The organism is Providencia sp. AGC89, from assembly GCF_053543535.1.
On sequence record NZ_JBIXLP010000014.1, the window covers coordinates 1 to 54,597 of the forward strand.

Annotated in this window: 42 protein-coding genes and 2 pseudogenes; 16 read left to right on the forward strand and 28 right to left on the reverse strand. The window is 43.1% G+C overall.

From position 1 onward, the window contains the following. Positions 1-70 precede the first annotated feature (70 nt). From istB to ACIPUA_RS05085, 5 genes are all read right to left on the reverse strand, one after another. The gene (gene istB, locus ACIPUA_RS05065; protein WP_040133147.1) at positions 71-847 is read right to left on the reverse strand and encodes an IS21-like element helper ATPase IstB; all 777 of its coding nucleotides are present in this window, start codon (positions 845-847) and stop codon (positions 71-73) included. Then, a complete protein-coding gene (gene istA, locus ACIPUA_RS05070) occupies positions 844-1,866 on the reverse strand; it encodes an IS21 family transposase (RefSeq protein WP_316928257.1) in 1,023 nt (340 codons plus the stop codon). The genes istB and istA (ACIPUA_RS05070) overlap by 4 nt, the downstream gene beginning before the upstream one ends. 160 nt (positions 1,867-2,026) lie before the next feature. After that, entirely contained in the window at positions 2,027-3,364 is a 1,338-nt protein-coding gene (gene istA, locus ACIPUA_RS05075; RefSeq protein ID WP_449059350.1) for an IS21 family transposase, read from the reverse strand. A 580-nt stretch (positions 3,365-3,944) separates the two neighbouring features. After that, positions 3,945-7,283, reverse strand: a complete 3,339-nt coding sequence (locus ACIPUA_RS05080; RefSeq protein ID WP_449059351.1) for a DEAD/DEAH box helicase — start codon at positions 7,281-7,283, stop codon at positions 3,945-3,947. A gap of 457 nt (positions 7,284-7,740) precedes the next feature. Further along, positions 7,741-8,151: a hypothetical protein gene (locus ACIPUA_RS05085; protein ID WP_449059352.1), complete on the reverse strand. Its 411-nt coding sequence runs from the start codon at positions 8,149-8,151 to the stop codon at positions 7,741-7,743. A 430-nt stretch (positions 8,152-8,581) separates the two neighbouring features. Here ACIPUA_RS05085 and tssB point away from each other — a divergent pair, with 430 nt between their 5' ends. From tssB to ACIPUA_RS05135, 10 genes are all read left to right on the forward strand, one after another. Then, positions 8,582-9,079 (forward strand): type VI secretion system contractile sheath small subunit, encoded by a 498-nt coding sequence (gene tssB / locus ACIPUA_RS05090; protein ID WP_449059353.1) that lies wholly within the window; start codon positions 8,582-8,584, stop codon positions 9,077-9,079. Positions 9,080-9,098: 19 nt separating this feature from the next. Continuing rightward, positions 9,099-10,643, forward strand: coding sequence for a type VI secretion system contractile sheath large subunit (gene tssC, locus ACIPUA_RS05095; protein ID WP_449059354.1), 1,545 nt, complete (start codon positions 9,099-9,101; stop codon positions 10,641-10,643). Between the two features lie 160 nt (positions 10,644-10,803). Beyond that, a complete protein-coding gene (gene tssL / locus ACIPUA_RS05100; RefSeq protein WP_449059355.1) occupies positions 10,804-11,466 on the forward strand; it encodes a type VI secretion system protein TssL, short form in 663 nt (220 codons plus the stop codon). Next, the gene (locus ACIPUA_RS05105; protein ID WP_449059356.1) at positions 11,466-13,193 is read left to right on the forward strand and encodes an OmpA family protein; all 1,728 of its coding nucleotides are present in this window, start codon (positions 11,466-11,468) and stop codon (positions 13,191-13,193) included. The genes tssL (ACIPUA_RS05100) and ACIPUA_RS05105 overlap by 1 nt, the downstream gene beginning before the upstream one ends. Before the next feature lie 2 nt (positions 13,194-13,195). Then, positions 13,196-13,687 (forward strand): Hcp family type VI secretion system effector, encoded by a 492-nt coding sequence (locus ACIPUA_RS05110; protein WP_449059357.1) that lies wholly within the window; start codon positions 13,196-13,198, stop codon positions 13,685-13,687. 172 nt (positions 13,688-13,859) lie between these two features. Continuing rightward, complete coding sequence (gene tssH, locus ACIPUA_RS05115) at positions 13,860-16,517, forward strand: type VI secretion system ATPase TssH (RefSeq protein WP_449059358.1); 2,658 nt, start codon at positions 13,860-13,862, stop codon at positions 16,515-16,517. A gap of 53 nt (positions 16,518-16,570) precedes the next feature. After that, positions 16,571-18,190: a type VI secretion system protein TssA gene (gene tssA / locus ACIPUA_RS05120; protein WP_449059359.1), complete on the forward strand. Its 1,620-nt coding sequence runs from the start codon at positions 16,571-16,573 to the stop codon at positions 18,188-18,190. 60 nt (positions 18,191-18,250) lie between these two features. Further along, positions 18,251-18,796, forward strand: coding sequence for a type VI secretion system lipoprotein TssJ (gene tssJ / locus ACIPUA_RS05125; RefSeq protein WP_449059360.1), 546 nt, complete (start codon positions 18,251-18,253; stop codon positions 18,794-18,796). Further along, complete coding sequence (gene tssE, locus ACIPUA_RS05130; protein WP_449059361.1) at positions 18,793-19,221, forward strand: type VI secretion system baseplate subunit TssE; 429 nt, start codon at positions 18,793-18,795, stop codon at positions 19,219-19,221. The genes tssJ (ACIPUA_RS05125) and tssE overlap by 4 nt, the downstream gene beginning before the upstream one ends. Before the next feature lie 37 nt (positions 19,222-19,258). Then, positions 19,259-20,623 (forward strand): VasL domain-containing protein, encoded by a 1,365-nt coding sequence (locus ACIPUA_RS05135; protein WP_449059362.1) that lies wholly within the window; start codon positions 19,259-19,261, stop codon positions 20,621-20,623. 210 nt (positions 20,624-20,833) lie between these two features. Here ACIPUA_RS05135 and ACIPUA_RS05140 read toward each other — a convergent pair whose 3' ends face one another. From ACIPUA_RS05140 to ACIPUA_RS05250, 23 genes are all read right to left on the reverse strand, one after another. After that, the gene (locus ACIPUA_RS05140) at positions 20,834-21,526 is read right to left on the reverse strand and encodes a CPBP family glutamic-type intramembrane protease (RefSeq protein WP_449059363.1); all 693 of its coding nucleotides are present in this window, start codon (positions 21,524-21,526) and stop codon (positions 20,834-20,836) included. A 51-nt stretch (positions 21,527-21,577) separates the two neighbouring features. Next, a complete protein-coding gene (locus ACIPUA_RS05145) occupies positions 21,578-23,533 on the reverse strand; it encodes a hypothetical protein (protein ID WP_449059364.1) in 1,956 nt (651 codons plus the stop codon). Positions 23,534-23,556: 23 nt separating this feature from the next. Then, positions 23,557-24,066: a DUF3304 domain-containing protein gene (locus ACIPUA_RS05150; RefSeq protein ID WP_241501953.1), complete on the reverse strand. Its 510-nt coding sequence runs from the start codon at positions 24,064-24,066 to the stop codon at positions 23,557-23,559. Positions 24,067-24,418: 352 nt separating this feature from the next. Then, the gene (locus ACIPUA_RS05155) at positions 24,419-25,243 is read right to left on the reverse strand and encodes a DUF4123 domain-containing protein (RefSeq protein WP_449059365.1); all 825 of its coding nucleotides are present in this window, start codon (positions 25,241-25,243) and stop codon (positions 24,419-24,421) included. Positions 25,244-25,245: 2 nt separating this feature from the next. Further along, on the reverse strand, positions 25,246-27,579 hold the full coding sequence (locus tag ACIPUA_RS05160; protein ID WP_449059366.1) for a type VI secretion system Vgr family protein: 2,334 nt from the start codon (positions 27,577-27,579) through the stop codon (positions 25,246-25,248). Between the two features lie 4 nt (positions 27,580-27,583). Beyond that, positions 27,584-28,141 carry a type VI secretion system lipoprotein TssJ gene (tssJ, locus tag ACIPUA_RS05165; protein ID WP_449059367.1) on the reverse strand — a complete coding sequence of 186 codons (558 nt, stop codon included), beginning with the start codon at positions 28,139-28,141 and terminating at the stop codon, positions 27,584-27,586. Between the two features lie 10 nt (positions 28,142-28,151). Beyond that, positions 28,152-29,234 carry a type VI secretion system baseplate subunit TssG gene (tssG, locus tag ACIPUA_RS05170; protein ID WP_449059368.1) on the reverse strand — a complete coding sequence of 361 codons (1,083 nt, stop codon included), beginning with the start codon at positions 29,232-29,234 and terminating at the stop codon, positions 28,152-28,154. Then, the gene (gene tssF, locus ACIPUA_RS05175; RefSeq protein WP_449059380.1) at positions 29,198-30,967 is read right to left on the reverse strand and encodes a type VI secretion system baseplate subunit TssF; all 1,770 of its coding nucleotides are present in this window, start codon (positions 30,965-30,967) and stop codon (positions 29,198-29,200) included. Before tssF ends, tssG begins: the two co-directional genes overlap by 37 nt. Positions 30,968-31,039: 72 nt before the next feature. After that, a complete protein-coding gene (locus tag ACIPUA_RS05180; RefSeq protein ID WP_449059369.1) occupies positions 31,040-34,423 on the reverse strand; it encodes an ImcF-related family protein in 3,384 nt (1,127 codons plus the stop codon). Further along, a complete protein-coding gene (locus ACIPUA_RS05185; RefSeq protein WP_449059370.1) occupies positions 34,416-35,636 on the reverse strand; it encodes a hypothetical protein in 1,221 nt (406 codons plus the stop codon). The genes ACIPUA_RS05180 and ACIPUA_RS05185 overlap by 8 nt, the downstream gene beginning before the upstream one ends. A 1-nt stretch (position 35,637) precedes the next feature. Then, positions 35,638-35,901, reverse strand: coding sequence for a PAAR domain-containing protein (locus tag ACIPUA_RS05190; RefSeq protein ID WP_006662537.1), 264 nt, complete (start codon positions 35,899-35,901; stop codon positions 35,638-35,640). 621 nt (positions 35,902-36,522) lie between these two features. Next, positions 36,523-36,960: a hypothetical protein gene (locus ACIPUA_RS05195; RefSeq protein WP_449059371.1), complete on the reverse strand. Its 438-nt coding sequence runs from the start codon at positions 36,958-36,960 to the stop codon at positions 36,523-36,525. Between the two features lie 60 nt (positions 36,961-37,020). Then, positions 37,021-37,380 (reverse strand): DUF4087 domain-containing protein, encoded by a 360-nt coding sequence (locus tag ACIPUA_RS05200; RefSeq protein WP_449059372.1) that lies wholly within the window; start codon positions 37,378-37,380, stop codon positions 37,021-37,023. 234 nt (positions 37,381-37,614) lie between these two features. Beyond that, a complete protein-coding gene (locus ACIPUA_RS05205) occupies positions 37,615-37,980 on the reverse strand; it encodes a hypothetical protein (RefSeq protein WP_449059373.1) in 366 nt (121 codons plus the stop codon). 123 nt (positions 37,981-38,103) lie between these two features. After that, positions 38,104-38,907, reverse strand: a complete 804-nt coding sequence (locus ACIPUA_RS05210; protein ID WP_449059374.1) for a hypothetical protein — start codon at positions 38,905-38,907, stop codon at positions 38,104-38,106. Next, positions 38,900-41,938, reverse strand: coding sequence for an N-acetylglucosaminidase (locus ACIPUA_RS05215; RefSeq protein WP_449059375.1), 3,039 nt, complete (start codon positions 41,936-41,938; stop codon positions 38,900-38,902). The genes ACIPUA_RS05210 and ACIPUA_RS05215 overlap by 8 nt, the downstream gene beginning before the upstream one ends. Further along, entirely contained in the window at positions 41,935-42,393 is a 459-nt protein-coding gene (locus ACIPUA_RS05220) for a DUF3828 domain-containing protein (protein ID WP_449059376.1), read from the reverse strand. The genes ACIPUA_RS05215 and ACIPUA_RS05220 overlap by 4 nt, the downstream gene beginning before the upstream one ends. 13 nt (positions 42,394-42,406) lie before the next feature. After that, positions 42,407-44,764, reverse strand: coding sequence for a type VI secretion system Vgr family protein (locus ACIPUA_RS05225; RefSeq protein ID WP_036418669.1), 2,358 nt, complete (start codon positions 44,762-44,764; stop codon positions 42,407-42,409). 49 nt (positions 44,765-44,813) lie between these two features. Further along, a complete protein-coding gene (tssL, locus tag ACIPUA_RS05230; RefSeq protein ID WP_449059377.1) occupies positions 44,814-45,467 on the reverse strand; it encodes a type VI secretion system protein TssL, short form in 654 nt (217 codons plus the stop codon). Then, the gene (gene tssK / locus ACIPUA_RS05235; RefSeq protein ID WP_036418664.1) at positions 45,464-46,813 is read right to left on the reverse strand and encodes a type VI secretion system baseplate subunit TssK; all 1,350 of its coding nucleotides are present in this window, start codon (positions 46,811-46,813) and stop codon (positions 45,464-45,466) included. The genes tssL (ACIPUA_RS05230) and tssK overlap by 4 nt, the downstream gene beginning before the upstream one ends. 650 nt (positions 46,814-47,463) lie before the next feature. Further along, positions 47,464-48,039: a hypothetical protein gene (locus ACIPUA_RS05240; protein ID WP_036418662.1), complete on the reverse strand. Its 576-nt coding sequence runs from the start codon at positions 48,037-48,039 to the stop codon at positions 47,464-47,466. 72 nt (positions 48,040-48,111) lie between these two features. Continuing rightward, on the reverse strand, positions 48,112-48,321 hold the full coding sequence (locus ACIPUA_RS05245; RefSeq protein WP_036418660.1) for a helix-turn-helix transcriptional regulator: 210 nt from the start codon (positions 48,319-48,321) through the stop codon (positions 48,112-48,114). Between the two features lie 97 nt (positions 48,322-48,418). Beyond that, positions 48,419-49,006 carry an inovirus Gp2 family protein gene (locus tag ACIPUA_RS05250; protein ID WP_036418657.1) on the reverse strand — a complete coding sequence of 196 codons (588 nt, stop codon included), beginning with the start codon at positions 49,004-49,006 and terminating at the stop codon, positions 48,419-48,421. A 644-nt stretch (positions 49,007-49,650) separates the two neighbouring features. Between ACIPUA_RS05250 and ACIPUA_RS05255 the strand changes: the two genes are divergently transcribed. The 6 genes and pseudogenes from ACIPUA_RS05255 to ACIPUA_RS05280 all read left to right on the forward strand — a co-directional run. Beyond that, positions 49,651-50,598: a hypothetical protein gene (locus ACIPUA_RS05255; protein WP_349488628.1), complete on the forward strand. Its 948-nt coding sequence runs from the start codon at positions 49,651-49,653 to the stop codon at positions 50,596-50,598. Positions 50,599-50,654: 56 nt separating this feature from the next. Beyond that, entirely contained in the window at positions 50,655-51,527 is an 873-nt protein-coding gene (locus ACIPUA_RS05260; RefSeq protein ID WP_449059378.1) for a GTPase family protein, read from the forward strand. 91 nt (positions 51,528-51,618) lie between these two features. Continuing rightward, complete coding sequence (locus ACIPUA_RS05265) at positions 51,619-52,044, forward strand: antirestriction protein (protein WP_217007818.1); 426 nt, start codon at positions 51,619-51,621, stop codon at positions 52,042-52,044. Positions 52,045-52,284: 240 nt separating this feature from the next. Then, positions 52,285-52,718 (forward strand): annotated as a pseudogene (locus ACIPUA_RS05270) (antirestriction protein). Between the two features lie 101 nt (positions 52,719-52,819). Continuing rightward, the gene (locus ACIPUA_RS05275) at positions 52,820-53,656 is read left to right on the forward strand and encodes a DUF932 domain-containing protein (protein ID WP_449059379.1); all 837 of its coding nucleotides are present in this window, start codon (positions 52,820-52,822) and stop codon (positions 53,654-53,656) included. Positions 53,657-54,283: 627 nt separating this feature from the next. Further along, positions 54,284-54,597: pseudogene (locus ACIPUA_RS05280) on the forward strand (outer membrane protein); the annotation flags it as partial.

The following is a 54,597-nucleotide window of genomic DNA, read 5'->3' on the forward strand; positions in this document are numbered from 1 at the left end:
GGATGTCAATGGCAGTTTAATTTTGCCCCCTTTAAGGCTCCAGTTGGCAATTTACAATTGACCCCATTGACTACACTTCAGACACGATTGGCGCAATGCCTATTTTACGCTTATCCTTTAAACGATAACTTTCACCGCTAATTTGAATCACATGACAGTGATGCAATAATCTATCTAACATCGCAGCTGTCAATGTTGTATCATGGGCAAATGCGCTTGCCCATTGACTGAAGGGCAAATTACTAGTTAATAACGTACTTCCTTTTTCGTACCGCTTGGCTATTACGTTGAAAAAGAGATTCGCTTCTTCTCGCCCAAAAGGTAAATAACCAATTTCATCAATAATTAGGAGCTTGGGACTTATCACAACCCGTTGTAAGTAGGATTTTAATTTACCTTGATTATGTGCGGTTCCCAGTTGTAACATTAAATCTGCTGCGGTAATAAATCGCGTTTTTATATTCGACATAATCGCTTTATAGCCGAGAGCTATCGCTAAATGGGTTTTTCCAACACCGCTCGGACCCAGCATAACAACGTTCTCATGACGTTCAATAAAACTGAGACCCGATAATTCAATTAGTTGGGATTTAGGAACACCGCTCGCAAAGTTAAAGTCATATTCCTCAAGCGTTTTGATGTTAGGTAACCCTGCAAACTGCAAGAGTGTCGCCTTAGTACGCTGCATCTTAGCATTGATTTCCTCAATCAGAAGTTTTTCAATAAAGTCAGCATACGACCCTTCTTGTTCAAGGTGTTTTTCAGCAATCCTAGGCCAGCTTTCAGGTAATGCGTAGAGTCCTAGTTGGCGACAAGCATCAGCAATACGTTCAGATTGTAAATTCATAATGTTCCCTGCAACAGTTGATCATAGACGCTAAGCGGATGCTGTAGGCTTTCAAATGGCATCGGTGTCATCTTTATCTTCTGATAGCTATCAATATTGCCAAACTTTATCGGCAATGGCAGTAAGGCATTCTGCTCTGTGATTAAGCGTTGGTTCGGTATTTCACCTGTCGTACCGTGGACTCTTGCATTGGCAACTTGAGTTAACCAGTAACCGACATAACCATTTGCAGTTTGGACATCCAGTTGTAACTCTGACATCCTTAATGTTGCTTGTAATGGCACAACAAAGCTTGATTTTAGGTAACGGTTAAAACGTTCAACTTTCCCCTTTGTTTTGGCTCGATAAGGGCGACAAACGGTCAGGTTAAAACCATAATCCTGAGCAAGAGATAAAAGCTTAGGATTCCAACGATGCTCTCCTACTCGGTAAGCATCACGCTCAAGGATGATCGCCTTTGCGTTATCAAAAAGAATCTCATGAGGAACACCGCCAAAAAACTCGAAGCTACGGACTAATCCATCAACCCATGCATCGGTTCGTTCATTGTCATAAAAATGAACATAACTGGCTCGAGAGTAACCTAGCGTTGCAACAAACGCCTTTAATGCCTGTTTACCTCGCCGAATAATGGTAAAATCAACTTGCAACTGCTTTCCTGGCTTTGTTTCAAATCGTACAAGAGGTTCTGGCAATGCTTTAGGTTTTAAAGTCGCTAGATATCCACTTAATATTCGACGTTTTCCTTGATATCCCAAAGCAAGAATTTCTTCATAAAGAACGGATGCCGGTATCCAATCAGGATGAGCCGCATCAATCCGAGACTGAATATAGTCTTTAAATGGCTCTAGTTTGCTTGGACGATGAGTTTTACGCTGATAAACAGGTTTAGTATCAGTACGTTGCAAATACTTTTTAATCGTATTACGCGCTAGACCTGTTTCACGAGCAATCCTTTTGATCGACTTCCCCTGTTGTTTGAGAACTTTTATTGTCACAACCTTCTCCTGAGTTAACATTGAAAAGCGGCCTCACAAGTAAAACCGCTATATTACGTCAGGGGTCAAAATTCAATTGCCAATATGGGGTCATTTTTACACTGCCAGTAACAAGGACAGTGCGGCCGCCATTCCTGTCAGCTGTTTCATCAGCGTATGTGGCATGTTCGGGTTTCCTGTTTCAGTGGAAGTGGCGCGGGCCACGGATGTTCTCATGTTCCTGAGGGAGCTCCTGAGACGGATGCAGATCACCGTCCACCGGAACAAGGTCCCGGTTATTTTTCAGCCGCCCCGGGGTCCACTGCTGGTGATGGCGGTGGCGCTCCGGCATATGCTCTGCCGTGGTGCTGTTACCCGGATGAAGACGTCGGGGATGGACGGCGATCATCTGCCCGTCAGACCAGACCTCAAGCAGGTTGTCGAAGGTATGAAGCTCCACCGTTTTACCGACGTACTGATGCGGTACCGAGTAATGATGTTGCTCATATTCGACGTGATAATCGATATTGACCTTCGCTTTTTTGATGTGGCGGTAGCGCCATGGCTGTACCGGTAACGGCCTGAGCGCCGGTTTATCCAGCCTTTCGAAGGCTTCCCGGCGATTACCGGGCAGTTTTTTGAAGGGACGTTCGTTGAGGCCCGTCACCAGCGTACGGATGCAGTGGTTCAGCTCTGCCAGCGAGAAGAAGACCTGATGGCGTAACCGGGCCAGGATCCAGCGTTCGACGATCTGGACGCCCACTTCCACCTTTGGCTTGTCCCGGGGTTTTCGGGGGCGGGCCGGTATAACCGCAACCTGATAATGCTCCGCCAGCTGCTGGTAGGACGGGTTGAGATCGGGATCGTAGCGACAGGCTTTGTTGACTCCGCTTTTGAGGTTGTCCGAGACCAGGATTTCAGGGACACCGCCGAAGAACTCCAACATCCTGACGTGGCTGAGCAGCCAGTCCGGCAGCGACTGCGTATACGTGGCTTCGGCCCAGGTGTAATTCGACGCCCCCAGCACTGCCACGAAGATCTGTGCCTGACGGCACTCTCCGGTTTCTGCCGAGATAACCGGCACCGTGGGGCCGCAGTAGTCGATAAAGAGCTTTTCACCGGCGGGATGCTGCTGACGCATGGAGCGCTTCTGCAACTGGCACCAGGCCTGATAGCGACAGCAGAACTGCGAGTAGCTGTAAGCCCGTACAGGCATCCTCTGGCAGTACTCTTCCCACAGAAGGTGCCGGGTGACGCCTTTCTTACGGAGCTCCATGTGGATTTCTGCCCAGTCAGGATCCTCCAGCGCACCGGGGCGACTGTCAGACTCCGGATACAGTAGGCTGGCAAGCCGGGGCTCCGTCATCCCCTCAGGCAGGGACCAGGAGAGCCCGGAGGACTCAAGGCGTTTGAGCATTTTCTGGATAGCGCCGGTACTGACATCAGCACACTGGCTTATCTGGCGGAAGGACAGTCCGACCTCAAAACGCAACCTTAAAATTTCACGGATTTTACGCATTGTGATTCTCTTGTTTGGCATATATCTCTCCTCAGAATGAAAGGAAGAGATATAGCAGGAACAATCAATGCGTTAAGAAAGATTCCGGGGACGTGAACGGCAATTCCGGCCGGGTGAACACCGATTCTGGCAAAATGAACAGTGATTCTGGTCATGGTGCAAAATCATGGTATTTTCCGCCGGAATACGCGTTCACGCAGAACCAAAAACAGCGTTCACGTTGGGCCAGAATACGCAGCTAATCACACTCATTGGCTTATTCAGATCGTTCCCCCCAGAAAAGCATAACTATAATTCCCTGTCATTATTTTGAGATCATTGAGTAAATCTAACGCTTGAATCGGCAATGGCACAATATGTGCACTACACATTTTCATCCTTTCCGAAAAATTTTCCGCAAGCATCTTGGCAGCGATAGCATTGGGCGCCCATTACGACTATATCCAAGTATTTTAGCTGAGTGAGATTGTTGATAAAATGGATACTTTACATTGACTTTAGCCTCAAAGATATCCTCGGTAATTTGCTCTATCTTACAGACTAATCACAAAATTGAGCACACCACTTTTTTGTTAGTGTTATGTAAATGCTGCTCACAGTACTAAATCAGCATAACTGTGTTTTCTGTTTCCTTAACAAGATTATGTTCCTGTTTCTCTGGTAAAATATACGCTAGCTCGTCAAACCCAGGTAATGCTTTCCACACCAGTGGATCACCTATAACAAAAATATGTTTTTTAGCTCGGGTGAGCGCTACGTTTAGAAGATTGGGTTTGCTTGACGCCCATTTCGCACCGCCATTATTTTGTTCATCACACCCCAGAACAAAAATAACGATATCATTCTCTTTTCCTTGGAAAGTATGAACTGTACCAATACAACGCTTTTGCCATTCCTTAATATCTTTCCGCTTCAGCAGCGGTGAGTTTTCACGCCAACATTTCAGTTCCCGATGTTCAATTAACTCTAACAAAGCATGTTTAACTGCTTTAAATGGGGTAATAATATAAATCGTCTCCAAGGCTACATTTTCGGATAGTATCCTATCAAGTAAAACAAGCAAGCTTTGCCCGTGACTATCGCGGTATTGTTTTTCTCCTTGACCACCTCTTGAAATCAACCAATGACTTTCAAGTTTTCCGTTGACAAGTGGGCTGCAGATTTTGCCTGAATCAAGTCCATGGATCATCCGATTATTATAAGCCAACTTATTGGCAATACTGAACATGGGTTCAAGGCAGCGACGATGTACCCATAAAGGAATACCAACCCAGATATTAGTATTCATGACGTCTAATTTACAACCCCAATGGTTACTACGGTCTACTACCTGCTGAACAGACAGTTTTTCTGGGCCCCATTTTTCAGCGTGCTCATGTATGACATCTCGACAAAGATGTTGAACCAAAATGGGAGAAGTTGTAAATATGGGCTCAATTTGTAACGGATCGCCCACGACTAATACACGTTTGGCCCGCCAGATAGCACCGACAGCTTGCTGCGGTGATGCCTGACCCGCTTCATCTATCATGAGCCAACCGATCTCTTCGCTTTTCACTCCAGTCAACATACGCCCAACAGAGGCAAAAGTTGTAGAGAGCACAGGTACAAACATACACAGAGTTTGCCACCACCGTAATGGCGCAGAGTCAAGATGAGGAGAACCAAGAAAGTTGCTCAGATTGAAGAGGTTTTTTCTGAAGCGCTCAAGCCCCATAGCTTCATAAAGCCAGGACTGGTGCAAATCCATTGCAGCCATAAATAAAGCCGAACGCCGACGGTTTATCTGCCCATTTTGCCAGAACGCAATGCGCTGCAAACTGACATCATTAATGGGTTTCTTACCATCAGGTATTGCAATACCTGAAAATCTTTTTTTCAGACCCTGCAATTTTTTATCCTCATCCTCTCGTTGCCTATTAATTATTTCAATCTCTTGAAGTAAAGCTTTCTTTTTGGACTCCGTTTCATTCAGTTGCTTACGATTATCGGCAACATGCTGAGTTTTTTGAACTAGTAATGCCGTTAATGTTAAAAGATGATGTTGTGCATTATGCAACAACTCATGGTAGGCACGTACCTTTTTGCGATTTAACAAACGTGCTAACCAGCTCGGCGCATCATTTTCAATCATTCGTTGGTGTTGTTCAGCGTGGTAAACTTGTTTTTCAACCACATCACGCTCAGCCTCAAAGAGTTTAAGTTTACGGAAATAATCTTCACGGAGTGCTTCGGTTTTAGCCAAAGCTAATGACAGCGTATTGAATGAATCGTCAGTTTCTTTTTCTAAAATGCCCGCGAGTTCTTCTAACTGTTTTCGCTGTTCCAGAACCTCTTTCAGACAGTGGATGAAACGTTTTTTAGCATCAGTAAAAGACATTACAGTATGGCAGGCTTTCCAGCGCCATAGACTGAGGAAATTTTCATTGTGTGGTCTCGATCTTTCCGCGGACGTTTTTCTTAAGAAATGCTCGTCAAATAACAAACGTTGTGCGAACTTGGTACGATTCCCTTTCTTTCCCAATGCCGCAGAAATTAATCCCCAGCACTGTTTCTTTTCTTCTAGAGGGGCAAAAAGATGATAGTCGCGCTCTATCCCATCTTCATCCTTATCTTTTTTATGCTTGTTTTTAGCAAGTCGCTCTGCAGCAATTTGATTTGCCGTTGGAGACAAATAATCAAAGGAACGAAATTCCTCAGCCAACGATTTCTTTTGTGGCAGTTCATGTGAAATGTTTTCTACTGCGGCATTATTGGATGAAGCAATAATCATTTCGAAACCGGTAAGTTCGGGAACGATAAAACCCACAGGATCTAGCGTATCGTCAACATTGTTAAAACCGGAAAGTACTTGTGCTCGTTCAACGATGTTGTAGGCTATCAAATCACGTAGTAACGTTGTTTTACCTGTACCAGGAGGACCATTTACGGACAATAATCCACCTTCATCAAGCTCTTCTATCGTTGTATTGATAGCAAACTGTTGCATTAACGACATTGCATGTTCGGGATCGGAAGGCCAGCGTCCCAGTGGCATTTTCATCGGGTGTAATTTATCGATGATGGATGCAAGCCCCTCCTGAGAATAAAGATCTGGATTTTTGGAGGCATTCTCAGAAAGATAGGTATTAAGGGTGCTACACGGATGCTTTTTTAGCGATCTGATTGCATCTTCGATGTCCTCAAAGAAGAAGCTGTTCAAGATAGGAAGTGAAAATGATTTTTCAGCGTCATTGAGTTCTTCTTCGATTTCATTGATGTCATTTTCTTCATCCCAAAAAGTCTCCCGACTCTCAGTGTTGCTGCTGAACCATTCAATTTTTAAGGCGTATTGCCATTCAGGAAGGTAATCTGCCCACGCAACTAAGTGAGTGGTGAGCAGAGTGTGAATATCACTCGCTCGTAGCACCCCTTGACCATGTTCATGTACGGGCTTTAACGTAGAGTGGAAATGCCTGAGTGTATCCGCAAGGTGCTTACAATCTGCTGCAAAAATAGTTGATTCCAACAGTTGGAATCGTTGTTTCGCCAGATGCCCCAGCGCCCAAGGGAGTGAACTAACCGATAATTTATCCATCATCGGGCTTCCTTCTGCATTTAGCTGAACCTTGGCAAAGCAGGTTGTCCCATCCCGATCTAGACGCTGTTCGTATTCTTCCTCATCCAGTTCTCCATCTGAGCCAAATATCTTTAGGCTGAGCTCACTGGCAATATTTTTTTCAAATAAGCCTATATGCAGGATATATCGTGCATTCTGAGGAATTTCAAATTGATGTCGTAACGCTTCCGAATGCCATGGAAGCAGAGCATCACCTTGGCTTACAAGCTGGTTTAGCGAGATTGATAAGCTTTTATCATTCTTTTCAAGCGTATAAGGCTGAAAAAATTCTATACGTTGCCAAGCTCTTAGTATGTCTTGAGGCAATGGAGTCGATGTCATCTTAGCTTATTGGTTATTATCCAGATATATTAATAATATTAAGGATACTCTGATTTCTGAAGATTTTGTAGACAGACTTAAGAATGGGTTATCTTTTGTTACATAAAAACTCTATCACCAAGTTCTCCCATCCCAATTTAGCATTGGTAATTTTCTTGGTTGCCACTACTGTGCACTATCGTGTTCCTCTAGAAAAAGCATTTTCAATGTCGCTCTACGAGCCGATTTCCTCCTCACCGAATTAATCATCAATATGTTGCCCACGTTGCATTGGTCTTCCGCGTTCTGTATTTTATTTGCGCAAACTCCACAGATTTCAGACTCCGTTCAGGAAATAATGCACATAGATGTACTATTGGTAGAAGATGATTCTGAGCAAGCAGAAGCAATTCATCATCGCTCCATTTGGAGCTAGTCACCATGGCTAAGCGTAATTGTAATGTAAAAATACCTGCGGCTATCCTATATACACCAATCCTAATGACCGAGCTTTTTGCCTAATGGAATCCTGTGTTCGGTTATTGAGTTGCTTTGCAATTTTTGTCCCCATTGTTCCATAATATTTTCTCAGCAAGTCAACTTCCCATTCACGCCAACGTCGTTGACTGAAAAGCCCCAAGCTCTCAGCCATGGCAAAAATGGCCTGTTTTGAACGATGCGGTAAGACTTTTTGAAGTGATTCAATTCCCTCCCCTCGACGATATGAAACAAAAACTTGTTCCTTCTCACCCTCACTCCAACGCGATCTTTTAGATTGGTAACACCCCAACTTTTGAGCTTGTAATCGAATGGCAGTTGGTGTCCTCCCCAATTTTTTGGCGATGTCTCGGGTTTTGCTTCGTCCGTAATGACGTTCTATATAACGCATTTCCCTCAAGGACCAAGGAGAACGATGATTGTTCATGAGTACTCATACATTCCTGTTAATGGCAATATGCGCTATTTAAAACGCACCAATTATTAATTAAAACGCACCAATTACACCAATAAAGAGTAATTATTCTTATGCATTAAATTTTAATGTTTTGAAATAAATTATTACATCTTAGTTCATTTGAATAAGTAATGTGAAAGATAGTTACTTTTCTTATTGATATAGTTAGCTTTTTATCAAAAAAAATAAAGTTAGACAATAAGCCCCTTCCATCTCCTCATAAAAACACATAAGAAACGTTGATTTATCCTAACAATACAGATATAAATAAAATAACCACATAAGTCAAATGAATGCAATGTAGTCACAACCATTTAGCAATACTAAAATTAATGTGCTTATTAAAACTCAAGGAAATTCACTCATGTCGGATAGCTTTCAAAATGAAGTCCCCAAAGCACGGGTTAACATCAAATTAGATCTGCACACGGGCGGTGCCCAGAAAAAGGTAGAGTTACCGCTAAAACTATTAGCCGTCGGCGATTACAGCCACGGGCAGGATGATCGTCCGCTATCTGAACGAGAAAAAATCAACGTAAATAAAAATAATTTTGACAATGTGCTCACTGAATTTGCACCATCCGTTAATCTGACCGTCAAAAATACCCTTGCAGGAGATGGCAGCGAAGAGAGCGTCGCATTGACATTTAAAACTATGAAGGATTTTGAACCTGAGCAAGTGGCTCGTCAAATTCCTCAACTTCGTGCCATGTTAGCCATGCGTAATCTCCTGCGCGACCTAAAATCCAACCTGCTTGATAATGCTACCTTCCGTCGTGAGCTGGAAAATATTCTGAAAGATCCGGCACTCAGTAATGAGCTTCGTGAAGAGTTGGCTGAATTAGCCCCGAAGAAAGATTAATTTGGATTATTAAAGGATTATGCTGATGTCTATAAAAAATGAATCAAGCCAAGGTGCAACAACAGTGCTTGATGACACATCAACCCACGGTGTATATGCTTCCCTGTTTGAAAAAATCAATTTAACCCCTGTCGCCTCAATCAGTGATATTAATGCATTTCAAGACAATGCGGCCTTGGCAGATGCAACGGCTGACGAACGCGTCACGATTGCAGTTCAAGTATTTTTAGATCGTTTAAAATCATCCGGTCAAAAAGTCGAGCGTTTAGACCGAAATCTACTCGACCATCATATTGCTGAATTGGATAAACAAATCAGCCAACAACTGGATGAAGTGATGCATCATGCAGAATTTCAACAAGTAGAATCCACTTGGCGTGGATTGAAATTCCTCGTTGATCGCACTGATTTCCGTCAAAACGTCAAAATTGAACTGCTTGATATTGCTAAAGACGATTTGCGTCAAGATTTCGAAGATAGCCCTGAAGTCATCCAAAGCGGACTTTACCACCATACCTATATTGCGGAATATGATACCCCGGGCGGTGAACCGATTGCAGCGATGATATCTAACTATGAGTTTGACCGTAGCCCGCAAGATATCGCCTTACTGCGTAGCATCTCCAAAGTCTCAGCATCCGCGCATATGCCATTTATTGGATCCGTTGGGCCGAAGTTCTTCGGCAAAGAGACGATGGAAGAAGTGGCCGCCATTAAAGACATTGGTAACTACTTTGACCGTGCTGAATACATCAAATGGAAAGCCTTCCGTGATTCGGATGATGCTCGCTACATTGGTTTAACTATGCCTCGCGTGCTAGGCCGTTTGCCATACGGCCCAGATACGGTACCTGTTCGCAGCTTTAACTACGTGGAAGAAGTGAAAGGCCCTGATCACGAGAAATACCTGTGGACCAACGCCACTTTTGCTTTTGCTGCCAACATGGTCAAAAGCTTTATCAACAATGGTTGGTGCGTGCAAATTCGTGGCCCGCAGGCGGGTGGTGCTGTGAAAGATTTACCTATTCATTTATTTGATTTAGGTACAGGCAGTCAGGTGAAAATTCCGTCTGAGGTGATGATCCCTGAAACCCGTGAATTTGAATTTGCAAATCTTGGCTTCATCCCACTGTCTTACTATAAAAACCGCGATTACTCCTGCTTCTTCTCTGCCAACTCGGCACAGAAGCCAGCTCTGTATGACACGGCAGATGCAACCGCGAACAGTCGTATTAACTCACGCTTACCCTACATTTTCTTGCTATCGCGTATTGCTCATTATCTGAAACTCATTCAGCGTGAAAATATCGGGACGACAAAAGACAGACGTTTACTTGAGTTAGAGCTCAATAATTGGGTGCGTGGCTTAGTGACTGAAATGACCGATCCGGGTGATGATTTGCAAGCCTCACACCCACTGCGTGATGCGAAAGTGGTTGTTGAGGACATCGAAGATAACCCAGGTTTCTTCCGAGTGAAACTCTATGCGGTTCCTCACTTCCAGGTTGAAGGAATGGATGTGGATTTATCGTTGGTTTCGCAGATGCCTAAAGCAAAATCATAAAAATTGTACATTCACTGATACCAAGATCTCAGAGGGGCGCCCCTGCTCCTCTGTGCTTGTTTGTAATAACAATCTTTCAAACCCGATAATAAATCGCATGCAACGCTCAGATGTAGCTTGCTACCTGATGGATCAGAAGAATAAGTTAGGGTATTTCTTTATGGCGTCATTCTATACAGAACAACAAACCATTAACAATATCTTGACGGATATCGAGCTCATGGTTTGCCAATTACAGCAAGGCTGTTTAATTCATGATGGAAAGGCCTTTTATCATGCTGTATGTCATCAAATAGAGCAAACAGTCCACGCCTTGAGTGAAGCAGGCATCGAGCAAACATCGATTGAGCACATACAGTATGCGTTATGTGCCATGTTAGATGAAAATGTCATGAATCGGCGTATTCAAGATAGTGGCATATCTGCATGGCTTCAATCACCACTCCAAACACGATACTTTAATACACTGGATGCAGGACACACATTTTGGGAGCGATTACAGAGTATTCTGTCATCGCCTTCACCTAACACACTTGTTTTAGTGTGTTTTCATCGGGTACTAACTCTGGGTTTTGTGGGGAAATATCGCCAAGTTGATGCCCCTGAACGCGAACAGCTTATTGCACAACTCAATGCGCGTCTGCCTCATCATGCCATCACTTATGAACTGCCTCTTGCCACGAAAGCTAAGCTTCGTGTTAGCCCTCGCCGTCTATACTGGATCAGTTGGATAGGCGGGGGGCTTCTTTTAACCGCCCTATGGTGGGGATTATCCACTTCCTTAGAGCATTTATTGCAACAATGGATGATGCAAGGACAGTAATGCAAAAGTCAATCAAATCCCTGATCACCCTGTTTGCTGCGGGCTTGTTTCTGTGGCTATTGTGGGGGTTTTGGTCTCTTGGTAACGCCGTGTCAGGGTTTGTGACGGTATTAATTGTGATCGTGACAGGCCTTTCCCTTTTTGGGGCTTATAAACAACAAAAACACTTTAATGTCGTAGACCAACGATTTATTGATGCATTACCCGCGGATAGCTATCAAGGTGCGGTCATTTTGGTTTGTGGTCAATCCCGGGCACTTTTTTCTGAGAATGAAACAAAACGGGAAACCTCACAAGGTTGGTATATTCCTGTTGATGCCCCCGCCGACCTTGCTCATATCGTTCAGTCGATGGCGAGAACAAAGCCATCCCTGCTAAACCAGTTATCCGTATTATTTGCGTTATTGCCGGAGCAAATCACCAACCTGGAAATACTGGCTCAGGAAACCCTGAATTGGCGCAGAGCCATCGGTGAAAGCCGACTTAAAATCAATAAAAGGTTACCCTTTTGGGTCAGTCTGTATGTTTCACTATCGGATGCAACGTGGGCTACGGGAAATGAACCGTTTCCCTGGATAACCCAGTCTGATCGTCAGCAGGAATTCCATGTAGAAGAAGGCGGTCATGTCGCAGTGCCTTTTTCTGTTTGGTTAAATTCACACAGCAAAGATACCAAGCTTAATTTACAACGCTCACTTTGGTTCGACACTTTACTCCAGTGGTTAAATATTGAGTTTATTCCGATGCTATCCTCATCGCAAACCGGTGCACCCAAATTATCGCCATCCGGTTGGGCTGTTCAATGGATAGACATTGATAGCCAGCCGCATAACGTGTGGGCACAGTTTGTGCAACATAAAACACAGTTATCCTTATTGAGTTCCCAGCAAATAAGTGACAGGCTCCCACTGCCCGAAGTGATGCTGCACGACTTACATTATGATATCAATCTCACGAGCCGAGAGCGAACGCTTGGTATCATCGGATTAATCAGTGGTCTATTCCTCCTCGGGGCGCTTTGTGGTAGCTATCATCATAATCAACAACTCATTCGCCACATTGGCGAAGATGTGGCTCGTTTCTCACTACTTTCGGATACACCACTCTCACCAAAATTGACCGCTTATCAGCAGCTACAAGATGATGCCGCTGAGCTTGCACGCTGGGAGCGCGAAGGGATCCCAAGCGCTTACTCTTTAGCGTTATATCAGGGGAATAGAATATTACCCTACTTGCACACGCTATTAGGCGGTTGGGCTCCCCCGCCACCACCGGCTCCGATTATTGTTCAAAATGCACCCGAAATGGTCAGGCTTGACAGCCTATCGCTATTCGATGTGGGGCAATCGACGCTAAAAGCCAGTGCCACTAAGGTTTTGGTCGATGCCTTACTCAATATTAAAGCAAAGCCCGGTTGGTTGATTGTCGTCTCCGGCTATACCGACAACACTGGAAATCCAGAATTGAACCAAAAATTGTCTTTAAAACGCGCGGAATCGGTCAGAGATTGGATGATAGAGACCAGTGATATAAACCCAGCCTGTTTTGCCGTTCAAGGAGACGGTCAAAATAACCCTATCGCCGATAATCAAACCGCTGAAGGTCGCGCGAAGAATCGGCGCGTTGAAATACGACTTATCCCTCAAGCCGATGCTTGTCAGGGAGCGGATAATCAAACCGTGTCACCGATGGACGTTGACACACACTCGACCCAAAAGGAGAAGTAACAATGGCTATTCCTGTTTATTTATGGCTAAAAGATGACGGCGGTGCAGATATCAAGGGCTCTGTCAATGTACAAGACCGTGAAGGTAGCATTGAGGTAGTTGCACAAGACCATAACCTGTATATCCCAACCGATAACAACACCGGTAAATTAACGGGTACGCGTATTCATACCCCGTTTATTTTCGTGAAAGAAATTGATGCATCAAGCCCTTATTTGTACAAAGCGGTAACAACTGGCCAAACCTTGAAACAAGCCGAATTCAAATGGTACCGCATTGATGATGCAGGGCAAGAAGTGGAATATTTCAACACCAAACTCGAAAACGTCAAAGTCGTCAAAGTCGCGCCAAAAATGCACGACATTAAAGACCCTAACAAAGAGAAGCACAATCACCTCGAAGAGATTGAGCTGCGCTACGAAAAAATCACTTGGACCTATAAAGACGGCAACATCATTCATTCCGATTCATGGAATGAGCGTGCTACCGCTTAATAATATGATGCAGGCGCTTGTCGCCTGCTCTTTTTTGTGCTGACTGGCACCTCAATGATACACACAACACACAATTTATCCTGATACCCAATGAACCTCGGTTAACGGTTAAGGGCGGTAGCGTGCCTTGCCACTGCTAAAAAACCGTTTCCCCCAATACAAGAGAGAGAATATGGACAATTCATCCGTGATGCTATTACGTCGCCTAAACCCTTATTGTGCCAGCGCATTAGAAGCCGCAGCTTCACTCTGCCAGACACGGGCGCATGCGGAAATTACCATTGAACATTGGTTGCTCAAATTATTGGAAATGGGGGACAGTGACATTACGGTATTAGCCCGTCGTTACGAATGGGATATCTCCGCACTTTGGCAAAGTTTACTCACAGATATCGATAACTTACCACGCTCTATTCATACCCGCCCTTCCTTATCAAAACCGCTACTTAAACTTATTCAACAGGCATGGGTGATTGCGTCACTGGATGAAGATATCGAACATATTCGCAGCGTGCATTTATTGTCCGCCATGACTCAGCAACCTTCGTTAGTGCCTAATGATAACTTGTGGCCATTAATGACGTTAAGTGCGGTTCAATTGCAACGCTTAAGACCGATGCTAGATGCCCAATCCGATGAGCGCCCTGATGTCCAACAACTCGCTGCACATAACCAATCTTTATCAAGTGAAGCGCCGCTTGAAACTCATTCTACAGAAGAAGCACAGGCACCAAATTTAATTGGCAATACCTTGAATGAAGCTCTGCTTGCGGTGCTGAATAAATTCACCGTCGATGTCACCGAAAAAGCACGCGAAGGTGCTATTGACCCCGTATTTGGCCGTGATGATGAAATTCGCCAAATGGTGGATATTCTGTCTCGTCGCCGTAAAAACAATCCCATTCTCGTGGGAGAACCAGGTGTCGGAAAAACGGCGTTAGTGGAAGGCTTAGCCTTACGTATTGTTGAAGGCAATGTGCCTGTCAGCCTGCAAACAACCTCACTACGCACATTAGATTTAGGGTTACTGCAAGCGGGGGCTGGTGTCAAAGGTGAATTTGAGCAGCGCTTAAAAAACGTGATTGAAGCCGTGCAACAATCTCCGACACCGATTTTACTGTTTATTGATGAAGCGCATACTATCATTGGTGCAGGTAACCAAGCGGGAGGAGCCGATGCCGCTAACTTACTCAAACCCGCGCTGGCCCGTGGTGAATTGCGCACGATTGCCGCCACCACCTGGTCTGAATATAAACAATATTTCGAACGCGACGCCGCGTTAGAGCGCCGCTTCCAAGTAGTTAAAGTGGATGAACCTGACGATGAAAAAGCCTGCTTAATGCTACGCGGTTTAAAATCACGTTATGCAAAATACCATGGAGTTCACATTACCGATGATGCGGTTAAGGCTGCGGTGACTTTATCACGTCGTTACTTAACCGGTCGTCAACTACCGGATAAAGCGGTGGATTTGCTCGACACCGCCAGCGCCCGCATCCGCATGAGTCTCGATACGCTCCCTGAAGAACTGACGCGTTTAAAAGCCAAGCGCACTGCATTAGAACTTGAACAGCAAGCCATTCTTGATGACTTGGCGATTGGCAACACCACCAACCACTCCCTACTAAGTGAATTAGTGACTCAAGACGCCCAAATCGCCCTACAACTGGCTGAGTTAGAACAGCGTTTTGAACAAGAAAAGAGCCTCATTAGCACATTAATGGAGCAGCGTCGCCAATCTCAAGATGTGAGCGACATTCAGTCACAATTAGAGCAAGCTCAGCAAGGCGAACCATTAATCACCCCTGATGTAGACGTTAGAACGGTGGCCACAGTCATTGCCGATTGGACGGGTGTACCACTATCCAGTTTATTAAAAGACGAACAAACTGAATTACTTGAACTCGAAGATTCCTTGGGTAAACGCGTAGTCGGTCAAGAATACCCATTATTGGCGCTTGGACAACGACTGCGCGCAGCTCGCACGGGTCTTGCCTCAGAAAATGGCCCTCAAGGGGTATTTTTACTGGTCGGCCCAAGTGGCGTAGGGAAAACGGAAACGGCCTTAGCCTTGGCAGATGTCCTGTTTGGTGGCGAAAAATCCTTAATTACCATCAACATGTCTGAGTATCAAGAAGCCCATACCGTCAGCCAATTAAAAGGCTCGCCCCCTGGCTATGTGGGTTATGGTCAAGGCGGGATTTTAACGGAAGCCGTTCGCAAGCGTCCGTATAGCGTCGTATTACTTGATGAGGTGGAAAAAGCGCACCGCGATGTGCTCAATCTGTTTTATCAAGTTTTCGATCGTGGATTTATGTGCGATGGCGAAGGTCGTGAAATTGATTTTCGCAATACCGTGATCTTAATGACGGCCAACTTGGGCAGTGACTTGCTTATGCAGCAACTCGACGAGTTCCCTGAGACTACCGACGGCGAGCTACAAGAACTGCTACGCCCAACCTTGCGTGACCACTTCCAACCGGCCTTACTCGCACGCTTCCAAACCCTGATTTATCGCCCATTAGGCCCTGTGGCACTGCGCCAAATTGTTGAAATGAAACTGGGTAGCGTGATTAAGCGTCTCTACACCCACTACAAGCTTGAAGGTATTATCGAAGAAGCGCTGTACGACACGCTCGTGAGCGCTTGTTTATTACCCGACACTGGCGCCCGCAATATAGACAGCCTGCTTAACCAACAAATTTTACCGGTACTGAGCCAGCAATTACTCATGCGCCAAGCGAACCACCAGCAAGCGCAAAGCCTGACGTTGGGGTATAGCGAAGAAGATGGGATCACTCTGAGTTTTGCCGATGAAAATTGTGCGTGAATATTCTGCCTGTCAATAACAACGTGATCTCTGTGTTCAAGGAAATTTAATCTATGCCGGTATTAGCCGCATTAAGAACCTCCTGCTTTTCAGGAGAACGCTCTTCGGCCGAGCAGCAGCTTGCAGAAGAACAAATCGTGCTCTGGGAGCGTTGGTTATTACCCATTTCTCCCGATAAGCCCACAGGGGAAGAGCCCGGGTATGATGACGATTTTGAAATTATGCGCGAAGAGGTCAATAAACTCTCGGGGGCAGATACTGATTTAATTTGCACGTTAGCAGAAAAACTCCTCACCTCTGTGTGCAAAGATGTCAGAGTTGTCACCTATTACATCTGGGCCCGATTACATAAAGAAGGTGAATCGGGCTTTGCTGATGCTTTAGGGTTATTAGCAGGATTGGTTCAGCGCTATCAACAAACCTTGCTACCCTCAAGACCTAAAAGCCGTCAATCCGCGCTCGAATGGTTAGCAGGTCAACGCGTTCTGGACAGTTTGTCACTCTATCCGGAAGTCGATATGCCTGCATTTTCGCGTATCACCGCGTTACTCGGGGTCATTATCGATGAATTTAACACTTGGGATGAGACGCATCGGCCACAGTTATCTTCACTCTTGAAAGCATTAGAAAAGCGTCTCGCTCAATCGGGCGGCGCTCAGAGTGTCGTTCCGCAAAATATTCAGTCCAGTCATAGCAAGCAAGGTTCGCAGCCACCTTCAGTCATGTCTGCCATGGCCGCAACGCCCATTCAATCCGGCCGAGATCTCCTTGATCAAGCGAAGCTTCTCGCTAATTACTTGCGCAATCAACCAAATGGCTGGTTGGCAGGACATCGCTTAATGAAATCCGTTCGTTGGGATACAATTCATCAAGTTCCGCCTCAGGATCAGCACGGTTGTACCCGTTTAGCCACACCGAGAAGCGAAGCCCGCGCACAACTCAAACGACTTTATCTTCAGCAAAGCTGGCTAGAATTGGTTGAACAAGCAGACCGACTTTTTGCTGAAGGTGTTAACCACTTTTGGCTGGATGTGCAATGGTACCTACATCAGGCGCTTCTTAAATCACCTACGCCCTGGGATGGTTGGGCATCTATCATCACGGCAGACTTAAAGCAATTGCTTATCCGTCTGCCGGGTTTGGAAACTTTAGCCTGGGAAGATGGCACACCGTTTGCTGACGATGTGACACGTCAATGGATCAAACACGATGTTTTGGAAGAAGGGATCTCAGGATTACATGATTTATCGGTGCAGGACACGGCTAAAGTGGATCAAGATTCTGTGTTGATGCTGGAACCTGAAGCACTTACGCAGGCGGATAATGAAGGGTTAGATACGGCATTGGCGTGGCTGATGAGCCGCCCCGATATCCGCACAGCACGGCAAAAGTGGTTACAACAGTTGGTCATGGCTCGGGTGGCCGAACAATTTTCACGGCATGAGCTTGCACTGAATGTGTTACAGGAATTAGACAATCAGGCAAACCAGATGTCATTGGCAGACTGGGAACCTCAGTATTTATTCGAAATTAAGGCCCGTCAGTTGCAGCTGTTACGCAACAAATCTCAACGTAATGATGTGAATAAATCGCACTTGCAACAAAAAATGACGTCACTTTTAGCTGAATTAACGCAGTTAGATCCCGTCAGAGCGCTCGTGCTCTATGCTTAATTTAGGGCTTGTCCCCAAATATTCATCCATGGTCTACATTGATAAATAACGTGGTTTTTAATGATACCGAGTTTTTTAATAAAAATACGTCCTTTTGCTTTCGGCTTCTTAACTTGCTTATTTTTAGTCGGTTGTAGCATTAATCACATGATATCGAACACAACAAAGGACATGGCTAATGCTATTTTTTATCCCAAAGTCCGTGTTGCTCATGTTGTCTTTCATGCAGATACTGTGCTCAATAGCATACTCGATGAAACGCCCCACTCAACAGTTCTGCGCATTTATCAACTGAAGGACATTGACCGTTTTTACGCAGCACAATACAACGACTTTATGACTGAAAAAACAACCGCCTTAGGGGCAGCACTGCTTACGCAGAAAAATATCCTTATGCGCCCTGGGGAAACGATTATTCTCGATATTCCTTTTGAAGAAGAAACCGCGTTTATCGGCATCACCGCATTGTTTAGCCATCCCGATTTAGCCTCTGATGACTGGCGCATCGTCATTCCTAAAAAAGGCCTAAAACCAGACTCCGTCAACAACATTGAGGTCGGGAAACAAACACTCTTAATTAACCCTTTTCGTGATAAAACCCTATGAGCACGCCCTCACTATATGAAATGTTATCCGGGCATTTTGCGGGAGGGCTCCCCCTCGAGTCGTTGACTGAAGAAGACCGGGTCATTTTGTCTGTCATGGACAACATTCGTCGTATCGTCAATTCGCGTGCGGGTAGCCTTGCTCATTTACCTGATTATGGCCTACCGGATATGAGCAAACTTATCCAAGGGCTTCCTAGCACTGCGCATAACATGATCCATGTACTGTCGGCCTCATTGCTAAAATACGAGCCCAGAATTAAATCCCTTTCACTGGTTTTGTTACCTCAGGAAGCCTTTGGGACATTGCGTTATGCGTTGGACGTCGAACTCCATGAACAAGGGCTCATTCGCTATGGGACGGAGTTTATTCCAGATGGGCGCATTTTACTTCACCATTTAAAAAAACAATTTGATGCTATCTGATGTGACATCATGCATCGCCTAATGTGTCGAGATAAATATGAACGTTAATTTAACAACGTTAAATGTCGGGGGCGACCCACGGACATTCAGTGATTATGTGGCATTAAAAACGGAGCTGAATAAGCGATTTCACCCTGCCCGCCCCGATATTGATTGGGCAAGAGCCCATGGTTTGTGCCTGTCTTTATTCAACCAAAATGGTGCCGATCTACAAACCGCCGCTTGGTTTACGATTATTCGCCAGCAGCAAAATGGTTTGAGTGGATTAAATGACGGTTTGTCGTTATTAGAATGTTTACTCAATCAACACTGGCAAACGCTATGGCCGTTACAAACCCATGCACGTATTGAAATTTTATCTGCATTAAGCCAGCAACTCATTTCAGGCCTGCGCGGTACGGCACCTGTGTATGCAGACCTACCCGCGCTCTATAAGGCCGAGTCGATATTGGCAAAAATAGGACAACAATTACAAACCTTAGAATTAAAACACTTAACACAACTTGAACGATTACAAGATTGGTTAACCGGACAGGCGAGAAATCTGGAAAGCGCAGACACACCCGATACGAGTTTTATCCCTCCACGGCATTTTCCTAACACGGCACCCTCAACATTTCACGCACAGACAGCCGTCACCCCTATTAGCATTAAAGCGACCTTATCTTCAAATACAGAAAAGCCAACGCTTTCAGATAAAACGTCACCGCCAACCTATCGTCAAGGTCTCGGTAGGGGCTTTTTAATGGGATTATTTATCACAGGAATAGCAAGTACGGGTGTATTTTACACATTCGGTTCGTGGAATACGGATAACTCCATTACACAAATATTACCAACTCTTCCCGAATTCACACCGAATATTGCCTCACAATTGGACCAACAATTACAACCCAATCCAAACCAGCTAACGTCTTTTTCTAATGAGAAACTGAGTGCTATTGACCGCTATCTTACTGAACTGGGTGCGGTATCACCGATTTGGGCACAGCAATATAGCTGGAATATGGTCAATTACCTGACAACCCAATTTGGCACTCAGCCTGAAGTGCGCGTATTGAATGATAAATGGCAACAAGCCATGCAAGTCAATGCCATTTCAGCAACGCAAATGAAGCAGTGGTCTCAGGGAATGGAGCAGCTTAATCATTTAAGTGAACGATTGGACAAATTAGACGGTAAACCTCGCAGCTACATCACGGGCTCTGAACTAAAAACGATTATATTTACTGCTCGCCAGCATTTTAATCAAGGTTTACCCCTTGAGGAAGAACTCCGCCGCTTGGAAGAGCGGCAAGCACAAGGTTTGGTACCTGAATCGGAATACAAACGTATCGATACCCATTTTGAACAATTACTGAATCGTTATACGTTGTTACGCTATGCGCAGGAAAAATCATGAATTTCATATTACTTATATTTAAGCCAGTTGCTTTCATCCATCGAGTAAAAATAAACCATGATTATCATTTTTTCTTCTGAGGAACTTCATTAAAGTACAATACCTTGAATAACTTTGAACAATATGAGAATCGGTAAAAATCTTTATTAAAAAACACATCATAAAAAAGTTGGTGACAATCATGGTTTATGATAAGGAGATTATTTTCTACTATATTATCAATTCGAAATTTACCCTGTAAAAAACCAGATAAAACATTGTGCTTAATATTATTGATGTCAATAATCCACCAGTCTTAAGTCTCGAGTAAATTAATATAAGTGAGAATAAAAACACGATGGGGATATTGTAAAAAAGATAGCTTATAGGTACATAGGAATTTAGGATTTCATTCCTAAAAATAAAGACTGTAAATATAATAGATGGAACAATATAAACAATTTTTTTTCCTTCCTTGATAAAGGCATTCACCAACAGGCCTCTGAATACAATCTCTTGATATAATGGGATCCCTATATATACAGGTAGGTATAAAAGTACGATTTGAATAAATAATGGTTTCCCTCCTGCATAAATCTGCCCACCTAAATAAATATTATCCAAATCTAACCATCTCACCAACAAAATGATTGAAAGCAAAGCGATCATTGTCAGCAATGAATAAAAAGAATATTTATTAATACTACCCAGTAAATCAATAGGCTTTAAATTTTTTTTTGCAAAATTTAAAGCAAAGATCGAAAGTGCTATACCAATTATGGCATTAATCAAAAAGTAATAAAAATTCGGATAAAAATATGCATCTAACCTACTATTTACTATTAAATCACTAGATGATTCGCTAATAAAAAGCACTAGGACAGCTAATATAAGGTAGACTACAGTTTCATTTTTTTTATACATTAACACTCCATGACTCTAAATAATAATTATTCATTAGCATTCATAATAAAATCAACGGAATCTTCCAACATCAGTCCAAAATTGATTAATGCTATAATGCGGATTATATATATTGTCTTGTTGCTTAATAATTTTTGTTGTTTCTTCAAATGGGCTTGGTATTTCCATTTTACGAATGGTAAAAAAACGATAAGTTATACTTTCACCTTTACCTACAGTTTGAATATCATGCACAAAGTAGGAAAAAATAGTATCATCAACTGGGATATACCAATAGGGATGAGGTGGCATTGGCAAGTTTTGATATGCATGCGCTCTACAGTTGCATAGCCATATAGCCCTATTAAATGCTGGTTGCCAAATCTGAGGTTGCAATTGGAGTCGTCGTTCATGAGGATGATTTGTAAAATCATTTCTTAATTTTGCAGCTTCCTCCCATATATCATCTAACCATCCCCACTGTTTTTTTAATATTGCTATTTTTTCCGAATAGACATTCGCTTTATTAATTTGATTTTGAGTATCGTAAGGATAAGAGAAGATAAATTTTCTATTCTCGGAATCTTCAGACGATTTAACATCTGCTAACTCTAACCTATATTCGTAATATTTTTCACCCAGCCAAATAAAATAACTATCTAAATGTTGATTTAATGTTCGTACATTTACCCAGTTTTCCGGTATACCCTTTTGGTATTCTTTAACCCAAGACTTCACGGACAGCCTTGTTTTCATTAGGCTTTTGGGGTTGCCTTTTACGCTATCCTTCATGATAAATTGTTTTGCAACTACCGGGTTCGTTTGTTTTAATGTTAAGAATTCAGGAAATGGAACACCTGACTTTTCTGCTGTTTCATACATTTCAATCAACGTGCATAAAGATAATTCTGAGCTTGGTTTTTGTTCATCGGCTATTAATCCACCACCGACGTCTTCGCTGCACCCCGGTACTAATTTCTCTTTATGATTTTCATCGTTTTTGAGCCCCGTTCGGTAAACAGGTCGCCATAAACGGCGTTCATGGGCAGCAATAAAATGCAGGGTTCGTTTTACACGCTCAGGGACGGCTAAAGAATACCCTATTGATTTTTCACCCATTAATGTACTTACTGCGGATATTTGCGGGATCAGAGAAACTACAAAGTCCAACCCATCATCGGAACTGGCGGCGGTATGACGCGAACAGTCAAATAATCCCATAAAAGGTATGTCAACAAAAACGCCTTGATACACTAGCCTATCATCGTCATCTTTTTCACAAATATTATTTATGATTTCATCAAGAAATTTTCTTGCTATTGCCCCGCCTAAATCGAAACCAAAAAGTGAAACTGAAACCAGTTTAAGGGGAATTTCCCCTTCTTTTTTTGCTTTTTCTATTGATTCAATAAATTTTGATTTAGCTGTTGCTAAACGGATATCGACCCCTGATACCATCATATCTGAAATAAAGGGATTATCCCTAAGCCATGGTGTGGCTTCAACACCAGAAATACCCGCAGCCTTACTGGCACTTTTAGCCGCTAACAACGCCCACTCTTTTGGGTTAATAAGATTACCTTTAATATCTGACAGTACTTCATACCACGATTTCCCTTTAACAAGATCTGTACCTGCATCAGTCAATATATCACTAGGTAAACTTTCAAAATCATCACTCAACGAGGTGTTACTTGAGTCCATCACCGCTTGTAATTTGTCGGGTAAATTGTCGTTAAAGGTCGTACCTAATCCTGAAAAATAGTGCTTGTCATAAAATAGTTTATCTTTGTTATGAGTTACATCAGGAAATGCGCGAAAAAGCTTTGCAATATTACTTAAACGACTATCTGAAGCATCTTGTTCAATATTCCGCCCTGTACCATCAAAAAAATACCCCAAATGTAACACTCTGTCACAGTTACCCAATTGATACTCTTCTGCTTGTTGAGCTCGGTTTGTTGCTGCAATATATTTATCTAAATTCAACTCAGCATTTAAAGTATTTGTTGACGTTAAAATATCCATTTTCTTACCTTATCAATAATTATTTATTGCGCTAACGCCCAAGCCAACTCTTCTTTTGACATGCCATGTTTCCACGGCGTAATAAGTCCCTCTCCCCACCAAAGAAGTACTTCATTATTGGGTAAAAAGAATACATGTAGATTATTTTCGCCTCGCTTTCTTATGGGAAGAGGTAAGGTTTTTTTATGTATTTCAGTACGCAATCCCTCACCATATTGTTTTTGGGTATAATCCACTGTCCAAATAATTTCGGCAGTATCACCACTGATTGAACCACAGCAGGTCGTTGCACCACTACCGCCCGCATAAATATTACTAGGGTCATAAGCAAAAGCATTTCCTCCTGCTACACCGTTAACACTGAATCCACGTATAGGTCTATCTATTTGAGTATGAATAACCAATGACACCCCACCTTGAGGTGGCCCCCATAAAACTAACCAGGCAAACCAGCCTATCCAACTGAATAAAGAGACAATAATTAAGGTATATAGGTATTTTTTATATTTTTTTAATACATTTAGTCTGTTCATTTCATAAATTACCCATTGCAAGGATCATTTAATAGAAAAAGCAAATCGATATCATTACGCTAACGCTCAAGCCAGCTCTTCTTTTGACGTTCCACGTTTCCACGGCGTGACAAGTTCCTTTCCTCACCAAAGAAGTACTTCATTATTGGGTAAAAAGAATACATGTAAATTATTTTCGACCCTTTTTCTAATGGGAAGGTGTAAGTTTTTTTTATGTATTTCAGTACGCAATCCTTCATCATATTTTACTGGCCCATACTAAAAAAATAAGTAATAAGAATGTTAAAAGCCTTTTTATATACTTTGCTGAAAAATGATAGATGCTCAGAATGCGCTGTTTTTATATTCATAACTAACCACCTGATATTACTTTTTCATAATCGAAAAGAACGCGTTGTAAACTGAATTTGCCTTGACTAATCTGCTCTAATTTAGAGGCTACAAAATCAGAAGTTAAAATCAATTTTTGACCATCAAGGTAAAGTAATGCATAGAGTTTTTTGTCAGCCCCATTCAGCATACCTGCCCCACTCGCTTTCTGTAATGCCTGTATGACCTTCTGTCGCTGAATACACGGCGGAAAATGCTGGCTCATTGGCATCTGTTGCCATTGCGCTAAAACGCTTTTGACTTCTGGGTCATCATCAATTTGCAGCCAAGTCGCCTCATCCAAATACACCGTTCTATCGAGGGTTTTTGGCTGCGCTTTGGTGGCGATATCGGTCGGTTGCCAGCCCGACAATGTCTGGTGCCACCACGTGGTTGTGCCTGAAAATAAGTAATAGTGCCAATCTTCTTTCTGGCAGCGGGCTAACACAGGCATCACTGCATGAACATAAAACCGGCTCACTATCGTTTCGAGATCAGGTTTTACCAAGGTGCATCCCCACGCCAATTGCATCGCTAAAGGTTTGAGTTCTAATGATGAAAAAATCACGGTAACAATTTGCGGAAACTGCGCCATTTCTTCTGCAATATTTGCGTTGTTTTTCACCTGATACAGCCACGGCCCCACCCATTTGGCTTCCCGTAATTGGGGATGTTGGTAAAGGGAATACAGAAAACGGGAATTTTTTTGCTGAAAAGGCTCAATGGTCTGTTCTGCAAACGCTCCACCCTCGATTAACAGGTAAATATGTTCTTGTGATTGATTTGCCGCTTGGCTCAACTTTTCCATGGCTAAAATTTCCTCAGGTCTACACGGTTATCATTGCCTGTTATGGCATTGAGCAGGCACGGAATACATATCGGCAAAGATACTGCCGGAAATTGTGCCATCTTCATCGGTAAGGTATTGGGCCCTGCGGTAGCCATCTTCGGCACTTTGCGCAAATAATCCCCCGATGTACCGTACTCAATTTTACCGTTCTCCAGCTTGAGGTAACTGCCGCCACCATTCAGGATAATGCGTTTTTTACCCGTAAAATTGATATCTGCGGCAGAGGTGATGGTCTGCTTTTGCTCACTGAAGATATCTAAACGATTGTTTTGGGCTTGCACGGTCAGTGGACCTTCCCCGGCAATCACACCCAATTTTCCTGTGCGGGCAAACAACCCTAACTTATCTCCTGTGGACATCGTCATATTGCCGATAACCCCCACGCTGATATCGCCATCTGCATTGATGGTGATATTTTCACTGGCCGCCAGTTGGACATGTTCACCACTGGTGAACGCCATCCCTTCTGGGGCGGAAAATAACAGGCTTTGGTTTAATGGCTCCAAACGTTGTTGTAACAGTTTCTTTTGGCTTTCGATATCGGCTTGCAGGGCTTTGGCTTGTTTAGCGGCAAGATTCAGTTGCTCACGCTGTTGCAGAAGATGGGCGATTTCTTTGAGCACAGCCTCCATTTCCAGTACATCGCCTTGGGCTTTTGACTGCTCATCGGCGCTGATAAACAGCCCTTTACCCGCTCGAATTGCCCCCCACTCATCGGTACGCAGTTCCGCGCCTGCTCCACGCATTTTTCCTTGTGCATCGACAAGGTGACCTTGACTGAGCTGGGTTTTACCGTACTCCGTCGCTAACTTGATGTGCGTTTTTTCCCGTTTGTCTTCCATGCGTAATTTATTGTTGGCAGGCGTGCGCAGCACATTGCGGGTGTGATTATCACGGTTAACATGGTCTGGGTGTTCTGAATCATGAAAGGCAAAAGCAATATAGGGTCTATCCAGATCACCATCATCAAAGGCAATGGCGACTTCAGTATTTGCAATCAACGGCGCATGCAACCCATAGGTATTCCCCGCATACGGTTTGGCTAATCGTAGCCAAAGATAAGCATACCCTGACTCACTGTGATTGCGGTCAAAATTCAACTTAACGCGATAACGTCCTTGTTCATCCAGCCATGCGTAAATATCGTTGTCATTACGGCTTTCAATGCGTGCAGGTAGGGTTCCGGCGATTTTCGGACGGGGAATTTCATCTGGGCGATAGGCATATTGCTCACTGTACGGCATGCCATTAAGGGTCATCTGTAACGACGCATCACGCGCTGCACGATACCTAATTTGGGTGATAAATACGCCGTCTTTCAGTTCGTTGATAGGCACATTCGCGATATCCAACACACTACCCATCATCAGATAAAAGGCGTTAGTCTGTAGCTCAAATTCAGCGGCGGGATTGAGGAAACGCTCTTGGCGTAAACGGCTATAAAACGCACCACTTTCGGCATCGAGGGTTTCTGCATTTTCATCACCTATCTGCAGATACGGCGGTGCATAATGGTATTCATCACCCAAGGTTGCGTTGTTTAGCGGATGAGTCGTACTCATTTCCATTGGTGAAAGTGCTGTGCGGTAGTTGTAGTCTTTGACGATCACATTGCCTGTCACCACTTGATGAGCCAGTTGCGCATCCCATACCGACAGTTGCCCGTTATCATTTTGGCCTGAAGGAAGCTGATATAGTAATTGTTCACCGAATTGGTAGTTGAGTTGGCTATCGAAAAATAGCACTTTGTCATTGTCGGTTTTTATCGAGTATTCAAGGCGATAGCCAATCCCCACCTCGGCAAGTAACCGTTGGATAAATGCCAAGTCGGATTCACGCCACTGGGTGATCAGCTCTCGTTCGGGGTATTGATGCTCTAGCTTAAATTCGTAATCCGCCCCTTCAAAACCGTGGAACTGCAACACCTTTTCAATCACTTCGATCACAGAGGTATTTTGGTAAATAGCACTACGCTGAGTATGCCCAAGTAATGCTAAACGTGGCTCCAATAAAACGGCATAGTGGGATTGGTCAGCACTGGTAGATAACCATTGCACACGGGTAATGACACCCGATACTCGCTTATTGGTGCCCATATTGAATGTCGCCGGTTTTAACAGCACCTGTTCCGGTGAGATTGAATCCGACGCGGAGGTAAATTCAATCTGCCATGCTGAAGGCGTATTGAGTTTTTCATTCCCCTCAAATTTTAGAATGTCGATATCAAACCCCACATCTTGAATTTCAAGTTGATAGGGCTGATGAGCAAGAAAAGCGGTGAGTTTTTCTCTCATGATATTAGTCCTTTAACGGTAACAATCTCAGCCAACCATCACCCAACTCAATCACGCGTGGCTTATCGGCATCTAAGTCTTCGCGGTTAATCACCAGTCGCCAGGTGTTTTCTGATAAATCGGGATTGCGAAACATACCGAGCACCGCGACGAATTTTGTCTCCTTTTCAAGAGGCTCATCAAGGGAGACTTGCCCTTGAGGCATCACCATGACCGAAGTGGCATTAAGCGTGTCTTTTTTTAATATTTCATCCGACTGCGTTAACAGTGCTTGATACATCGCCCCTTCGACGGCTTTTTTGTCTTTCAGTTGATACACCCACACCATCGTAGCGAGCGGTGTTTGGTCTTCATCGGCATTGAGCCCCGAGCGAGGGGTGAAATCTAAGCGCAGTGTGGTAATTTTTTTATAAAGAATTGCGTCTTTCATGCTGACAGTCCCCTCTTTTACGGCTTGCGCGAGTCCACAACCCGCCAGTATCCCGCACAAGCAGATCACCATGAGTTTTTGGCTAATGTTTTTCACGGATACGATTTTCCTTTCATGGGGTTTCTCCCTCATTTGTTCATACTTATTCAAAACGGTAATCCCCTGACTCAGCTTCTGGTCGTCCTGCGTGTTCAATACCGTGGTAACGCCCTAGATTGATTGTCAGGAATTGGCGGTTATCACTCAGTTTGCCCCCTTTTAACCCTAATAACCCCGTTCTGCCTAATTGAATGCGCGACGTTTTTTGTAAACGCGGTTCAGGTAATACCCTCACCGGAACTGTCAGCTTTAAGCGCGCATCACTGCGGTAACCTAAATAGACGCGCAATAGCACCAATAGGTCGGTGTGCAGATGTTCACCTGGCAACCAGCCTTGTGCTTCTTTCGGGTGATGAGTGGTGAGGGAGATAAGAATGCGACTGGTGGTGTCTCTGGCCGTTTTTCCCAGTGTTGCTCGGGTTTCCAATGAAACACGCTGATGGCGGGATAAACCGGTACGTTCATCCACTGGCACTTTGACGATATCGTATTCATGAATCACCGCTTGGGTATTCGGGGCCAGTAAAGAGACCAGTGCTTTCACCCCTTCGCTGTTGCGCGTGGGTAATCGCATCGTGCTCAGTAGAGCCAAAAATCGCGAAATCGGCGTGGCGATCCTCTCCGCGCTCCCTGGAATACCTAAGCCAATTAATCCCAACAAGCATTGAGAGGTGGCATCGGTGCCGCCCTCTTCAAACGTCGCGGGATACGCATATTTACGCCAGATACGGTAATACTGGGTGGTGATGCGATGATTAAAAATATCCAGAAATTCCGTTAGGGCTTCTGCCCCATCAACACCTTGTGCGATATCATCCAAATAGCTCGTTGGTAACGGCGAGTCGACGCCGTACAACCCTAAAAAGTTGGTGCGAACCGTTAAGGGGAGCGCTGGATTAGTCGGACTTTGCTCTACCGTTCGTAGCTCACCCGCCGGAAATCCCATGCCCGGCCAAGGACGAAACCGCAGCGGATCATCTTTAATGTCGTTGGTGGTGCCCAGCAATGGTGATTGAGGGGCGGCTTTTTCCAGTAATTGGCAAAACCGGTAGAAATTCGCACGCCAAATCGTCGGCGCAATATGCTTTATCAGCCGGGTACGTGTTGACTGTGATTCTCTTTCCATCTCAGACGCTTTCCTGTGGGTTGAATAACAAGGGTTAATTGGTTAAACAGGTGAATATCCGCATACAGTGAAAAGAAGCGCTGAAGCATCTCACCAAATAAATTGATATCCCCTTCGCCTGAAAAGTTATTGCCGTTTAGCGTGATTTCAATATCGACCCCGCGCATCATGTAGCCTTGTTCGAATCGGCGTATGAGTGTGTGTTTCACCCCCACGATCGCTTCCAGTCGACGACGATTCATTTCATCATCCGTCCAATCGTACAAGGCTAAAGTGCCGCGAAGCACTTCTGGGTTATCCATCATGCTTAAAAAGTTAGATCCCAGGTGGCTCATCACCCGCCAGTGAAAACGGTCGTTTGCCGGGGGATATAATGGAATGGTGGGTGCGGTAAGGTTACGGACGGTGACGGGCACTTTACCCGCCTTTAACACACTGTCTAACACCGTGCTTTCAAGGGCTTTACGGGGGAGTTGCCCATTGGTGCCGGTTAAACGGATGGATAATAGTTCAGGTTTTTCGGAAAGCTGAGCCAGTTCAAACTCTTTCCCCCCTAAAATCAGCCACGTATCGTAAAGACCGGAAGGCCCCCGCTTAATCCGCGTATGAAAATAGCGTTCGGGCGCATCGTGGCGCATCATGCCACCACGATGACGAAAGCTGCTAAACGGCACGTATTTCGGTTTACCATTTTTAATCGAGCCGTGAATGCTGTCCACACTGTAGATTTCGGTGTGACCGTCTTGTAAGCGCAGGGGGCGTAGCTGGTATTCATTCTCCAGCGGATTAATGGTTAACGGGTCACCTTCTAATGAAAAAAGATTGATGACAGGCGCACAATGCAACCGGAAGTTTTCCGTTTCAAAGGGGAGGTCCGCCGACCAGGTTTCACTGAGCACGATATCAATTTCAAACCAGGTCGTCGTTTCCGTAAACTTCGCTTTCTCCAGCCCTTGTAACGCTAAAAACATAAATTTATGGCGGAAACTAAAGTACTCCAATAGCAACTGATACCCACTAAATGCGGTATCGCCTTTTGGCCATAAATTATCATCATCGGTAAAACCCATCGGCTTAAACCAACCGTCAAAGGGTATACGCTCTTCCCCTGTATCTGCATGGCGAAGGTACATGCCGTGAACTTGGCGCGTCATGGCAAGGTGTAATGCGGAACTGATGGGCGCATCGGCACTGAGAAAAATCGGCAGGCTGTCTAAATAAGTTTTTGACCAATCGACTTTTTCAGGGCAGGCAAAGCGTAAGCGAATGGTGGAGCGCCCATTCGGTTCTGTCTGTAATTGCACGTTGGAAATTGAAAGTGGGCGTAATAATACGTCTTGCGTAGTGCGGTATTGGCAACGCGTGCGCTGGGCGCTGATCGGTCTGGAAACCACCCCAAACCCTGCGGGTAGGCATTCGGCTTGGCGTAAATGTTGCCACTGGGGGGAAAATTCAACAATAGACAGTGACGGGATAGTGCGTAAATAATGGGGCCACAGTAAGCTCACCAGCCCTTCAGTCAGTTCAGGGAGGTCATCATCCAATTTTTCCCGCAAACGCCCCATCAAAAAAGCAAACCCTTCAAATAAACGTTCAACATACGGGTCGTTCGCGCCAGGTTTATCGAGATTGAGCATGGCCGCTCTATCAGGGTGCGCATTGGCAAATTCTTTACCGGCTTCTTTCAAGTAACGTAATTCAGCTTCGTAATAGCGTAGCGTCAAATCATCCATTTTAGGACTTCCTAAAACCAATTAAAAAATAAAAATAGCGAAGGCTCTTGGCCGAGCCTCTCGTGAATTAAGTCAAAGTGGGTCAACAAGGTCATCCACAACATCCGGGGTATTGAGAAAGATATTGTTAGGCAAGCGGAACTGCTGGAGTTTTAACAACGCTAGCGGCCCACTATCGAGTTCACTGCGTAAAATAAACCGTAACGTTTCGCCCTCTTTCGTGCGCCACACCAACTGATAACGGCTACTGTCGAGTTGCGTGACTTCGGCTTGCTCTAATAAGCGCATTAATCCCCAATTGCCTTGGTAGTTAGCGTAAATTTGCATTCCCGAACGCACACTTTGCCAATTGAGCGTCACGCCCGGATAATAACTATCTCCCGGCCAGATAAAGCTTTTCCAACTTTCCATTTGGTTGAAGTAATCCAATTTTTGGCCATCAACAATCAGCTGAACTTGAGCGACACCTTTGGACGGCCTCGCCATTAATTCAAATCGAATATTGGCATCCCCTTGCGCAAAGACAATGTCTGAAATGTCTGACAATTGATTAATGGCTTTGAGGAATTCAGGGTTGATGGTTAAGCCTTGGCTCATGGATGGGTCAACCACCCAGCGGTTGCCTTCTTTATGGACAATGCCCCCCAGATTGGTTTTGATAAATTGATCTATACGCCCTGAATCACTGCGTAAGAATTGGGCGAGTAACGGCAATGAGGCATCACTCCCTGTCGCTTTGAACGGGTAACGCCCGGCAAACGCTTTATTCCACTGAGACACAATGGTGGTTTGCCAACGGGTGTTAAGATTATCCGCAGCGGGAGATAAAATTTGTCTCCACGCTTGTTCTAACGGTTGAACAAACAAAGAATGCCCAAAACTGTTCCATTCTTGACCTAAACTCGCCGCCACTAACTTGCTGTAATCCAAGGTATCGGTTAAATCAATGGTTTTACCTTGAAACACCGTTTGCGCTAACATTTTTGCCATCGCTTGCGGATCGGACGCATTATTGACTTGCTGCAATTTCAGACGGACTTGGGTGACACGAGCCAACCACGATTGGAAACTGAGATTGCCATTTTTTCCTGTTCCGTCCTTACCTTCCATCATTTCTAGAATGGGACCAAACACATCATCCAACGGGCCTTTGGGTGCTTGATTTTGTTCAATAAATTGCTTAACTTGCTTTTTCTTATCTAACAATTTCACTGCTGAATCGACGAGATTATCGGCGAACGCCTCCGATTTTTGTCCAGTCTTACCCTGCCACGCTAAGGTGTTCATTAACGCCACCAAGGGGGATTGACGTACATCCGCTAACACATTTAGCTGCGCAATCACTTCCGATAATGAATCGGCTTGGTGCCACTGAATACTGTTGATCATATTAAGCCAACTGTTTCCGAAGTCCACGAAGTAGCGTTCTGTGAGTCGGGCTTTTAAAGCTTCAGGTGAGACCTCGTTATCCACCGTTTGGGTCTTATCGGTTAATACCCAGTCGATTTCATTACGGCGTTTATTCACCACCTCATCAATGGCTGCCTGGACTTGTTCTTCCCACGCTTGACGGGTAAATACACCAGGGACTATTTCATCGGTGCTAAATAACAGTTGTGCATCAGTATCACCAACCATATCCATTAACGTTAAATCAGGCCAATTACTGGCAACTTGTTTTAAGACTTCTTGGTATAGACCCGCTTCCGCATTTTGTTGGCCAATTTGTTTTAGCAAAATCTTACGTGTGGTGTTCACTAAAGTCATATCGGGCTTTAGGGCTAATTCAGAATGTTTGAGAAGATTGTCTGCCCAGAACTGAAACAGGGGTGGTGCTAAATGCTGCCATTCCGCTTTTGGAACACCACTACGCTCAGGCCAAATCGTTAAGAGATTTTGTGTTAGCCAAGCGGTATCAACGTGATCGGTTGAGGCCAGCATCAAATAGAGTTTTAAGGCGTTGTAGGCTTGCTGAGTGTTTTGTTCCCTCGCACTACTCGCAGGAGGTAATGCGACATACGCTGCTAATTGCGTTTTTAACGCCTCCATCGTCGCGGCTTTCATTAGCGCCTGATGGTTTTGTGTATATAGCGGCCAGAGCCTTGCTAAAGTTTGGCTATCTTGATTTAACCCAAAACGAGTGTACCACGGTGCTCCGTGTGTTTGACGGTATTGAAGACGCGCCAAATATTCTTGCAGCTCATACTGATTTTTCAGACGTTCCCCAAGAGGGAGTTGTTTATCTGCGGCAATTCGTGCCGTTTCTTCCGCATGGCGAATAGAGGTTTGGTTCACGATGAATGAGGTGATTGTGCCCGCACACCAAAATAACAATAAGGCGAGGACGGTAACCTGAGCAGCTTGCCTTGCATTCCAGCCTAATTTCTTCGCTTTCAGACCTGATGGTATATTGAAAAAAGTTTGCCAAGCGGGTGAGCGTCCTAACGCATTGGATTGCCGGTGAGAAAAGGCTTGCTCTGGGCTGAGGATCACCCCTTGAACTTGTAATGCCGCATGCCCTTTCATGATGTGTTGGAGTAACCCGCCCAGTTGAGATTGCAGTTGCTTTTGTATCAGTTCACTGACACGTAATAGCCAACCTTGTTGGGGCGATTGCAATAATGCAGACATTCCGACTTCACGCAAAGGTGTGGCTAAACGAGTTAAGTCCGCAATAGCGTGTTCCGGCGTTGCACCTGACTGAAAAATAGCCCCAATTGGCGGTATAGAATGGCTTTCTTCCTTCCACAACGGCTTTTCAATTAACCATAACCAAACAGGGACACGCCAGCCCAGAGACGCATACAGTCGCTGATGGCAACGCAGAACGTTATCGCGCTCAATCTGAGTGGGCAGTGATGGTAAGTCAAACACAAGAACGCAGCCATCTAATGGGCGCGCGGGGCTCACGGCTTGAATAGCGGCAAGGTATTCATCGGGTAAATTTTGCTCCGGTGCACCACCGTAAAATAACAAAATACCCTCATTTTCTTGCCAACTTTCCTGTTTTAATCCCGGTGTCGCCCGTTCAATTTCCGCATCTTGCCCCTGCACTAGCAATAATTTGACCTTACGTCGCCAAAAGCGACCATAGCGTAATCGAAGATGTTCTTGTACCATATTGACATCAATGACTGCCTCGCCTTGTTCATCACCGAACTCAAGCACAGAGCCATTTTGTGATAATTGCTGTTGCTTATTTTTACCCCATTGAACATACAGACCTGATTTTCCGGAAATATCAAATAGCTTTTCGGTGATCCAACCCAACAGCAAAACAAAGATAGCCACCAAACAGCTTACTGTTAAAATACGGTCGCCCTCATACGGGCCTAATCCGAGTGATGATGCCATCGATTCGGGAAAGGCGTAAAATAAGAAAGCCACAATAATCACTAAAAAAATCAACACGACGGCGGTAGCACCCATCACTGTTTTTACTTTCACCTTAGACATGCGTTACGCTTTCCTTACTTTCTGTGTGGCGTGTAATCACCGTTATCCAAATGTCGTCATTTTCTCGTTGAGGCTGAACCGCAATAAGCTGAGCGTCGGGAGAATGCTCTTGATCCATATTGGCCTCGGCCAAGGCCGTGGCTATCCAAGGGGCGGTTTTTCCTGTATTCCCTAAAACCGGAACAATCATTTTATTAGCCTTCGTCATGCTAAAGTGCAACTGATTTTGTTCGCAGGCTTGGCTCCATCCCCCGCCCTCGTCAACAGCCTGCCCGGCAACCCACGCTGCGGTTATCGTTTCAGGAGAGATGTTCCCCCAGAGTATGGCTTGTGATAAGCCGTGCGACAGATTGTCAGGGTGACTTTTTTCTGGACGATGGAAGCGGGTTATACAAGGAATATCGCGGGTGGGTCGATTACTCAGAAGAATACTGCCGATGGCCTCACCGTCATCATCCACAGGCGTCGAGTTATAGCCAATAGATACAATCAACAATAGGGAAGGAATATCCCAACGGGTATCTAACCATGCGTCAATGGCCTCTAGTCCTTGCCCCGCAATGAGACGAAAAACGTGTGGGCTTTGTTTTTTTAAGGTATCCAGCAGGATTGGCTCAGTTAGTGGCTGTAACGCACTATCGATTTCCAATACGCAGTAACAAGGGATATCATCAGGGATTTTTTGTAATATCGGTTTAATTTTTACTGCGATGTTATTAAGACAATCGGTGAGCATCAGCGTCGAGTCGGGTTGGTCGAATACGGTTAAAGGCGCATAACGTATAGGTTGAGACCCTGAACGAGAAGGTTGTAACGCCACAAAGGGAACCGATTTGTTGATCGCATAAAGGCTGCGATTTGCACCTTGCCCCGCCGGGGTCTCAATATACGCATCCAATAAATAGGCAAATCGTTGACCGCGTTTGATTTCAGATTTAATCAGTGCTTCGCGTTCGCTATTCCACGTGCTTGCAGAAACTTGCTGCATTTTATACGCCATCCGCCGAGCACCGAATGCTAACCCCCAACCACAAATAGGGAGCCCCACCGCGGTAAACCAAAAAATAAACCCCGTTCTGTCTTTTGTCCAAAACCATAAGGTCAGCGCAAACCCCATAAATATGATAATCAACAATGCCACTAACCAGCGGCGTGTATTGGGTCGAGGTACTTTTGCAGCAGCAGGCGGAATGGTATTGAGCCAAACTGGCATATCAACCTACCTTGGCGGGAGAAAAGGAACTGATTAAGGTACATCCGCAACCGCATTTATGCCCTTGAAAAGCGACAGGTATTCCGTTATCGAGGTAGTTAGGGTTCCCTTCAATGATGGTGGTCGGGCCGTGCCCTTTTTTCGGGCAAGAAACCTGATCGCCTTTGCGTGCTACACCGATACCCCCAAATTTCATGGTGTCAGAGCCTGTTAGCACGGTTCCCCCATGAGTGGTTTTATCCCCTTTACGAATAATTTGTTGCATGGTTTTAGTCCTTTAAGATTTCAGTTGGTTAATAGCCCGTTTCTTCAATAAGTAATAAGTGCGTTTGTGTCTTCATTTCTTCAAATAAATAGGTTGATGACTCCATTTCTTTTTCCGCAACTATTTTAATTCTCTTGTCAGTCATCCATTGATAATCGAAGGTTTCCTCGCCTTTCGCTTTACTCTTGATTAGATAGCTTAGATTTTTAGTTGGCAATTTATTTTTAAGTCTAGCATGTCGATAATCATCGAGGTTTATTAATGTGTTATAAGCTTGTGATAGGGTTTGGTTAGAAAAATAACAGGTATATTCTAAAGTACCGTCATATTCCTTTCCTTCGTCTAACTGTCGGCAATAGGATGAAAATGTTGCATTCTTTGATTGAAGTTACCTTATTTCAACATTATTACTAGCAAAAGCGTGTGGTGGAAAAATTAATATATAAAGAATCTGGATGGATTTTTTAACGATAAGTTAATGATTTCCCACCTTCATACTTAATTAGTTTATTTCAATACCCCCTTGGGAATAATTTATCTTTCATCAAGTGGTTTTAATTTTTATTAACGTAAATTTTGGCATTAGCAATTCAATTTATTACACTTTTAAATATAAATGAGTTAATGCATGCACCCTAACGCACTCCCCTTGTCACATTCTAGAATATTTAATAATTCATCTAATTTATCGATATGTATTTTATTGCAATCATAATTATATTCTTTATTAACATTTAAATCTGTCACTTGTAACCCGCTATTATATTGACCATCTTCGTAATTTTTATATATTGCATAATCCACATTATTACTTGAGTAAGTAATCCTATAATACTCTGTATTAAACCGAGAATAATGATTATATGAGTACCCCCTCCAATAATTTTGAAGAACATTCAATAAAAATGGAGTTGTTTTTTTCATTGTTAACTTTAAGTCTTTACCAATTAACTCTAAGTTAATCGTTCCGTCTTTAGTGGCACATTGAAAGAAAGTTTTACTATTTGCAAAAGTACTTAGAAGCAGCAATATCATAAGAAACGATTTTTTAAACTTCATGATTATTATCACTTGATTTTCAACTAGTCAGGTAATATTAAGGACTCATCACTATTATGTCTAATTGATAAGATGTTGTATTTTTTTATCATCACGGCATTGTTTTATTTTCAGCAAATCAAAAGAGTATATATTTATTATTGTTTTTGATTTATTATCAACTTCTATAGATAAACAGGCACACCTGATACCATAGTTACCGTTAGTGTAAATTATCTCTGAAGAGTCAATAGAATTATCAATAATTTTCTCAATTCCTTCTGATTTTCGTCCTCCTTGCTGAGATATATTCCATTCAGCATCACGATCGATAAGCCAAAGATTTCCTGGTGTAGGATTATCTAACCAGCCACAACGAATTTCTTGCCCCTGCACAGAAAATTGTATAAATAGAAGGAGACATATCAAATATTTTTTCATGACAATAAACCATTGTTTAGTTTTTCCAAGTAATCCTCTGCAAAACCTTTTATTTGCTCCGCTTGATCCAATCCATTAATACACTTTCTTGCATTATAAAAATCAGTTTTAGACTCATTAACATAATCGGTGATTATCTTACCTGTAAATTCACCATATTTAAAACCACCAATTAAAATGAAGAATGAATATTCTGGATTTTGACTAAATTATAGATATATTTCATAGAATAGGTTATCTATTTTCATCAGAAGGCCCTATCCCTGTTCCTGTAGGAGTTAACCGATTTGACTTTATCCAGCCATCAATAACTTGACCATTTTTATTTAAGTACATTATAGAAGTAAAATCATCGTAAACAATAGATGCATTAACGAGGTCATCTTTGATTAAAAAAAGGTTTTTTTCTTTACAATTAACGTTAGGCGAATAATAAAAATGGGCTCTTCCATTGCCGATCACTTTATAACCTGACTTAAATGAATTAATAATAGCGCCTTCTTGCTCGGATATTAACTTGGACTTTTGACATATATTTTCATCTGCCAAGTTATTGAAAGAAACAAAAATCAATGTCAATAGTATAGCTCTTATATTCATAGTCGCTTATTCATTACACGGGAGTGTACTGTATTTAATATGAACGTATATTTACTCGATTAGCGTAAATATACGCGATATATGGCAATAACTACAACTCACTTATTTATAAATAGATATCAATTAGTTCACTGGGTAGCTTTCAAATAAAATGGCTCGAACTTTATCCGATGAGTCAAGGCAGAAACTGAGTTTCATATCAAAATATTGGTAGAATCGGCACTCATTCTCAGGATTCAATCTACTTTTCGTCCCATATTTTGCAGTGACTGTACTCCAGTCATCTCCGACTTTTATACCACGTGCAGTTTCATATTTGTCATCAACAAATGTAATTCCAGAGACATATGTGTCGTTAAAACCTAATCTTTTCTCAATGATGTCATTTGATTCAGATATTGTTATCATTTCATTTAGGATAGTTAATGTCCATGATTCGAATTCATTATTAAAACCGTGGTTTTCAGGCTCTGGGAGTTTTAATCCTGATTGTTTAACCCATGTATTTAGCTCAGGAGTTGCCTTTCCGAGTAAATAGACATTTTTTCCATTTATCTTCCATGAAAAATCCGAGTACGTAAGCCCATTTTGCTCAACATTATCGGAAACAATCTCGTCACTCCGAACCCATCCATCAACAACAGCGCCATTCTTATTGATATAATTGACAAACGAAAAACCATTTACCACTCTATATTTAAGTAATTTATCATTTTTTATTAAAAAGACATTTGTCTTACACTCATCTTTTGGCAAAGAAAAAAAATAAACTCGACCATTTGATTGCACCTTTTCGGGGGTTGGATCTTGGTTTGTATTGTAGGGATAATCTGTGCTGCTTGGTGTGCAACTTATTGTGGCTAGAGAATTTAATGTGAATAAAGATAGCGATAATAAAACTATTATTTTCATCTTAAATTTATTCATTAGCACCTCCTTTGTAAACTGGAATATCAAAAATTAACTCATTATCGAAATCATGATAATCACCACAAATTTCATACATCCTAGCAGAAATATGTTCTGCCCAGTTTACAGCCGTAGCGTATTGGTAGGATGCCGGATGAGCAGGGTTCCAGCGCATTTTATAAAGTGTATTTTGGTTCTTGTGCACAAATTTCTGCGAAATCCACTCAGCACCTCCCATAATAGCCAATTCTGGGGTAAACCATCCACGAGAGTAAGCCGCTGCTTTCCCACCACTAACAGCATTTCCATCTACAGCAGCTATCCCATACATGTTATAAACAGTTCGTGATGGCTGATTATTATAGGAAAATAATGACCCTTTACCGAGAACACTCCGGCCATTTCCAGTTTCGATAGCGGCGTGAGCTGCAAGATAGCATTCATTTATACCATAATCATTAGCCGCCTGAATAAATGCAGCAGCAGTACCTTCAAGGGAACCTTTTCCTCTCAAAAATTCTTCTAATTTTTCAAAGGAAATTCCCATTGGTTTATCTATTTCTAAAAATTGAAGCATATTACTATTACTAGTTAAATTTTCGGGAGTTATACACTGAACAACTTCGCTTCGAGTTGCATTTCTTGATATTCCCCATTTAGGTGCTGCACTCCCAGGGATAGACATCTGCTTATTAATGACTTCTTCAAGTGTATTGGAATATTGCGTATAATTAATAATATATCTTTTTTTTGACTTAACTGTATCTAAAAATACCAATGGATGCATATGCCACACTTCAGGACCTAATTTTTCATTAGTTACATCCTGCATCCAAACCATACCATCAAGAAATTCTTCGCTGTAAGAACGCCATAGTGGTGCTTCTTCACTTAATCTATTTAAAAAGGGTTGCCAGATACTGTCACTTTTTTTGTAATACCAATCACTAGGGTGTTTAACAATGGTTTTATTCACGATATGGGAAAACATGGGGTTGTGAAAGGCTCGGCGGTATTCCTCAGGCGAGTAAGTTTCCTTTTTGTCCGATTTAATCTTATTGATTAATCGCTGGTAATTATGAGCAATAATCCCCTTTTGTGGCACAGAAGAACCCGTGATTTTAGCTTTAATATTTTCATAAACTGAGCTAATAAATTCGACTTGGGGTTGTACATAACCATTTAAGTGGTCAAATGCATTGGCATTGGCAACTAAAGCTTTAAATCCTAGCTCTGCAAGGTCGTATTGGGAAAGAAACTTTGAGTATTGGGCGATATTGTCTTTAATAAGTTGGTCTTGATGCCCTATAGCCCCGAGCTCGTTTGTTTTTTTGCCTAACACTCCGAAAGTAGACTCTTGTGCTTTTTGTTTATCAATCTCGTTGAGTTCACTTAATGCCATTTTGGGTATTGCCGCAATAGATTCTGGCACTAACACATATTCTGGAAATAAATAAAATTCGTTATTATTCTTATCTTTTTCTATTTTTAATTCACTGAGCTTAAAGATTTTCTCCCACTCAACAACCCGTTCTGTTTTTATAAAATCATCACCTTGCTTATTCCATAGCATTAAACCGGGTAAACATTTTAAATACTGAGGCTTATCATGTCCGACTTTGTCAGGGTTCTGCAAAAACTGCGGTAAATTATCATCGGCACTTATGCACTCAATATGCACCTGATAACGCGAATCAATGCCCTGTTCTTTAGGGGCTTGATAGAAGCCCATATGGCCGATATTGTCACCTGCTTTAATGGCTATTGGCGTCGTTAAACTGACCACTTTATCAAATTGCATCATTTCTTTAGCGGGGCTGGTTAACTGTTTCCACCAACTCGGCTCTATTTCAGACACAATATTATTGTTATCCACCAGAGTCCAACATTGGTCTCCGACGTTTAATTTTGATGTACCGGCTAACTTTTCAATCGTCACCAGCCCATACAACCGTCCATTCGCCGCCTTGAGTTGACGTTGGCTATCCTTTTTATCCCAAGCGATGATAGAGCCTTTAGGGAGCGCGTCTAGTTTGTTTTGGTCTTTATAAGTATTCGTGCCTGCAACCACTTTCCATTCGGGGGAGTAAGTCGGCAATTTATCTTGCACAATCCATGTGGGATTCGCTTGATAGGCAGAATACGGTGCCAAATGCATATACAGCGTATAAAAATGCAGTCCGCTCTTTTGAGTTTCACCCACTTGAATGTAGTGGCGTACCAATACAAACGAACCGGATAAATTTAAGCTTCCGCTTTTCCAACCTAGAGGTAAATAATCTTGATTCATTCGGTAGGCAATGACTTCACCATCCGCCATGCAGCGAATAGCCTGCTGCCCTTTATAGGGAATAGGAAAACTGGCCTTCTCTGTGATGGAGCTTCCACTTAAGGCACACCAGGGCGTAGTCGCATTGGTAATATGGATACCGCTATGCCACATTCCATTACGACCCAGCAAGTAATTTCCTGTTGATTCCCCGCTCACATGTGCCATTATTTCATCAAGGTTTGAGAATTCTTGACCACGTTCGTTCTTAGGGATGGGATACACAATTTTAATTAGCTTGGCACTGCTTTTTTCTTCTTTTTTTTCGTCTGCGGGTTGATTACCAGCGTAGCGGTATAAAACAAATGGAGTACTCTCATCTCGATACTCTTGGTTTGGATAAAAGCCTCTTTGTTGCACAAAGTCAGAAACCCAATGTTTTCCATCAAATAACGCAATGTGCCCATGAATACTTTCAGGTTTATTTGGTTTTTTGAGTCGTTCAATAATAACAACATCGCCTTTTTGCTGACCCAAAATCGAATAACTAATCCCCTCTTTTTGTGCTTGAGCACCGGGAACAGGTGTAAATCCATTTTCAATTAACCATGGACCGTAGTCTTTAGCTGAGCGTATTGCTGAGTTTTCTATTGAAGCTCCGCCATGGATAAGAGCAAGTTTGACATACTTAGCACATTCACCTTTACCGAAAGCAAAGCTTTTTTGAATTTCAATAGCATTTTGATTTATTTTTTTTATTGTAACATCCATATTGATCATTTGATGCTCCTCAACGCATTGCAATAAGGGCTATTATTGTTATCGGGTTTTACTGAAGTTATCTTCCATTTCTCATTGTTGTATTTTAACGCTATGGTATATCTAGAAATGTTTGGTACAGCCCCTAACTCAAGTCTTAAAGTCGCTTTTTTATTATTAACCTTAACGTTATTAACTTTGATATTACTTATCCAATCCGGACAAAAAGATTGAGCATCAACAAAATAATCCGCGTTCAAATATTCCTTTTTGAGCCCATTGATTAAATTGGGAGATACATACATTAACATCGCTTTTTCATTTTTTTTCAACTCTGCTTGAATATCTTCATTATTTTCCAAAAGATACTCAGTATAGAAATTCAATACCGTTGTTTCAGGTGTTGCACTTCCTTTATCTAAAGCCAACGAAAGAGAAGAAAAAAATAAACAGATTAATAATGTCAAAACTTTCATTAATGTCATCCTTTTAATCATGCAATGGATACTTCGTCACTAATTTATGCGCTTCAATATCCGTCACATCAAACTGCAACGTTTCACACGCGATATCAGCCCCCGAGCCAGGCACCACATAATTTGCAGCTTTGATGATGTAATCCCCTGAAGAACCGTGTTCAACACCTTGCCCACTCAGCTTTAGGTATGAGCCACCACCGTTAAGGGTCAGGGTTTGCGGTGTCGATATCACAATTTCATCTTCGCTGCTGGTGATAGTGATTTGCTGCTGGGCAAAGAAATCCATCGTATTGTGTTGCGCACTGATTTCGATCGCGCCTTGATTCGCAATCACTTTCACTTCATCTTTATGTGCAAATAGGCCTAATGCTTTTTCAACGGCGACCGATAAGTTCTGCATGGCACTCATATCAAGATGCTGCCCTGCATTCACCATAGTATTGCCTTGGCTGCTCATTTGAAGGTGTTCACCGGACGTTAATGCGATCCCTTGCGGCGCACTGGCTAGTAACACAGCGGATTGTAACTGCTGTAAGCGAGAATCTAAGAGGTCAATTTGTGATTGAACATCGGCGGCGAGTGCACTGGCTTTTTCCGCTGTTTGAGACAGCGTTTGCATCTGTTGGTTCGCTTGCTGGATTTGCTGCACCGCTTGGGTCATGTCCAGCACTTCCCCTTGTGCTTTTGATTGTTCATCTGCACTGATAAACAACCCTTTACCCGCACGAATAGCGCCATGCTCATCCGTCCTCAACTCAAACCCTGCTCCGCGTTGTTCTCGTTGTGCGTTAACCAAATGACCTAGATTGAGTTGAGTTTTGCCATACTCCGTCGCCAGCTTGATATGCTCTTCCTGACGTTTATCTTCCATGCGCAACTTGTTATTGGCCGGTGTTCGTAAGATATTGCGAGTATGGTTGTCTCGCGTCACGTGGTCAGGATGTTCGGAGTCATGTTGTGCATAGGCGATATAGGGTCGGTCAAGGTCACCACCGTCAAATTGCACCGACACTTCAGTCCCATCCAATAATGGAGCATGCCAGCCGTAAGTATCTCCAGCGTAGGGCTTGGCTAAACGTAGCCATAAATAAGCAAAGCCCGCCTCAGACGACTCTCTATCAAAATCCAACTTAACACGGTAGCGTCCGAATTCATCGAGCCACGCATAGGTATCGCCTTTTTCACTGCTTTCCACTCGTGCGGGTAACGTCCCTGCAATGACAGGTCGAGGGAGTAAAGGCGGTCTGAAACATAAGGCTTCACGGTAGAGTTGCCCGGTAAACTGTACCTGAAGGCTAGAATCCCGAGCGCCCCGATGGCGAACATGGGTGATTAACACACCGTCTTTCGCCAACTGAGGAAAGACCCCTGTCATTTCTAAAACTTGTCCAGGTGCTAGCATTGGGCTGGTTGAATGCCCTGATACCCACGATTGGGCATTAAGAATACGTTCATGGCGTAGCTGAGCAAAAAAAGCGCCACTTTCTGGGGTATCAATATCACCGACATTCAAGAAAGGCTCTGCGTAGTGGTACACTTCCCCTGTAGTAACTCCCTCAAAACCTGAAATAATTTCAGTACTATCCTGAGGCGTTAATGCCTGACGGTAGTTATAATCACGGGTTGCCACCCCCTCACTGACCACCTGATGCGAAACCTGCAATCCCCAGACACTGTCTTGCCCATTATCACTCAGACCTGATTCATGGCGATAAGGGAGTGACATGCCAAACTGGTAGTGTTCTTGTGTGTCATGGAAAATCACTTTATCCAATTCTAATTGAGTGTCCATTTCCATGCGCCAATAAATACCGACTTCGGCAAGAAGTCGTTGAATAAAGACTAAATCCGTTTCCCGCCACTGTGTAATCAATTCTCTGACCGGGTATTCACGGGAAAGTTGAAACTCAAAGTCTGCCCCTTCCAAACCATGACGGCGCAGTACCTTTTCAACCACTTCTGTCACCGATTGATTTAAATACACTTCACTGCATTTGGTGTACTGAAGTAAGGCAATACGTGGCACTAATATCAAGCTATACCGAGTTTCATCCGCTGACGTTTTCAGGTGTTTGAATTTACTGATAACCCCATACACTGTTCGTATCGATTGATTAGGAAGACCAGGTAATAACGGGGTTTGATAGGTAAATGCGCCCGACTTCAGTAGCATCTGCTCGGGAGTCAGATGTGCATTGGTGCACGTGACTGTCACTTCATATCGCCAAGGTTGACTGAGGGCTTCTTCAGATTCGAAACTGAGTACATCTAAAAAATCAGTGCAGTCTTGTACCGTTAAATGAAAACGGGCATGCGACACAGCGTTCTTCACAGTTTGTGTTAATGCATTGATGACTGAATTAGGCATATTCTATTCCCTCAGAAATGGACAAGAAGTGAAAGTAAAGACGAGGCGATTACACTGCTGACAACAATTGATTGAGCCACGTTTGACCGCCCCAAGTAATGGCGGTAATACCAATAAGCAACAACGCGGTCCAGAAGCTGAAAGAGCGTATCAATTTCAGACTAGATTTTTGCTGATGATGGATGACTAATGGAAAAGCAGATTCAGGTAGAGAAATCTGTGCAGAAAGTTTATCTATCAATGATTTCCGCTCGGGACTCAGCGGTTCCATGGTTGCTGTATGGACGTTAAAACCGAGTACCAAGACGCGGTGAAAGCAGGTTAGTACAGTATAATCTGGGTGAGCCTGCCCCAGCACTGACCGGATACGATCCCATAATGCGTCCCCTGCATCCAACGATGAAAAATAGCGAGCTTGTAAGGGGGCAACTCGCCAAGCATAGAATGCGTCACCTTCTTCATCACCCCGAGCCAAGAGTTCCATCGCGGTTTTATCCAATAATGCACATTGTGCGTAGATAATGTGCTCAATATTCTCGGGAGCGAGTTTTGTTTGGCCCAATGCATTTTTTACAGCATCAATTTGTTGACAGCACGTATCATAAAGAGACCCTGAATCCGGGTCATACCGACCATATTTTAGCTCAGTTACCATCAACCAGGTTTTTGCCATAAGCTTGTCAATATCAATGTATTGGCTCATGAGCGTAATACCGCAAACAGTTCTAACTCTAAGAAACCAAATAAAGAGGGCACATATAGCATGCAAACGCCTTCTTCCAACATTTCACGCATCTCCGGAGCCTCCATATCCAGCGCAAAGTATTGGTTTTCCATGCGCACAGGGAGCGCCGCAGGAACCCGGTCAACGGGTGTGAGTGGAATACCATTTAATGCCTTACTGTAAAGTGTGTTAACGGTATCAGGCGCGCCAATTTTACACAGCGTCGGGAACTTTTCAGCAATTTCCCACGCTGTTTTATCTGAACGGACAGACAGATAAAAATCGGCTTCCTCTCTAAGCCTGAGGTCATGCAATGAAGCTCGCCAGGTTTGCGGATCGGGATGCGTCATATCAAGCGCAATCACACGAGAAGGCAAGCTGGTTTCTAACAAGGTACTGAGCAAATCAAATAAAGGTGGGAACGTATTTTCCAGATCGTCATGGATATAGGCAGGAATGGTCGCAAGGTCATGCTCTAACGAAAAGGTTAATAAACTCCCCGCCAAACGGGTCAACTCAGCCCAAATGATTTCAGGGTGACGTTGTGGGTAGCGTTCATAACCGATGAGAACATTAGCATGGGAGTTTAAGGCGTTTAACAACCAAAATAAGGAAACATCGGCGACGGCAAAATCGGCTAAACGCTCATTGCTTTCACGACGCATTGCCATCAATCGTTGGCAGCGCGAACGGATTTGCCGATTCAGCAGAGCGAGTCGCTCTTGTAACTCTCGACTGGCTGAAAATTGTGTCATTGGAGGAATAAACTTTCTATCTATTATCCACCCTCCCTGACCATCACGAATTAGGCGCGCAATGGGACACGTTTGCCACGCATCATTATTTTCATGTTGAAAACGGACCGTAATATTGAATCTGGCAACCGCCATGGATTCATCATCCTGACCAAATACATCCGGTACATTCACCCACTCTTCCTGATACCGTAATGCACGCTCTGAAAAGGCCCCTTTTTTTTGCACATTTACAATCCCTGATTGAAGGAGCGGTAAAGCCAGAACCAGCACAAGACTGTCTGTTTGTGATAATGCGGTTGAATTCAACTCTCGCGGCTCAGGAGCGACATCACTGACCTGGGTATCCACTAATGTCCCATCTGGCAACCACACCCGTAATTGGTGAACTTGCAAGCGACCTGACGATAAAAGCGATTCATCCAGCTCAACTTTTTCCACCCCCCAGGTAAAAGGAGAAGAGAAACCTGAAACACCTTGGTTTGTGAAGGCTTCCCACTGAGCTTGTTGTTGAAATTGTTGTGGGGAGAGCAATGCCCCTTCATTCCATAATGGGCGATAAATTTTCATTCGATGATCCTTTTATTTAAGCAAAGGCAATTGGCGTTGTGACTTTTTTCCTAAAAATACGGTGGCGATATTTGGCATTTAATGAAACGTGAAAGTAAAGCATTTCTAACGATTTGGTACGCTACCGCCCTTAGCCGTAAACCAAGGCTCATAAGGTAAAACGGTAAATTATTCCAAAGCAAATCCGTCCTCAGAGACCATCAAAGACAACGAAAAACTCGCTTTCACATCAAACAATATAAGTAACTTATCTTAAATAAATAGTTTGAATTATAGGTAGGGTTAAGTAACACAGCAATATTTTTTATCTATTTATTTTAAATAGATATGAATACTCACATATAGAGTTATCCGTACCCTGTTAACAACAGATAAAAGGTGGGTATTATGCAACTTAGGAGGATTTTCATGTCCGTGGATTCATTACCCTCGACAACAGCATGACTTAAGCTACTGAGGACGGTTGTACATATAGCAGTGGCATCAGTTTGCCTGATTGATTGCCATCCGCAAGGCAATTACAAAAGTGTCTGAAGTGAAAGCATAGCGTTATCAGATATGAGGTTTGTCATGAGAAGGAATATCAACACAGTGAGTAGCACGCGTTAACGATATTAATCCTTTTGATCCTCCATATTACTTTGCCGTGCTTATCGGCTGAACAATACATATTCATCCATAATAGTTGTTAATCCCCCATTTTCGGCTTGCCTATCAATCACCCATTCCACAAGTTGTTCTTTGGATTTCAACTTAAGTGTATGGTTCCAATCGTCTAATGGTGACCCTAACAGCAAATCATACCAACATAACCAGACCAATTTCGGGCGTATTTCCGGATCATTAAATTGCTGAAATAAACTGATTAACTTGTTAGCAAAGGAGTGCTGTTTAAGACGCGCACATTCACTGAGCAGTATCCCTTCCAGCATAGGGTGGTAGCGTAACAGCCGTTCATCAATATGAAAACTCAGGTTTAAATCCTCTTCTTCGGTGAGTTTGTCAGGGTAGGCGTTACCATACACCAGTCGATAGAGACGAGCAGGAATAACCGCCACCTGGCAGGCTTCATGACTCGAAAAACGAATGTACGACACCATCAAATAGTGACTGTTTTGAATGAGTGAATGACACATCCCCTGGCAAATGGACAACTTCGTATACCCATTTAACCAACGTTGATAATAACTCAGTAACTCTTGATAGCGAGCGGGCAGCTTTTTCATACTCTCAGTACTCCATAAATTAATTCGTAGAACAAATCGGGTTTAAATTGAATATATTGACTTCAAAAAGGGTTAATACCGAGAAGCCACAAGACGCGCTTGCAGCCATTGCTCCACTTCACTCTTTAACCAGCGAGAGCTACGCCCCAGTTTGATAGGTTTGGGAAACTCCCCCTCTTGGATTAATTTGTAAAACCATTTATCCGTCAAACCGGTTAGGCGGGTTATAAACTTCATATCAACGAATTGGTCATCTAGTAAGGGAATAGCTTGAGTAGTCATTATTGAACTCCTGTCTTTAACGTTAAAAGGCAGAAGGGATATCGATAAGTGTTTAGGGATATCTCTCTTCCAAAAGATATCCCCCTCATGTTTTTTATTAGCGACTACACCCAAAAGAACGCTCACCATCACTGTAATCTTTCGAGTACGTTTTAGCTAAGTAACGACAACGTTGGTTAAGCTTCTCCACCGCAATGTCATTGTGAGGCGCGTTACTGTCTAACCAGGCGCACCCATTATCCGGAAAATGCACTAAATAGCGCTCAGCAGGGTAATCGACATCAATAGCACTACACCACGCTTGTTGCACGAGAGCACAAAGCGTATTGTCTGTTTTCCTGAAATCACCTAGCCCGCAATAGACGTCCTTATTGACAAGCAGTAAAACGTGATAGTGCTTTTTGTGATTAATCTCCCCAAACTCACGAACCCACACATAGAATAACGGGCAAGTATGATTACGTTTCCACGCCTTATTTTTGCGTTTTAAATCCGCCTGAATTTTGGCTTTGAGTGAACCGAAAAAACGCGTGATAGCCGCAGAGTCTTCACGATGTGGTACGTCGGAAGCCGGAAAACGTAAATCAACCCGGATTGCCGTGAGTCGATGGGTGATGGATAGTGCACGGCGGAGAGTACGGTCTATCTTGCAAAGATAATCTTCGTTGTAGGTATAACGGGACATGGTGTGATCCTCAAGTCTGTGTAATGTCATACCCAAGGCATTCGTTGTAAAAAAGAGACGATTCACATTTTTCCCATCACAAAACGTGACAGTGTCATGATTAACAATATTGATGAATGATACCGATAGAGCACGCTGATTTTTCCTATCAAGAATGATATCTATCGAGTGACGATGAGAGGAGTAGTTCTATTGGGTTAAGTCGATGAGGATGTTGATACCCCATAATACTATACCAACGTATATTGTCACAAAAAGAGTGAGAAGCACCCGCGAGTTATCACACCTTCAGTCCATTTTAGCCGCCATTTTTACTCGGAGATTAGCCCTTTTTCTTCCCTGATTTTTCCCCAAAAAACCGTCCTGACATTTAACTTTTCTACCATTTTGACTCCACACGGCAAGCGCGCATCACCTCAAAATCGATGTTTATAGACTAGCGATAACGGTAATTTAGTCAGTCTATTGCCTAACAAAGCAAATAAATTGGCAATTTTTAGCGTCAAGTTGGCATTCATTAACACTTGTTTTATTTTTTATTTATCTTCAGAATGACGTAATATCACATTTTATTTTTCTTTATCTGTTATGATATACTCTCATTTTGTGACTTAGTTTTTAGCTAAGTTTTATATGGAGAAATTATGGTCAAGGTGATTAATTGGATAGACAAAAATGCAGACATTCGCATGTTGCGATTTTATGTTCGCTTTATCATGGTACAATCGCAAAATTATTATGGGTTTCCTAAACTAACCCAGAAGCTACCCGATATTTTTCACAGCAAAAACCTATTAAAACAAGAGATCAATCACTACTTCAGCGCCATTGAATCGAGCGAAAAACGGCAAGCAGAAAGTGAAAAAGCCGAGCGACTATACCATAAGAATATTTTATCAATATCCCTCATTGAGTGGCTAAAAAAAGACAAGGAAGCCTGTGCATTAATTTGGGGTCTGCTGCACTTAGGCAGTGATCCCTTTTTAGTCTTGCAAAACATTCATGACACCGCCTTTAACCACCAAATTATCAATACCACCTTCCCCACCTCGCATGAAGAACGATTCAGCCTCATCGTCATCTACCTGGATTTTCTGTATTTTGATGAGTTTGACCCACCCAAATCGGAGTACAACGATTTTTTAAAGCGCCAATGGCTCCAGCTCAGTGACGGGGTTAAGCCGTTTAAATGGCTCAATGAAACATCAACTGAAGGGATAGAATGGGCTTGGCAATATCTGGTGGATTATCACAAATCTGAGCATTTCGATGCAGGACGAATGGGAATTGACTCACTCCAATACTTTAATCCGATAAACCCAGAGGAAAAATACTTAGCGATATACAGCGTATTAAAGCTCTGGAATAGCCATCACTTCGAAAAAAAAATGCTGATAAATAATCTGAATCGTGCTTGGCGACAACGACAGTTAAGAAGAGAACGAACAAATAAGAAAGCGATTAATTGCTATCTTGATATTACCGTTAAAGAAAAGCTCGATTTTTTGGTGAAAAATAAACGATGTCAAATAAATGAACTGCTAACTGATTTGATTAATGAAGAATATGACCATGTTAAAAATCTAAAATAATCTCAAATATATATTATTAACTTGAATAGCCACAACCATTCTTTCAAGGAAGTAATATGAACCACCAATCTGAATTAGGGAGGGTAATTTCTGCCTTTCCATTTTCATTTAAAAATCAATTTTTTAATCAACTCAACCAGCTAATCAGTTACTCCCCTACCATCGGCTTGATGGGGAAAACGGGAGCTGGTAAATCCAGTCTTATCAACGCACTATTTCAATCGTCACTATCGCCTGTGAGTGATGTTTCAGGCTGCACACGACAGGTTCAGCGCTTCAGTATGACGATGAATAACCATACACTCACCTTTGTGGATTTACCCGGCGTGGGGGAAAGCCTTGAGCGAGATAGAGAATACCACCAGCTCTACCGTAACTTATTGCCAGAACTGGATTTAATTATCTGGGTACTCAAAGCCGATGATAGGGCATGGTCTTCTGATGAACAGTGTTATCGCTTTCTCACGGAGCAATGTGGTTACCAATCTAAGCGATTTCTCTTTGTGCTGAGCCAAGCCGACAAAATAGAGCCCTGTCGTCAGTGGGATGAGCTGTGCCACCAGCCATCCCATGAGCAAGAGGCTAACTTAACATTAAAGCAACAAGCCGTCATAACCGCCTTTAAACCGCATCATCCTGTGATAACAGTTTCTGCGGTCGAAAACTATCAACTGACTAAATTAGCAGAGCAGCTCATACAGGCGCTACCGGTGCAAGCCAGTAGCGGGGTAGCTAGGCAACTGAACAGCCCTTACCGGACGCAATCGGTGGAGAACGCCGCACGTAACGATTTTGGTCAATGTGTCAGTGATATTGTGGATACCTTAATCGATATCATTCCCTTGCCGCCATTGATAAGAAGTACGGTTAACACCGTTAAAAACAGTATCGTATCCGTAGCTAAATCCCTGTGGAGCCTGTTCTTTTAACTTCTTACATTACCCCATTAATTATTACTCTCAGCGCCAATCCTGTTAAGGATTGGCGCTTTTTTATTTCTTTTTATTGGATATTTAATTTATGACAAACACCACTGAATGCACTATCACAATGGCATTAGTCCCTGATGAACAACGCCTTGATTTTTGGCTCAATCACTTCGGAAGCGTGAAAGGCTGGATCACCTTTGAAGTGGTCATCTTTACCACAATGGGGCAGTTTTGTGATGACTACCATGGCGGATATTGGGAATATTGCACCTTATCCAATGGTGGCGTCTTTATTTATCCCGATTTACCTCAAGAGACACTGACGCTGTTCAACCCACATAACGGTAACGAAGCCAACGTCAGTTGTGAAGCGGCAGGCATTACCGTGTGTTTGATGATGTACAGTTTATGGTCATTTCAAACGGAAAGTGACATCCTCGTCGATCGCTTTTATCAATTGCGTGATTATGCGGCGCAACACCCAGAACGTTCCGCCATTTTCCATCTAATCGATTAACCACGTCCTTATTTACGCCTTCGTATTATCTGATTCATTATAAAAGCATCATCAGACTAACCCATTAATTAACTTACATTTATTTTTATATCTATATTATTTTAGTGAATCAATCATCAGAATGAGTCACTAAAAATGATACTCAATACACCTATCATTTCTAGAAAGCTCTGCACCGCAAGGTGTAGGGCTTTTTTGCTTATTACTGTCTATCAATATCGACTGAATTGGAGTTCTATTATGTTTACCTTACAAGAGCAAGAATCAACTGTTATCAAAACCAATCTCGTTCACTCCAGTGGCCGTCATATCTTCTGGCGTTTCTACTTTGGGACGGTACCCGATTGGCAACGTATCGAGGGCGATATTTTTAACATGATGGCGAAGCTCTGTCATCGCTATCAGGGCGCGTTTTGGGAGTTCACCATGTTATCGAATGGGGGGCTTTTATCTGGCCTGAGATGATTGAAATCACCTTGCCGATGTTTAACCCTCATAATGGTAACGAGGCTGAGTTAAGCCCTGAAGCAGCCGGTATCGCAGTCTGTCTAATGGTGTATAGCATCTGGTCGTTTAAAACCGAGAGTTCTGTGCTGGTAGAGTATTTTTACCAACTTCGTGACTATGCGATGCAACATCCCGAGCAAGCACAAATCTTTCACCTAATTGACTAAGTTATTGATAACGCTTTAATACAGCGTCCACCAGCTTATCACCTCACTTATTTCCTTTATCTTATTTTAATTTATCAGTGTTATCACTGAGGAGGCCCCCTATGTCTCGTTTAGCTTCTCGCTTTGGTGCGGCGAATAGCATTCGCCGTGACCGCCCGTTAACTCTCGAAGAGTTATTTCGCACAGTACCCAGTGTGTTCTCTGAAGAGAAACACGATTCTCGTAGCGAAAAGTATACTTATATTCCTACGATTACCTTATTGGATAGCCTGCAAAAAGAAGGCTTTTATCCGTTCTTTGCCTGCCAAACTCGTGTGCGAGATGACAGCCGTCGTGATCATACTAAGCATATGTTACGGCTCCGACGTCATGACCAAATTACGGGTAGCCAAGTACCTGAAATCATCTTACTTAATAGCCATGATGGCTCCAGTAGCTATCAGATGTTACCGGGCTTTTTTCGTTATGTTTGTCAAAATGGACTCGTTTGTGGCGATACCTTTGGTGAAGTACGCGTGCCGCACAAAGGTGATGTAGTGTGCAAAGTGATTGAAGGGGCTTATGAAGTATTAGGTACGTTTGATGCCATCGCAGATAAACGCGAAAAAATGCAAAGCTTGGTATTACCGCCACCAGCACAGAAAGCCTTAGCACAAGCAGCTTTGACGTATCGCTTTGGTGAGGAGCATCAACCGATTACCGAAGAACAAGTATTACAACCTCGGCGCTTCGATGATAAAAAAGACGATCTTTGGACAGTGTACCAACGTTTGCAGGAAAATTTAATCAAGGGAGGATTATCAGGCAGGAATGCCAAAGGTAAACGCGCTCGCACGCGTTCAGTGAATGGAATTGATGGGGATATTAAGCTCAATAAAGCGTTGTGGGTACTGACAGAACAAATGCATGCTCATTTTGCTGGACGCGAACAACTATAGCCACAGTATACGTTAAATAATTGGATCTTACGGTGAACGCGATGAAATTATCAGAACGGCAACTAAAAACCTTGAGTAATGTGAAACTCAATTATGGCTCACTCTGCAACAAAAGGACACTCAACTCGCTGGAGAAAAAAGGAATGATTCAATGGAATACATCAAACCATTGGGTCTTAACGGAGTTCGGTTTTCATATCTATAACATGAGTAAACGGCGTTGCTTATAAAGCGTTAGCGCTAACATAAAGACTTATCCCGTATTTTGGTGCTTGATAATATCGAGCACACTAATCTATTCAAGAAAGGAGAGCATTCTTTAAACATCATTTTATTCCCTTCCATTTTGACTCACTCTCTCATCAACTCTTTTTCTTATTTAAGCACCAAAACAACAGTTGATCGATTACGCCGATCGATAACCGTTTATTGATAGTTGCGATCGATATTACCGATCGTATTTTAATTATTGATAGGTAAAACAGATCGATTAAGTTAAACTATCTCACGCTAAATTATCTTTATGTCAGTGATATTAAGGTGATTGAGTCAAATCTTTCATGCCTTCCACTGACATAACGCGATTCAACCATACTTAATGTGATATTGATTAAAAGGAAATCAATCATGAAAAAAGCGTTTATTGTTTCCGCCCTAATGGGGTGCATTTCATTACCGGCATTCGCTAACACGGATGACAGTAAAACGGGGCTTTATGTTACGGGAAAAATGGGCGCATCTATTGTGCAAATGTCCGGCCAGCAATTTGTCTACAGCGGCTATGCTGATGCCGGTGATAATGGCACCAAAAATGGGGATAGCCATCGTACGGGGGTATTTGGCGGTGGACTTGCGTTGGGTTATGACTTTTCCAATCAGTTTGATATCCCTGTTCGAGCTGAATTGGAATTTATGGCGCGTGATAAAGCGAGTTCAACCTA

Coding starts and splice junctions, on each gene's coding strand:
- istB (WP_040133147.1), bottom strand. CDS start 847: ATGAATTTACAATCTGAACGTATTGCTGATGCTTGTCGCCAACTAGGA.
- tssL (WP_449059355.1), top strand. CDS start 10,804: ATGGCGTCATTCTATACAGAACAACAAACCATTAACAATATCTTGACG.
- tssK (WP_036418664.1), bottom strand. CDS start 46,813: ATGAAAATTTATCGCCCATTATGGAATGAAGGGGCATTGCTCTCCCCA.
- ACIPUA_RS05215 (WP_449059375.1), bottom strand. CDS start 41,938: ATGATCAATATGGATGTTACAATAAAAAAAATAAATCAAAATGCTATT.
- ACIPUA_RS05255 (WP_349488628.1), top strand. CDS start 49,651: ATGGTCAAGGTGATTAATTGGATAGACAAAAATGCAGACATTCGCATG.
- ACIPUA_RS05205 (WP_449059373.1), bottom strand. CDS start 37,980: ATGAATATAAGAGCTATACTATTGACATTGATTTTTGTTTCTTTCAAT.
- ACIPUA_RS05150 (WP_241501953.1), bottom strand. CDS start 24,066: ATGAACAGACTAAATGTATTAAAAAAATATAAAAAATACCTATATACC.
- ACIPUA_RS05190 (WP_006662537.1), bottom strand. CDS start 35,901: ATGCAACAAATTATTCGTAAAGGGGATAAAACCACTCATGGGGGAACC.
- ACIPUA_RS05110 (WP_449059357.1), top strand. CDS start 13,196: ATGGCTATTCCTGTTTATTTATGGCTAAAAGATGACGGCGGTGCAGAT.
- ACIPUA_RS05210 (WP_449059374.1), bottom strand. CDS start 38,907: ATGAATAAATTTAAGATGAAAATAATAGTTTTATTATCGCTATCTTTA.
- ACIPUA_RS05195 (WP_449059371.1), bottom strand. CDS start 36,960: ATGAAGTTTAAAAAATCGTTTCTTATGATATTGCTGCTTCTAAGTACT.
- tssC (WP_449059354.1), top strand. CDS start 9,099: ATGCTGATGTCTATAAAAAATGAATCAAGCCAAGGTGCAACAACAGTG.
- ACIPUA_RS05200 (WP_449059372.1), bottom strand. CDS start 37,380: ATGAAAAAATATTTGATATGTCTCCTTCTATTTATACAATTTTCTGTG.
- ACIPUA_RS05140 (WP_449059363.1), bottom strand. CDS start 21,526: ATGTATAAAAAAAATGAAACTGTAGTCTACCTTATATTAGCTGTCCTA.
- istA (WP_316928257.1), bottom strand. CDS start 1,866: ATGTTAACTCAGGAGAAGGTTGTGACAATAAAAGTTCTCAAACAACAG.
- tssJ (WP_449059367.1), bottom strand. CDS start 28,141: ATGAGGGAGAAACCCCATGAAAGGAAAATCGTATCCGTGAAAAACATT.
- ACIPUA_RS05135 (WP_449059362.1), top strand. CDS start 19,259: ATGAACGTTAATTTAACAACGTTAAATGTCGGGGGCGACCCACGGACA.
- ACIPUA_RS05245 (WP_036418660.1), bottom strand. CDS start 48,321: ATGACTACTCAAGCTATTCCCTTACTAGATGACCAATTCGTTGATATG.
- ACIPUA_RS05160 (WP_449059366.1), bottom strand. CDS start 27,579: ATGAGAGAAAAACTCACCGCTTTTCTTGCTCATCAGCCCTATCAACTT.
- ACIPUA_RS05265 (WP_217007818.1), top strand. CDS start 51,619: ATGACAAACACCACTGAATGCACTATCACAATGGCATTAGTCCCTGAT.
- tssL (WP_449059377.1), bottom strand. CDS start 45,467: ATGAGCCAATACATTGATATTGACAAGCTTATGGCAAAAACCTGGTTG.
- tssE (WP_449059361.1), top strand. CDS start 18,793: ATGAGCACGCCCTCACTATATGAAATGTTATCCGGGCATTTTGCGGGA.
- tssF (WP_449059380.1), bottom strand. CDS start 30,967: ATGGATGATTTGACGCTACGCTATTACGAAGCTGAATTACGTTACTTG.
- ACIPUA_RS05220 (WP_449059376.1), bottom strand. CDS start 42,393: ATGAAAGTTTTGACATTATTAATCTGTTTATTTTTTTCTTCTCTTTCG.
- ACIPUA_RS05080 (WP_449059351.1), bottom strand. CDS start 7,283: ATGACATCGACTCCATTGCCTCAAGACATACTAAGAGCTTGGCAACGT.
- ACIPUA_RS05180 (WP_449059369.1), bottom strand. CDS start 34,423: ATGTCTAAGGTGAAAGTAAAAACAGTGATGGGTGCTACCGCCGTCGTG.
- ACIPUA_RS05105 (WP_449059356.1), top strand. CDS start 11,466: ATGCAAAAGTCAATCAAATCCCTGATCACCCTGTTTGCTGCGGGCTTG.
- ACIPUA_RS05260 (WP_449059378.1), top strand. CDS start 50,655: ATGAACCACCAATCTGAATTAGGGAGGGTAATTTCTGCCTTTCCATTT.
- ACIPUA_RS05275 (WP_449059379.1), top strand. CDS start 52,820: ATGTCTCGTTTAGCTTCTCGCTTTGGTGCGGCGAATAGCATTCGCCGT.
- istA (WP_449059350.1), bottom strand. CDS start 3,364: ATGCCAAACAAGAGAATCACAATGCGTAAAATCCGTGAAATTTTAAGG.
- ACIPUA_RS05085 (WP_449059352.1), bottom strand. CDS start 8,151: ATGCGTTATATAGAACGTCATTACGGACGAAGCAAAACCCGAGACATC.
- tssA (WP_449059359.1), top strand. CDS start 16,571: ATGCCGGTATTAGCCGCATTAAGAACCTCCTGCTTTTCAGGAGAACGC.
- tssB (WP_449059353.1), top strand. CDS start 8,582: ATGTCGGATAGCTTTCAAAATGAAGTCCCCAAAGCACGGGTTAACATC.
- tssG (WP_449059368.1), bottom strand. CDS start 29,234: ATGGAAAGAGAATCACAGTCAACACGTACCCGGCTGATAAAGCATATT.
- ACIPUA_RS05185 (WP_449059370.1), bottom strand. CDS start 35,636: ATGCCAGTTTGGCTCAATACCATTCCGCCTGCTGCTGCAAAAGTACCT.
- ACIPUA_RS05145 (WP_449059364.1), bottom strand. CDS start 23,533: ATGGATATTTTAACGTCAACAAATACTTTAAATGCTGAGTTGAATTTA.
- tssJ (WP_449059360.1), top strand. CDS start 18,251: ATGATACCGAGTTTTTTAATAAAAATACGTCCTTTTGCTTTCGGCTTC.
- ACIPUA_RS05225 (WP_036418669.1), bottom strand. CDS start 44,764: ATGCCTAATTCAGTCATCAATGCATTAACACAAACTGTGAAGAACGCT.
- tssH (WP_449059358.1), top strand. CDS start 13,860: ATGGACAATTCATCCGTGATGCTATTACGTCGCCTAAACCCTTATTGT.
- ACIPUA_RS05240 (WP_036418662.1), bottom strand. CDS start 48,039: ATGAAAAAGCTGCCCGCTCGCTATCAAGAGTTACTGAGTTATTATCAA.
- ACIPUA_RS05250 (WP_036418657.1), bottom strand. CDS start 49,006: ATGTCCCGTTATACCTACAACGAAGATTATCTTTGCAAGATAGACCGT.
- ACIPUA_RS05155 (WP_449059365.1), bottom strand. CDS start 25,243: ATGGAAAAGTTGAGCCAAGCGGCAAATCAATCACAAGAACATATTTAC.